Below are 57,671 nucleotides of genomic sequence, written 5' to 3'. Positions count from 1 at the left end.
CAGCCTCGAGTGCTTTTTTGCTACGGATAGGCGCAGGGCAATCTTCACCGTAGTACTGACGATCGGCAAAGTAGCTGGAGCGTACCATCGGGCCTGCCCAAATGCTAAAGAAGCCAATCTTTTTGCCATAATCCATATAGCGCTGAAACTCGTCTGGATGCACGTAGCGATCAACAGGCGCATGATCCTTACTGGGCTGCAGATACTGACCGATGGTAATCATATCAACATCATGGGCTTTTAGGTCATCAAGCAGCGCATAGACCTCCTCTTCTGTCTCACCAAGACCGACCATAAAGCCGCATTTGGTGGCGATATCAGGACGACGCGCTTTGTACAGTTTAAGCAAATCGAGCGAATGCTGATAATCAGAGCCAGGACGGAAGGCTTTATACAGACGCGGCACAGTTTCGATATTATGGTTAAAGACATCTGGCGGGGTTTTCGTCAATAAATCAAGCGCAATCTCCATACGACCACGGAAATCTGGCACCAATATCTCGATCAAGCAGTTTGGGCTTAGCGCGCGAGATTCGTTCAATACTTCTACAAAATGCCCAGCGCCGCCGTCCTTTAGATCATCGCGGTCGACAGAGGTGATCACCGCATATTTAAGACCCAAGCCTTGAATGGTCTCAGCAGTGTGGCGCGGCTCGTCTTTATCAAGCGCATTTGGGCGACCATGACCGACATCACAGAACGGACAGCGACGGGTACAGATATCGCCCATAATCATAAAGGTCGCGGTACCATCGGCAAAGCACTGCGGCAGGTTAGGGCAGGCAGCTTCTTCACAGACGGTATAGAGCTTTTGTTCGCGTAGTGTGGCTTTGATACGTGCGACTTCCGCCGGGGAAGACATCTTGACCCGAATCCAGTCAGGCTTTTTCTTCGCTTCGACTGTCGGGATTACTTTAATCGGGATGCGCGCGACTTTATCGTAGCCACGTAGCTTTTCACCTTGAATGGCTTTTTTGGGTTTGGCCTTGGCAGCAGGGACATAGGTTTGTACGGCAGTAGTCATAATCAATGATCTCTTAACCCTTTATAGTATAAGGGTTTATGGAATTATCAGTATGCTTTATAGGTGTCTTTATTATAGCAGATATTGCGCTCAGGGTTTATTATTCAACCCTTTGTGCTATGGCTTTTTGTTTAAGTTATCAATATCTATACCCATCTCATTAAATACTTCGATAGCCGCGCGAAAAGCCTCTTGGGTAGCAGGCGCGCCGCAGTAAGGCAGGCTGTGCATCAGTACCTCTCGAATCTCGGCAACGCTCGCCCCGTTGTTTATGGCACCGCGAATATGGCCTTTTAGCTCGGTCGGGCTTTTTTGTGCGACCAAAAAGGCGATGGTGATTAAGGAGCGGTATTTGCGCGGTAATACCGAATCATCCTGCCACGTACTGCCCCAAGCATGCTCGATGATCCAGTTTTGCAGCGGCTGGGTAAAGCCAGTGGCGTTATCTAATGAGCGTTTGACATGTGCTTCGCCCATCACTTCAGTGCGTACTTGTAGGCCGTTTTGGTAAGCGGTGTTGTTTGCCATATTGTGGTCGTCCCTGTTGTTTATTGTATGTGGTGTGGATACTTTAACTTCTTATCTCTGAGATTTTTCGCCGTGTTTTGTATTTAGGCGTATGCGCAGTTTTTTCAAGTCTGTGTTGTTCTACAAGCGGCCATCTGTACTTTTAAAATCGCGGTTGTTATGTCGTTGATGTTGATTATACAGGCAAAAAATAACCTCTAAGACAGCCGGTTATTTTTAGACGGATAAGGAGATAATCAGTCCTCTGATTGATGGTACTATTTTTATAATAAATGTCCAATATGGCCTTATTCTGAGCCTTTTAAAGCCATAGCCATTAACATTTAGAGCGTTTTAAGCTATGATTGCACGGATAATTATTTCATCTAGTACACAGACGCAGGCGGTCATTCTGACTCCCACGTATTGTGCTAACCCCAACTGACGAGGACGACTATTGTGTTAGAAGCTTATCGTAAACATGTCGAAGAACGTGCCGAGCTAGGAACTGTACCGCTACCACTGAATGAAAAGCAAGTAGCAGAATTGGTTGAACTATTAAAAAACCCACCAGCAGGCGAAGAAGCGTTCTTAATGAACCTGCTAGAAAACCGTATTCCTGCTGGCGTTGACCAAGCTGCTTACGTTAAAGCTGCATTTTTGGCTGCTATCTTAAAGGGCGAAACCTCATCACCACTTATCAGTAAGAAAAAAGCGGTCGAAATCCTAGGTACCATGCAAGGTGGCTACAACGTACAGCCATTGGTCGCCGCGCTTGATGATGAAGAGGTTGCTCAAGAAGCAGCTGATGCACTAAAGAAAACCTTGCTCGTATTTGACGCGTTCAACGATGTCACCGAAAAAGCCGAAGCGGGTAACGCTTTTGCAAAAGAAGTCATTCAGTCTTGGGCTGACGCTGAGTGGTTTTTGAACCGCCCAGAAGTACCAAAAAAATCAACTTATACGACGTTTAAAGTCACAGGCGAGACCAACACTGACGACTTGTCACCAGCCCAAGACGCATGGAGCCGCCCTGATATCCCATTGCATGCGCTTGCTATGCACAAAAACTCTCGTGACGGTATTACTGCTGACGAAGAGGGCGTGCGCGGTCCAATGAAGCTTATTGATGAGCTAAAAGAAAAAGGCCACCCACTTGCGTACGTTGGTGACGTTGTCGGTACCGGCTCTAGCCGTAAGTCTGCGACCAACTCAGTGCTATGGCTGATGGGCGAAGACATCCCGAACGTACCAAACAAACGCGGCGGCGGTCTGGTACTGGGTAACAACATTGCTCCGATCTTCTTTAATACGATGGAAGATTCTGGCGCCTTGCCAATCGAAAAAGTGGCTGTCGATAAGCTAAACATGGGCGATGTGTTTGATATCTATCCACATGATGGCAAAATCACCAAGCATGACTCAGACGAGATCATCTCAGAGTTCAAACTAAACTCGCCAACGCTACTTGATGAAGTGCGTGCTGGTGGCCGTATTCCATTGATTGTTGGTCGTGGCCTCACCAACCGTGCGCGTGAGTACATGGGTCTGGGTCATTCAGACGTATTCGCAAAACCTGAAGAGCCAGCTGATACTGGTAAAGGCTTCACCTTAGCACAAAAAATGGTCGGTAAAGCGTGTGGCCTACCAGGCGTACGCCCAGGTATGTACTGTGAGCCAAAAATGACGACTGTCGGCTCTCAAGATACCACAGGTCCAATGACGCGTGATGAGCTAAAAGACTTGGCATGCCTAGGTTTCCAAGCAGACCTCGTCATGCAGTCGTTCTGTCACACTGCCGCTTATCCAAAGCCAGTTGACGTTGAGACTCAGCACACACTACCTGACTTTATCATGAACCGCGGCGGCGTGAGCTTACGTCCAGGTGACGGTATCATTCACTCATGGCTTAACCGTATGCTACTGCCAGATACCGTTGGTACTGGTGGTGACTCGCACACGCGTTTCCCAATGGGTATCTCGTTCCCAGCGGGTTCTGGTCTGGTAGCCTTTGCTGCAGCCACTGGTGTGATGCCACTAGATATGCCTGAGTCTGTGCGTGTCCGCTTCGTCGGTGAGCGTCAGCCTGGTATCACGCTACGTGACCTCGTCCATGCCATCCCTTATCAAGCCATCAAAGAAGGTTACTTGACGGTTGATAAAAAAGGCAAAATCAACGAGTTCAACGGTCGTATTCTTGAGATCGAAGGTCTAGAAGATTTGACCGCTGAGCAAGCGTTTGAGCTATCTGATGCCTCAGCTGAGCGTAGTGCTGCGGGCTGTACCATCACGCTATCTGAAGAGTCGGTGACTGAGTACCTAAACTCAAACATCACCCTACTTAAGTGGATGATCTCTGAAGGTTATGGCGACGCGCGTACCATCAGCCGCCGTATCGAGCAAATGCAAGACTGGCTGGCAAACCCAAGCCTCATGCGTGCTGACGACGATGCAGAATACGCCATCGATATGACCATCGACATGAGCGAGATCAAAGAGCCAATCCTATGCTGCCCGAACGATCCAGACGATGCAAAAACTTTGGCTGACGTGGCTGGCGACACCATCGATGAAGTATTCATCGGTTCGTGCATGACCAACATCGGTCACTTCCGCGCGGCAGGTAAATTGCTACAAGACGTACCAGCAGGTAGCCTGAAGACGCGTCTATGGATCGCACCACCAACTAAGATGGATGCACGCCAGTTGATGGAAGAAGGTTACTACAACGTCTACGCACAAGCCGGCGCTCGTACTGAGATGCCAGGTTGTTCACTATGTATGGGTAACCAAGCACGTATCGCACCGAAATCTACTGCGGTATCGACGTCGACTCGTAACTTCCCGAACCGTCTTGGTCAAGGCGCCAACGTTTATCTTGCGTCAGCTGAGCTTGCAGCAGTCGCTGCAGTACTGGGTAAGCTGCCAACCAACGACGAGTATCAGCAGTACGCTGGCATGCTAAACAGCATGGGCGAGGAAGTGTATCAATACATGAACTTCGATCGTATGGAAGAGTACACTGAAGAAGCGGATAAAATTAACGTTGCTCAGTTGACTTAATCTTTGCTTTCAAGCTAATTAATAAGATAAAAAGGAACCCCGTGTCAAAATGATGCGGGGTTTTTTTATGAAAATAAAATACCTTGAATAGTTTGCAAACTTTTTTTTGGAGTTTATAATTCAGTGAACTGGTCAAACTTTTGGTTGGCGACTTAACTCTTACAGATACATGAAGACAAACCCTATGGAAAATAAAAATATGCTCGATAAAGTAACGCCGCCACCTCTGCCAGATGCTGCGGTGAACAATCATAGTGCCGAAACAAACTATGGCATACTCGATTGGTTTAAAAAATGTCTTAGAAATTATAGCAACTTCTCTGGTCGTGCTAGACGTAAAGAATATTGGTATTTTGTATTGGTACAAATGGGTTTGCTGTTTATAGCGATGGTGTTGGATAGCATGATATTTGATGCAGAAACAGGGCTGTTTTATATCGTAGTGGTACTTGGCCTGTTTTTGCCAAGCTTGGCGGTGACGGTGCGCAGGCTGCATGATACCAGTCGCTCAGGATGGTGGTTTTTCATCTCTATTTTACCTTTGATAGGCTCTATCATCCTACTGGTATTTTTGGCGAGTGATACCAAGCCTGAAAGCAATCAATGGGGTCCACCCGCCAAATAAACGCTTCTGACCAAACGGTCGATAAGGGCAGCTGCTGATTTTTTTATTATTTTAGGTATAATATAAGGGCAGGCGGAAACCGTGGCTCTGCACTTTCTTACTTTCTTACTTTGTTATCTCGGGACGGACCGAGACTTTAATTATGCACTTATCATTCAGGTGCTTTGGAGTCTTGGTTGATTACTTTATCCCCTCTCAAACGTCGCATCGTCTATGTGACTGTCTTTGAAATCATCGCGATTATCTCATCCACCTATATATTGATGATGCTCAGTGGTAGTGATGCCGCAGAGTCGTTACCAGTGGCAGTGATGGTGTCATTGGCGGCGGTGATTTGGAATTTTTTATACAATACCGTATTTGAAGCATGGGAGCGCCGCCGGCAAGTGGCAGCGCGTACACTGCTGATTCGTAGCGTTCATGCTGTTGGGTTTGAAGGCGGGCTGGTCTTGATTTGCTTGCCATTGTATATGCTTTGGTACGATGTTGGTTTGGTGGCAGCCTTTATGATGGAGGCAGCGTTATTGTTGTATTTCTTGGTATATACTTTTATATTTACCTTGGTATTTGACAAGATATTCACGTTACCACATCACTATAAGCCAGCTGCTACCTCTTCATAAAAGCTCGTGTTATCTCATTTCATTAAAAAAAGGCTGCCTGATGGTAGCCTTTTTGATGATAGTACTTTTCGAGTGTTATCAGAGCCTTCCTAGCGGATTAGCGACCGATATAAACTGGTTTGCGCTTTTCAATAAATGCGGTAACGCCCTCAATGAAATCATCAGTTTTAGCCAATCTTGTTTGTTGGTGTACTTCCATATCGAGCGCTTCATTTAGCCCTGCGTAGGCGTGGGTGTTTAGCATATGTTTCATGCTGGATAATGCCTGAGCTGGCAGGGCGCTTAGACGAGAAGCGAGTTTTGCTACCGCATCATCTAATTCAGCAGGCGCCACAACTTGATTGACCAGGTTTAGCTCAGCCATGTCTTGCGCGCTGATTTTGTCGCCCAGCATCACAAGCTCAGTGGTCTTTGCAGGGCCTACTAGCTGGTTTAGTAAATATACACCGCCTGCATCAGGGACGAGGCCGATGTGGACGAACGCTTGCACGAATTTGGCGTTGTCGGCGGTGATACGAAAGTCACAGGTGAGTGCTAGGTTCATGCCTGCACCGGCCACCGCACCTTCTAATTTAGCAATAATCGGCTTATGAATATGGCGTAGCTTTAAGCTGACTTCGCCTGCGCCTTCGACCATGCCCTTTATTTTGTTTGAGATGACGGTTTTGTCGATACCTTCAGACAGCATTTCTTTGATATCACCGCCGCTAGAAAAGTTACCGCCAGCGCCTTGTAGGACAATCACTCGAACGTCGTCATCAGCGTCGGCTTGCTCAAGGGCGGTCAATACGCTTTTTTTTAGTGGTGTGCTAAAGGCATTGAGACTTTTTGGGTCATTTAGGGTGATGGTGGCGATATGGTTTTCGCTTTGATACTCAACAATAGAGGATGACATTGGATTTCCTTATATGAATGGTCTTATGACGTTGGCTAATCGTATCGCTAGATGAATCAGAAGATAAATCAGACACATGGCTAGCAAGCTGCTCAATGAAACGGTGGTGTTCTGGCGTGCGATACCTACGCCGCTCGATGCGACAACAAACAACTTATCATCTCGCGGTATCATGTATAGCGATTGACTATATTGGCTTGTAGCGTCCGCCTTTGTAGGTAGATGGTGGCGGCATGGATCAGCGGCTTCGACTACTTACTATAGCAGCTTGTTCTGATTATAAAAGCAAGTTTTGTGGGCGCTAAAGACACGGCTATATAAAGGTCAAATATGCTAAACTGTCAAAACCCGAAATAAGTCACCAACCTCTCTTATTTATCAGACAAGGAAGTGGTTATGCCAACGATCCATATCAATAACACAGACATTTATTACGAAGACAGCGCGCCAAATGATACGCAAAAACCAGTCATGGTGTTTGCTCATGGTTTGTTATGGAATACGCAGATGTATGACAAGCAAGTGGCATACTTCCAAGAGCACTATCGCTGTATTGCTTATGATTTTCGTGGTCAAGGCCAATCCCAGATCACCAAGTCAGGCTACGATATGGACACGCTGACAGAGGACACATTAGCCTTGCTGGCGGCGCTAAATATCGAAAAGTGTCATTTTGTCGGGCTATCAATGGGCGGGTTTGTGGCTCAGCGTATCGCCATCAAAGCCCCAGAGCGCTTACTATCACTTATCTTACTGGAGACGTCTGCCGATCCAGAAGACCCAAAAAACGTGCCACAGTATCGCAAGCTGGTCAAGGCCATACGCTGGATGGGCATCAAGCGCGTCAGTAATAAAGTGATGCCGATTATGTTTGGCAGTAGTTTTTTGGCAGACAAGTCGCGCAAGTCTGAGCATAAAGAGTGGCTCACAATGCTACAAGGCAATCGTAAGGGTGGCGTCATCAAGGCGACAATGGGGGTTATTGAGCGCTCAGGTACTTACGATCAGCTAGGTGCGATTACCACGCCGACCTTGATCGTCGTAGGGGATGAGGATGTGGCAACGCCGTATGAAAAGGCCGAGCGTATGCATTTTGCTATCAAAGGCTCAAAGCTTGCGATTGTCAAAGGTGCAGGCCATACCGCCACTGTTGAAGAGCCTGAGCAGGTCAATCGCATCATTGGCCAGTTTTTAGAGTGCTGCGCCTAATATCGCCTTAGCGTTTGCATTGGTACAACACCCAAAAAGCCGCTATCATAGCTGTGATAGCGGCTTTTTTGATTGGTATGTGCGCGCCATTTATCTTGATTTTATCAGTGCATGTACAATAAAGACACGCCCCAATCTCTAGAGGCGAGCGCGATACTCGCTATTGCTATCATCTATCGTGCCAAACACCTCAGCGCGGTTGACGATCTCTGTCGCCCAAGCACGATGCGTGGCAGGCTCGAGCATGGTGTTGTTGTACTTAAATACCGCTTTGGCCTCGCTATGCAGTATCGCTTGTGCTTCATCTAAAGTGCTAAGAGAGACGCAGTACGCCTGCTGCACCAACGCAATTTGGCTTGGGTGTATGACGGTCTTGCCGACCAAACCCAAGCTGACATCGCGGGTCAGCTCTTGCATAAATAGCGTCGGCTGATCTAGATACTCAAAGACGGGCGCTGTCAGATAAAACCCGTGCGGTACAAAGCAGCCGAGTAGCTGATAGGCCAGTGTGCCAATAGGGGTGTCATAGACGATGCTGTTTTTTGGGCGACGTAAGCGCAGCGCAGCAAATAAGTCATTGCCGCCGATACGTAGGGCAAAGACTGGCTGATTAAAGGCTTCTTTAAAGCCGATGGCCAGCTCTTGGTTATGCCGCGGATCAAAGAGCGCTGCAGTCTCGAGCGTCGGCATCAACAGCTGGGTACTGCTAATATTTTGACAAGCCAGCCGCCAGTTGGACAAGCTATACATATCCACTTTTGGCAATACAAAACCATCGATAAGGTCGATATGAGCGTAGTCTGCGAGCTGTTGTAGCATCGCTGGCCTGCGCGGACGCACAAAGACCAAGGGGCGTGTCGGCAGCTGGGCGGGCGGCTGGGATTCTAGCGACGCTCGTTTGCAGGGCTGATTGATTGTATCGACATGCTCGGCCCACGTGTTTAGTAAGTCTTGTAAGCGTTCGAGTGCCAGCTCGACATCGCTATGACCGACAGCGTCCTCTAGACAAATGATAATACTATTAATCGTCGGTAGCTTGTCGCGTTTGATGACCTGCCAGATGTCTTGGCGCGTGGCCGGCATATAAAGGCTAGCACCGAGCTGATAAGGGTGATGCGTATGTGGTCTCACCATGGCATGGCGCTCGGTGATGAGGTGGGCATAAGATTGAGTATGCGCGTATCGGTTTGATTGGTTTTTGGGGATATCGGACATAATGGGCATCGTAGTTGTGATGAATAAAAGGGTAAAACGTTATCATCGTTTCACTCAAAAATAAACAATACAGGACGGCTGGTCTATGTTTTTACTTCTCACACGATAGGCTGAGTAAGCAAAAACGTAGACCAGCGTAGCGATGTTATTAGGATAGCGCTTTTTTAAACTGGCTTTAGCGTGTGTCTACAACGGAACTATGAAGTTAAAAATGAGATATATTTTTGTCCAGTTATGGTCAGCTCAAAGCTCATATCAGTATATTAGCTAAGAATGAGACACCGTTTGGCATAAATATAGCCATTTTTAACCCGTAAATCACGAAAGTTGTCATTGCAGACACGCCCTAGTATAAGCGATATGACTATGTATATTAACAGTCGTCTTTGCTGCGTTGTTTGATAAGAGTGATGGCGTGATAGGGTAGTATTTTATCACCTAATACACTGATATGGATATCTCGCTCGTGACATAAATGTCGTAATAGTAGCGTATCGGGATGATCGGCGCAGGCCAGCAAGATACGCTCAGGGTCTCGGCGTAGTATCGCTCTGGTAGCCTCGGCAATGGTTGGCTTGATGCGATTGCGGTTGGTGATGTGATAGTCGGCGGCAATGCTATCGATTAAACCTGCGGTCCGATAGCGTGGCTGCTGATACATCGGCAAGCACTGCATGGGACGCTGGAGGGTTTGCCGCGCACGATCGATTTGCTCGATGAAGGCGAGGCTGTGATCGATTGCACGCAGCTCCTCATAAAACACGCTGCGATGTAGCCCTGATTGTGGCTCGGTATACAAACTGCGAGAAATCAGCCCCGATACCGTACTGTTTAATAATCCAGATGGTATCAGCCAGTCCTCACTGCTTGCTGCCAGCCACGCCACCCCTGCAGGGTCGGCCAACGTCAGTAGGGGGACGACGCCTGCGCCTTGATGAAAAATATTGGCAAAGTGCGGCTGATTGGGTTGATTAAAAGGCCGCAAGCTGCGCTCAAGCTCTTGATAAATCGCGCCTTTGCCCGTCCAGCCATCGACAAAGACAATCGGGCTGCTTGGATGCGCGTCCAGTATCATCTGCAGCGCGACAGGATCAAGCCCGCGATCTCGGATGATACTGATACCATAATGTACACTAGGCAAAGCGTAGCTGCTATCGCTATCTGACCTTTCATCATCTGATAGGGCACGCTGCAATAGTACACCGATGGGCAGTCCTGCCCGCACTAAGCTGACCAGTACCAGCGGCTGCTCATTATCCACTGTCTGCCCAAAGATATCGTGCAATGTATAAGCCAAATTAGCAATATCGTTTGCCGTTCTATCTGCGCCCTGCGCTAGTGCCTGCTGATACAACTGCTCATGCATGGCGGTCGGTGCCTGCTCTAGTGTCAGCATATCAGAGTAATGACGCTGGCCACTTTGGATCAGCGCTTCTTTTTGGCTGACAGGGATATCGGCGACTGCTTGTTTGTCGACGATGTCGAGTAATACGGTGACATCAGAGGGTAGGTAGCTGCCTGAGCCGTATTGTGCGAATGTCTGCATGTTGGGATAGGTCATAAAGATAGTTACTTATATAAGCGATTGTCATTATTCACGATATCTACAGGCCGTTAGCGGCTAATACTGTCATGCATCTGACCGTGATTTGGCATGCCATACCAGTCCAGCAGCTGCAAAAATGGCAAATCGGCTAAGCTATCACCAAAGCCGAAGCTTGGCCTGCTGCTCTCTAAGTGCTGCTCTAACAAGAACTCTACCGCATGACGCTTGTGCACAGCATGCGGCAAAATGGCTAAGTTATTTGCATTGACATGCACATAGAAGTCTTGATCAAAGTTTCGTATCAATTTAGGCAACTGCTCAGCGAGCTGTATCAGAGCTTGATGATTTTTTTGCGCGTGTTTGATAGCAAGATAGATGGTCAGTTCTTTGTTTTCAGTGCCGTTATTAAAATGATCTTTATGCGCGGTAAACTTTAAATGGCTGTTGTCGCTGCTGCTGTGCTGAGTAAATAACTGGCTTAGCTGCGCCAGCTTGTCTTGCAGAGGCAACAGTGCGTCATACATATGCTGCTGCCATGTGCCTAGTGGCTCGCCATTAGGGCTTAAAATAACCGCGCCGTGGGTGAGTATTTGCCAGCTATCAAACGGCAGTTTTACCCGTTTAATTTCATGACGATCGCGGGCTGTGACCACTATCAGCTCAGTGCTGGCAAGTAACCAATTAAAAAACGCCGCTTGCCGTTGACTCATAAAACTCAGCGGCTCGTCTTGTTTGTTGACGGAGGCGCAGACCAAGTCTTCAGGCGCAGCGGTAGGCAGATGCCATGCATCAATTTTGCGCTGCGTCTGAAATAGCGTATCGTCTAGATCCATAAGGGCGTAGGGTTTGACGATATGAGGGCTGGGCTGAAAAAACATCGTGGTCATATTTTACCACCTACTATTAATACATTGTCCAAATCTTGCCACATCTCATCGACGCTATCAGCCGCAGTTTCTACACACAGTACAATCAAGTCCCACGCCTTTGGCTCGACGTTATATACAAAGTTGGTCATGCCAAGACCATAATGATCACGAAAGCTTAGCATCGTACCGATCGCGCCGCCAAGAGCAATCGGTGAGCGTGTCAGGGCGCCAAATTTGACGGCAGCTTGCGTTTGGCTTTCTAGCCACTCTGCCAACAAAAACGGCAACCAAACAAACTCATTACTGCCTAATACCAATATGCGCGTAGGCCACTGAGGTAGGCTAGGCGATACCTGCTCGCGAAAGCGTGTAAATACCGTTTGGAAGTGCGCCAAATAACGATCAAACCCCTCTGTACTATCGAGCGTTGGGAAGCGCCCCCAATTGCCGGTGTCACCTAACGGCTGGCTACCAGCTTCGGTGGTATCGACGGCTGGCATCGTGATCGGCTCAGGATTGGGGGCATCTGTCCAAGTCCATGCGCCAGACAATAAGTGATGACGATAAAAATCAATATCAGGCAGGCGGCTAGATATAGCGTCCGCAGTATCCGTGGTTTCTTGCTGTTGATTGAGTGACCAATCAACCAGCGTGGTCAGATGTACTTGCTCTAACTGACTAAGTCCAGCTTGACGTAGGGCAGTGACGACATTGACGCAGGTGTTGCCTGTCGAGGCCTCGTCATCGACCATGATTAAGGTTCTACTGGAGAGGAGCTGCGATTGTATGTTTTTATTGCGACTTTGATAAATCAAATGCTGGCTGGCATGACTATGATCTTCGCTAAAGGTAGTGAATAACGCTTCGTCATTGTCTTCGTTATGCTGAGCGTGACGGGTGGAGTTGAGCAGCAGCGCGTTGGGATAACGGGTTTGCAGCGCTTGATGCACGCCTGCTGATAGACCCACCGCAGTCTCCGCCATACCAATCACCAAAATAGGCTCAGGCAAATGGCTGGGAATCAACGCGGCCAAATCAGTAAAAGCGGTACGCATGGTGCTGGGAGCGACAGGAATATGGCGACCTAAGACTTTTGAGACAAACAAAAATGCGCGCTTAGGATTGATGCGCTGAGCAAAGCCCAATAAATCATTTAATTGATACGCTGCATGGCCGTTATGGCTATTGGTCTGATACGTGAGATCAAGGATACCGCGAGGTAGCTCGATGGTGGTACGCTGCTTTGGCATTCATTTTCCTTTTAGGGTTATTCAAATATACTTAGGTTTATATTTGATTTTTATATAGTCAATTGAAAATAAAACTGTTATATAAACTTAAACGCGCTACTGGTATAAATTTTACTTGCGTGCTGCTTTAAATCAGCGTCTTTACAGTAATTGTCTTTAAAATAAGGGTCTGCATCAAGGGTAATAAACAACAGTTCTATTTAATTTTGACACTGGTCATCAAGGAGCGCACCTGACAGGGAGTGATTTGCCCGATGACGTCAGCCAGTTTGGGCTTGTCGCTCAGGCCCAGCCAATAACCAAAACCAATTTGAGTCAAGTCGACAGCGCTGTGCGCCGTATAGCCGATACCACCTGAGGGGCGGCTGTTGATCTCAAGGACACGGTGCTGGCCGTCGCTATCGGCCTTGGTCTGGACGCTAACGATACCATCGCAGCCAAAGGCGCTAATCAATGGAATCACCACTGCCATCACCTCCTGATCGTAGCCGACATGCTGGATTTTTCCTGTTTTATGGCGTGTAACGGCCGCCAGCACCTCACCGTATTCACACACCACGTCGATAGAGTATTCTTGGCCTGATAGATAGGGCATCAGTAGCATAGGGATAGGACGCTCATGCACCATCTGGCTATGGCTATATGCCTGCAAAAACTGCTCGGTGCTGATTTTTTTCTTTTCGGTAAAGTACAGATGCTCAAAGCTGTCATAAAGATCAGCTGCTGCCTTTCCGGTATCAAGCCGCCAAAACCCTTGGGCAAAAATACCTGTGACCGGCTTGACACACAGCGGCTGATCGCCGTATTTATCCAGTAATGCTTCAAGCTCGGCTAGGGTATCAAACCGCCACGCCTCGGCCACAGGAATGTCACGCGCCTGACAGTGCTGCATAAAGGCAAACTTATCATCGATGGACGCTAGGGCGTCGACACTGGTGGCCCCTGTCAGTAGGCGGATGCCAGCCGCCGCAAACGCGTCGCGCTTTGCTTCGTAGTCTATGCTGTTGCGCCCAGTCAAAAGGACTTTGACCTGCTGCTGCTGGGCTTGTTCGAGCACAAACTGCCAGCGCGGCACATCAAGAGGGAGCATTTGCTTAGGAACATCACTTGCGGACGCTAAAGGCTCACGATAGACCGTATCGGCCAGCGAAAAGATTTCAGGTCTATCATGGCGATGTGAAGCAATGATATGCAGTGGCGCGCTCGTTTTGGTTTTTAGAGCTTGCAGGCTAGCGAGCATATCGCGCTGGCTGGATTGACCTTCAGCCAACCAGACGGCTAGGGGCGCTGAGTGATGAGTAGCGTTTGCAGGGTTGTTCATGGGTCTCTCAGATGCTAAGGGTTAGGGGGTAGTATCGTGATCCGATCGTCACTGGTTCTCAAGCACTTTATTTATTAGAGCTTTATGGCATAGGGATAGTAAGCGCACTTTAATATTAGTAGTACTGGGCTTATTTTCAACTGACTGCTACTATAGAGCAATGTGTAGGCCATGTCTTCGATTCACGCGATAGCTATCTGAATGAGCTAAAAATGGCCAAATATTGGCAAGCATCGTTAAACGTCGTCAAATAGCAGGTCAATATCCCAATATTAACGGCGCTATTTTCCTTGTTTGACCGCAATTTATCTCATTTTTATCACTATTTTTGAAATGCAGACACAGCCTAGTATGATCCATTAAGCAATAAAAAATAAGCATTATTACTTATAAGAAGGACAGAATATGAGCCAAAACCAACCGCAACAATTGGTGCCGGGTGCCAACGCGACATTACCCAATGACCATATCATTATTCGTATCATAAGCCAAAACGCGGTAGATTGCGCCGCTTATCGCTTAACTAGCGATGGCAAGGTACGCGGTGATGGCGACATGATATTTTATGGTCAGACCCGCAGCGACGACGGCAATGTCAGCTTTCGCGGCCATGACAGCGATGGGTTTTTTGATATCAATTTGCCCGCGCAGCCTGCCAATATCGACAAGATTGCTTTGGCATTCTCTAGCGAGCAAACGCTGGCGCAAATCGGTGATGTGGATATTCAGGTATTGCAGGGCAGCCAAGTATTATTGACCTGCCAGCTAAATAGTACTGGCCGCTCCGAAAAAGCCATTATTTTGGCCGAATGCTACCGCCGGCAGGGCAGTTGGAAGTTTCGTTTTATCGCGCAGGGGTTTAATGGTGGTCTCAAGCCATTATCTGAGCATTTCGGGGTCGAGATTGCTGATGAAGCGCCAGCACCAAGCCAAGCAGCACCTCAAGCACAGACGATCAATACACAAAAAAATAATCGACCTGCTCAGGCCACCCCGCCGCCGATACCAGCCAGTCCTACGGTAAATTTAAACAAAATCACCTTAACCAAAAATCAGTCCAGCATCAATCTAAAAAAACGTGACAATTTTGGCAAAATCGCGGTCAATCTCAACTGGAACCAGCGGCCAAATGCCGATCAAAAAACGCCCAAAAAAGGGCTATTAGGCGATTTATTTAAGCAGCACAAATCTGGCGGCATCGATTTGGATGTCGGTGCGATGATTCATCTAAAAAATGGCGAAAAAACCCTGATTCAAGCACTGGGCAATCGCTTTGGCAGCTTGCAGTCGGCGCCTTATGTGTGCTTGCGCGCTGATGATAGAACCGGGCAGGTGAGTGGCGGTGAATGGCTCGATATCAATGGCCAACAGTGGTCGCAGATTGAGGAGGTGTTTATTTTTGCCTTTATTTATGAGGGTGTGCCAAACTGGGCCCAAACTGATGGGGTGGTGACCATTCACGTGCCAGAGCAGCCACCGATTGAGACTCGTCTGACAGAAGGCACCGACAACCTGCCTATGTGTGCCATCGCGCGGCTGGTCAATCAGCAAGGCAGCATCAATGTCGAGCGTATCAACCAATACTTTAAAGGTCACCAAGAAATGGATAAAGCCTTTCATTGGGGCTTTAGCTGGAAGCGTGGACGTAAGTAAGACCTAATCCCAATCTTCAAGTATCAGTATTGAAGTATCAGTATTCAAATATCAATCAGCCCGTCTATGATAAATAGACGGGCTGATTTTTTGTAAACAAAAACAGTTATAGTAGGGCGTGTTGAACATTCGACCATGGCACTGACAGCGACTATTTTTTAGGCGATTCGATGTTAAAAATAATAAGTTTAGTCGCTCTAAGCGCTTATTTTTAACGATGAAGCGGCAAAAAAGAGTCCTGTCCCTGCGGGCTGATGCTAAAATTGCCCCATACTGCGTTACAAATCTCGCTAAGGCATCTGCGTTATCGTCGCTTTGTGCCTTATCTGGAACAATTTTAGCGATCAGCAGTGCCTATTTGCGAATGTTCAACACGCCCTAAATACAAGTAGCACCTATTAAGCATGCGGGGTAATCGCAGGCATCAAGTCATGAAAGGTACGACCAGAGGCAGTCTCACCGATGGCGTGCATCTTCCACTCGCCGTTATGACGATAGACCTTGGCCATAATCATCGCAGTATGGCCGCCTTGTGCGGATAAATTATAGCGCGCCACCTCAGCGTTGTTGCTGGCGTTGACGATACGGCAAAACGCATTTTCGACGGTCTCAAACGTCTGACCGGTAAAACTATTGACCGTAAATACCAGTGATTTCACATTGCTTGGGACGCGCGCGAGATCGACGTTGATGACCTCATCGTCGCCGTCACCATCGCCAGTACGATTGTCGCCTGTATGGACGATGCTGCCGTCTTTTGATTTTAGCTGGCTAAACCAAATCGCATCGACGGCTTGTTTGCTGCTATCGAACATGATGCAAGAGGCATCAAGATCGATAGAGTCGCCGCCGCTACCACCGCCAAACAATTTACCCAAAAACCCGCCTTTTTGTGCTTGAGGCCCTTGAGCCACATCCCAGCCGAGGCCCAGTTTGACTTGTGTCAGCTCGCCGCCAGCCTCTTTGCTTAAAGAGATTTTTTGCCCTTTTTGTAGATTAACTGCCATGAGATTGTCCTTATAATAATGGTGAGTAAAAACGAACAGCGCCGCGCTATAAGATATTGTCTAAAAAGCCACCGCTGCCGCCGCGACCGCCTGAGCTGGTGCCTAGAATGCTTTGTAGCCAGCCTTGGTAGCTGTCACGGTTGCGTGAGCAGATGATGACTTTGCCGCTACCTGAGAAGTTTAGCACCATACCTTCGCCGCTGGTGACGGAGTTGATGATATTGCTCATGATGCCTTTTTTCTTACTGGTCGACACCGACAGTTTATAGTCCAAGCTTGAGTCCCAGCAGACCACGTGACCGTTATCAATGATGACGTCTTTGTCTGGTGTCACCTCAATCTCAAACAGCGAGCCAAAACCTGATACCACCACTTGACCTTGGCCTTGGGTCTGCATCACCATAAAGCCGCCGGTATCGCCAAATACTGCGCCGCCAAGGTTGCGCTGAATATTGGCTCTGATATCGACGCCTGTTTGCGCGGCGACAAAAGCTCCATCACTGAGTGTGTATTGCTGCTTGCCGACTTCGATGATTTGCATGTCGCCATCTAGCGTTGGTGCAAGCAGGCAGTCTCCTTCGCCGCCCGTCGCTTCTATCTGCTGCTGAAATAGGGATTCGTCATTGGCAAAGCGGCGCATCAACGACTGCATCAGCCCGCCTTGTAGCTTGCCTTTTAACTCAAGATTGGACTCCATCATGACCATGGCGTTGGCTTCACAATAAATAGAGTCACCCTTTTTTAGATTGCAGTGCAAAAAAGGCTCAATGGTACCGATTAAGCTAAATGTCGCGGCCATAGGGGGCAAATCCTTCTTTTAATTAATCTTTTTGATAGAGACGATGTCACAGGGGCTGATTTATAAAGCTTTATGCTGCGTAATAAACATAAAGCCATCAAATGTGAAAAATGAGCACACTTGATGGCTTATTTGCTGCCGCAGTCCTATATAGATGGTGACTGCGACGATGGAGGGTTTAACCCTTGATAGATTTAAACCATGATAAGTTTAGATCTTGATAAGTTTAAACCCAGATAAGGTTAAACGATGGCGTTATACATTTACGCCATAAGAAGCCGCTAATGGGCCAAGACCGCCATTAAAGCCTTGTCCAACCGCGCGGAATTTCCAATCGCCGTTGTGACGATATAGCTCACCGAAGATCATAGCCGTCTCGGTGCTACCGTCTTCTGATAGGTCGTAGCGAGCGATTTCGGCTTGTCCATTATCATTGACCACGCGGATATAAGCATCGCCCACTTGGCCGAAGTTTTGGTTACGAGCTTGGCCTTCATAGATGATGGCACAGATGGCGACTTTGCTGACATCCGCTGGGACATTGGCTAGGTTGATTTTGATTTTTTCATCATCGCCGTCGCCTTCGCCAGTACGGTTGTCACCGGTGTGCTCGACCGCGCCGTTGTCTGACTTTAAGTTGTTAAAGAAGATAAAGTCTTGATCGTTACGGACTTTACCCGCTTCATTCAACAAAAAAGCGATGGCGTCTAAGTCAAAATCTTGACCGTCGGTCGCCCGCGGATCCCAGCCAAGACCGACTGTGATGTTGGTCAAGCCTGGCGCTTCTTTTGATAAGTTTACGTTGCCGCCTTTTGTTAAGCTAATAGCCATATAAATATCCTATGAATTAATAATTAAGAGTTTTTGGTGTTATAAGTCAAAAATAGGGCAGTCATGACTATCTGAGCACAAAAGATCAATAAATCGACCTGTACGCCATATCCTGCCTATCGTTACGTCTAACTATACTAAGCGATTGCTGAGTAAGCAAGGCGTATTTTGTGTGACTATACAACATGTATCTTTCTGTCTACAAAAAAGTAAGATTATGACCATATCCATCGTCGTTTCGCTATTTATCTGATTATCATTTATAATAGCGCGCTCAGGTTCCCTCTACCCTGCTGTAAAAAAAGGCCGATTTATGAGTATTAGTACTGTTTTGACAACCCCGATCGAACCCATTCGCTATCGCCGCGCGCTATTTTGGCTGGTCAGCCTGCATATCTTTATCATCGCCAGTAGTAACTACTTAGTGCAGATACCTGTGGAGCTGTTTGGCTTTATCACCACATGGGGCGCTGTTACTTTTCCCTTTATATTCTTGATTACTGACTTGACCGTGCGTATCTTTGGTCAGCATTTAGCCAGACGTATTATCTTTTTTGCGATGATGCCTGCGCTGATGATTTCTTATTATTTTTCTGTGGTGTTTTCAAATGGTCAGTTTATTGGTCATGAGCATCTACTGGATTTTAATTTATTTGTCTTTCGCATTGTGTTGGCCAGTTTTAGTGCTTATGTGGTCGGACAGCTGCTGGATATCCAAGTATTCAATAAACTGCGCCGTTTGAGTATTTGGTGGGTTGCACCGCTCGCATCGACGTTTATCGGCAATTTGGTCGATAGCTTTTGCTTTTTTGCCATCGCTTTTTATAAAAGCCCAGATCCTTTTATGGCGTCGCACTGGATTGAGATTGGTGCGATGGACTATCTGTTTAAGATAGTGATGGGCGTGTGTATTTTTTTACCGCTCTATGGCGTGGTGTTGGTAAAACTTCAGAAGATGCTGGCAGGGAAGTAAACACCATCAGAGATAGTGAGCACCTTAATGCCAGTAGGACGGTGCTGATTTTAAAATAGATTAACGATATCACGCTAGATAATGAGCAAAGTCTGCAAGCGCACATAAAAAAACAGGTTATACCAATTGCTTGATATAACCTGTCATTTGATCACTTAATGAAATCGAATGCTGATACTAAACACAGCTGCGTTATTCAAGTGCTTGGCGTTTACGGTAGTTGAGTGATGCAACAAAGGCCCAACCAATAAAGGCGATACCGATAAGACCAGTGATCAGCTCTGGCACGTGGAATTTCACCGACAATAGCATGATGATGGCCAAAGCACCGATGGCATAATGCGCGCCGTGCTCTAGATAGACAAACTCATCGAGCGTGCCTTTATCGACTAAGAAAATAGTCATCGAACGGACAAACATCGCACCGATGGCAAGACCTAGCATGATGACAATCACGTCATTGGTAATGGCAAAGGCACCAATCACACCATCAAAACTAAACGACGCATCAAGGATTTCTAGGTATAAGAAACCGATGATACCGCCCTTCATAATGGCGCTGGTGGCCTCAGATCCTGAGGTGCCGCCTTCGTGCTCTAGCTCTTCTTCCAAATCGCCCTCGAGCATACCTGATACCACTTGGACACCAAGATAGACAAGAATACCCCAGACGCCTGCGATTAATACCGCCGCTGACTGCTCAGCACTGGCCCACGATACCGCAACCATCAAAACGATCAGCGCCACAAATACGCTCATGGCATCGACTTTGCCCAGCTTTACCAAACGGCTCTCTAACCATTCAAACCAATGCACTTCTTTATCATCAAAGATAAAGTTTAAGAACACCAGCAATAAGAAAATACCACCAAAGGCAGAGATCTCTGCATGATGTGCCATGAGTCTGGCAGAGTATTCTTCTGGGTTATACAACGCCAGATTGATCACTTCCATCACACCAAGGTCAGCAGTGACGGCAACGATGACGATTGGGAATACCAAACGCATACCAAATACGGCGATTAAAATACCAACCGTTAAAAAGATTTTTTTCCAAAATTCGTCCCAGCCTTTGAGGACTGAAGCGTTGACCACCGCATTATCAAATGATAATGAAATCTCCATGACAGCCAAAATAGCAGTAATAGATAGGGTGGTTATCATACCGCCCATACCGCCGTGTGAATATCCCCACCATGCCGCGATTGCAAGGGCAATAATAGTAAAGATAAAGTCTAAATAAAAATGTCTCATGACACATCCTGTCTGGTTGCGTAAAGCTAAGGTCGGCCTATTATAGGCACAAACTGCAAAAAAGTGGTTATCGCTAACCACTTTTTATGGATAATTTTAAACGAAACCTAAAGTATTGCTAGTCGTTTGCCGATGAAAAATTGTGACTGTTTTGCAACCAAAATTTGTGCGTATCATCGTGTCTGACAGTGCGCTATGACTGTCTGATCGCTAGGGTAGATGGTTATACTCAAAATTAGATATCGACGCCATATTGATGACACATCGCCTGCAAGCCGCCTGAGTAGCCCTGACCGACAGCGCGGAATTTCCATTCGCCATTATGGCGATATACTTCGCCAAACACCATGGCGGTCTCGACCGAGTAGTCTTCTGCTAAGTCAAAGCGAACGACTTCTGTACCTGTTTCTTCATTAACCACACGGATAAAGGCGTTGGCCACTTGACCAAAGTTTTGATTGCGCGCTGCCGCATCATGAATGGTGACCGTGACCACGACTTTGTCGATATCGGCTGGGACTTGGGTGAGGTTTACTTTGATGACTTCATCATCGCCATCGCCTTCGCCCGTACGGTTGTCGCCAGTATGCTCCACTGCGCCATTGTCAGATCTGAGCTGATTGTAGAAAATAAAATCATGATCGCCGCGTACTTTGCCCGCGGTATTTAATAAAAACACACTGGCGTCCAGATCAAACTCAGCGCCAGAGGTAGCGCGCTCGTCCCAGCCAAGACCGATGAGCAGTTTGGTTAGGTTTGGGTCGGTTTTGGTGAGCGATAAGTTACCGCCTTTGTTCAGTGATAAAGCCATGGGATTGTCCTTATTATTAGGTTATTAGGGGAGGGAGGCGCAGGATAAAAGCACGGGCCATGTCATGGCACATTTGAGTAGATCGAGCCGAGCAAAACCTATGATGGGATTGGTATTTGGACAGCCTGCGCTTTTTCGCCGCGTAGTAGTGCTCTATCATAACAACAAAAAATGGCCCAATCAAAGCCGATTGGGCCATTGTGATATTTGCTACAAAACACGACGAAAGCTGGGCAAACAAGGCGGGTATAGGTCTTTTTTATGCCTTAACGATGACGAATCTCAAAGCTTTGGTGGATGGGTTTTTTGATATTAAAATCAAAGCCGATGGTCTTTGGCGTGATATTGACAATATCGTAGCGCTCGCTTAGCTGCTCATCCAACTCAAAACGGGTGAAGTTATTAGAAAAATACAACACACCATCAGAGGTTAAGCGGTTCATGGCGCGGTTGATCAGGGCGGCATGGTCGCGCTGCACATCAAAGGTGCCTTGGAATTTTTTTGAGTTGGAAAAAGTCGGCGGATCGATAAAGATAATATCAAACTGCTCAGTATTGTTCTTGATCCACTCAAAAATATCGGCAGCGACGAACTGATACTTGCTCCCACTGACATCCAGACCATTTAAGGCAAAGTTTTGCTTGCCCCAGTCGAGATAGTTTTGTGACAGATCCACGCTAGTGACTTTTTTGGCGCCAGCGAGCGCTGCGTGTACACTGGCCGTACAGGTATAAGCAAATAAGTTAAGTACTGACTTGCCGCGACTGTTGGCTTTGATACGGGCGCGCATGTTGCGATGGTCGATAAACAGGCCGGTATCGAGATAGTCGGTAAAGTTGACATAAAAGTAAGCGCCATCTTCGCGTGCGATATAAAACTTACCGCGCTTTTCGCTACTGCCTTGTTTGCTGTATTGCTCATTACCTGATTGACGGGCGCGGGTTTTGATAAAGACCTGCTCGCGGTTGATATCAAACACCTCACGGATACCTATCAGGGCGAGGTTGAAGCGTTTTTTTGCGGTCTCAGGCGGGATGGTTTTGGGCGGTGCGTATTCTTGCACGTGCGCATAATCACCATACAGGTCAATGGCAACTTTAAAGTCGGGCAAATCAGCGTCATAGACACGAATATTGCTGACATTGTCTTTTTTGGCGAGTTTTTTAAGCTTGGCGAGGTTTTTTTGTAGACGGTTGATAAAGTCTTGCCCGCCCTCTACCGTGATGTCACGCTTCTCAAAACGACTGACCAGATGGCCTATTTGCCCAGCGATAAGGGTCCCATAACGAAAATAAACCGTAATGGCACCGTTGTGACAGCGCAGGGTCTTTGGCTCTTTGATTGGTAAGATATCTACTTGCTCGACACGAGCGGCCAAGATGCCAAGCATTGGATTAATGCCACTACCTGCAAAGCTGTCTTGCAAAATAAGCCCGATTGACTGGTATAAAGGCTTGATAATGTCTTCATCGCCCAAACGCTCGCCATAAGGTGGATTGGTAATGACAAGCGGATTGCTCAAGCGGCCGTCATCGACCAGCGGCTTTAGCACACCGCCTAGTTGATTGAGCGCGCGCGTCTCGATATCAAGCAGCGGCAACAGCTCTTGCAACCCTGCGGCGATCAGGTTTTTTTCTGTGGCGAGTATCGCACCGCTATCAGCATCAAAACCCAAAATCAGCGGCAAGGTGTCTGGCTGCTCTTGAGCAATGGCGAGCGCCTCACGAAAACGGTTTTGGGCATCCTCAATCATCTGCTGCCAGAGCGCATCATCATGATGTTGCCATGCATAAAATCCGAATTGATTGGCTGCTTTATCGATACCGACAGCATAATCACAATGCATCAAGAGCGCTTCGATAATAAACGTACCTGAGCCGCACATAGGATCGATAAGAGCGTTATAAAAAGGCGCGTTGCCTGCATCGTTTTTCTTATGCCAACCTGCGCTATAGAGTAGCGCTGCGGCTAGGTTTTCTTTTAAAGGCGCGTCGGTCATGGCCAAACGATAGCCGCGGCGATGCAAGCTGGTACCAGATAGGTCTAGATACAGCTCGGCTTGCTTGTCATTGACAGTAGCAAACACAGAAAAATCTGGGTTTTTGCTGTCGACGTTGGGGCGGCTGTCATATACTTCATTGAAGGTATCGGCGATGGCGTCTTTGATACGCAGCATCGCAAACTGCTGACTGACCGCCACGCGCTTATCGACAGACAGACGGATGGCAAAGGTTTGCTCTAAGTCAAACTGCTCAGTCCAGTTGACAGACTTTGCCAAACCATAGAGCTGCTCGGCCACATCATATTCGGTATTGATGTTTTTGCGTTTGATTGGCAGCAGTACCCGTGAGGCCACGCGTGACCAAAGACAGATGGTATACAGATCACGCAAGCCGCCAGTGACGGCCAGACGACCGGTGCTTTTGATATCGCTTTGAATACCAAAGCTGGTCAGCTCAGTCTGTAGCGGCGCTTCGAGCCCATCGGCACAGGTAACGATAAGCTCAAGCGACAACGCTGGCGAAGATGCTGTGGAAGATGCTGGCGAAGTGGTTTCGGTCATACGGATACCTGTGGTCTAAAAGGGTAAATGAGGCACATCAGCAATGGCGATGTTTAACCCGTGATTTTATCATATTTCCAGGTAGGATGGTTTAAAGTGGTGGGTATTGAGCAAGATAGTCGCGTCTTTACTGCTCATTTTTTGTCAGGGGTAGCGGCTCTGATGACTGTGATACTACCTGCGTGGTGGTGGCAAAGGGCTTGGTGGCGATAGGATAATCGACGTCCTTTGGCATCAGCAAACGCATATGTGGATAAGGGGTAGAGATGTTGGCAGCATCGAACGCGCGTTTGATGTCCTCTTTGAGACCTTCTTTGATTTTTGGCATACGGGCGACGGCAGCAGGTTTTACCCAAAAACGCACGATAAAGAAAACCCCGTATTCACCAATTTCATCGACTGTGGCTGAGGGCTCTGGACGGCTGAGTACCACATCGGTGTCACTGAGTACTTGTAGGATCTCTTTGCGAGCGGTATCGATATCGTCTTCGAAGGCGATACGTACACGAATATCAAACCGTATGAAGTTTTTGGAGGTTAAATTGGTCACCTCAGAGGAGGCAACATTGGAGTTTGGAATAATGACGGTGATGTTGTCCCGCGTCAAGATATGCGTGGTACGCAGGGCGATGAGTACCACTCGGCCTTCATTTTCATTGATATGAATCCAGTCACCTACTTGAAACGATTGCTCAAGCAAGATGGTGATGCCAGCGATAAAGTTGGCAAGGGTGGACTGAGCGGCAAAGCCTACCGCCAGACCGACGATACCGAGACCGGCGACCAGCGAGACGATATCAAAGCCAAACTGCGCCATGACACTGGCCAGACCCAGCACTAGTAGCAGCACAGACAAGATGTTTTTTAGCAGCTGCTCTATCGAGGCATTCAGACCATAATGCTGCAAGACTTTGTGAATGATCTGCCCAGATGAGGTCCAAAGCACATAATAAATACCTGCCCATGTGCTGGCCTTGGCAGTGGCTTTGATGGTTTCAGGCTCAAAGTATATCTGACTCATAATGGCAATCAAACTTGCCACAATCCAGATATAGCGCAGTACCGAGCGGACAATCTTGGTGCGCCGCTCATTCAAGTGTAGCTTTGTTTTGCTTTGCTTGAGAATATAAATCGCCAACCAATAAAAAAACCCCAGTACCGCAAGTAAGATCAGGATTTTGATGGCAGTACTGGCCAAATAGACCACCTGTGAGGACCAGTCGATTGACTCTTCATCAGCAGAGCCGCCAAGCGCCAAATAAAGGCTAGTATGCAGATCACGAATGATCTCTTGAAAAAAATCGGTAATACTAGCGATTGGCATTTTTTGGTCCATGCAGTGATGAGTACATGTAAAGGTATTAAGTTACCTGAAATTAGGGAGGCAAGCAAACACAAGATACGCCCTGATCGCTTGCAATGCTATCTTTTTTATCAGGATTTTTATGAGGGCGTGTCCTTCCTGTAAAACAGTCCAAATCCTTAAAAATTGTCTTCTTGCGTATCGTGGTACTGATAAGGGATTTTCATCTTGTGCTGTACATCGCGTAATGCTGTCCGTAGTCCTTCTAATATCGTAGGGTGATAAAATGGCGTGTCGAGCATGTCTTTGATATTTAAGTCATTGGTAATGGCTGTCGCCAAGATATGACCGATATACTCAGCATCAGGGCCAATCATGCTGGCGCCCAGTATTCTGTCGGTTTTTTTGCAGCCGTAGATATGGAGCAAGCCACAGTTGACTCCCATCACTCGACTACGACCTTGATTGTCAAAACTGACACGGCCGACGACGTACTCTAACTCTGGGTCTTGCTGAATCTCAGGAAGCGACATGCCGACGTTGACGATCTGCGGTGAGCAAAACACGATAGAAAAAGGCAGGGCAGGCGGACGTATATAGGCGTCTTTTTCATTGCCGCAGATCATATTGCCTGCGCTGTAGCCTTCATCACTAGCAACGTGTAACAAAGGTATGTGTGCATTGGCATCACCCACGATATAGACGTTTAAGTCGCCAATTTGGCCGGTTTTTATACTGAGGTTTTTTGGTCGGTTTTTATCATCAAGCTCGACGCCCAAGTTTTCAATGCCCAGCTGCTTGATGGTATTGCGTCGACCGGTGGCGACCAGTACGTATTCGCCTTGCCACTGGCGCGCTTCGCCGGCACTGTCTTCATAATTGATAAATGCGGTTTGTTCTGGATGGTCTTGCGTATCGGTATGTCGTGTACCGACGTCTTTGATATCGCTACCTAGGTGCATGGTCAGCTCATGACTCAAGCAATCAATGGCTTTATTGTTGATGTCGTCGTCTTTGAGACCGGCCACGCGCTTGACACGATTAAATAGTGTGACCTCGACGCCCAACCGAGTAAAGGCTTGCGCAAGCTCAAGACCGATGGCACCTGCGCCGACGACGGCCAATGATTTAGGTAAGTCATTGAGCTCAAAGACGGTATCAGAGGTAAGCAGGGTCGCACCCAGCTTATCTGCCCAGCCGTCTGGGATAAACGTCGAGCTGCCAGTGGCGACGATGATGTTTTTGGCGTCGATTAGCTCGTTATTGACTTCGATCAGGCCTTGCTGGTTGATATAAGCGCGACCATCGATTTTTTTGTCCTCAGGCCAGCTTTCGACTTGTTTTTTGATATAGCTGGCAAAGTGGCTACGCTCCTCACGGACGCGTTCCATGACCCGTTTGCCATCGATTTGAGCGGTGGCATGCACCCCAAAGTCTGCAGAGTGATTGGCCTCATGGGCGCGGTCTGCAGCAGCAATCAATAGCTTGCTTGGCATACAGCCGACTTGGATACAGGTGGTGGTCCAAAACCCTTCATTAATAATGACGATGTCATCACGGGTTTTGCTGGCTTGCCGAAAGGCATTTTGACCAGCTGTGCCCGCGCCAATCACAGCCACCGATACGGTACGAGTGATTTTTTGCTCGACACTATCGGCATTAGACGGTTGATTCATAGAATTCTCAAGCGTTAAGAAATGATTATTTAACCTAGATATCACAGGTGATGTCAGTGATTATTATCTTGTCAGCTGGTTAAGGCGTTAATGTTGCTAGCAGACGATCGGTATAGCCTTTGGCACGCAGGTTACGCTGTGCATGGGTAAGGGTGCCATTTTTGTCAAACACAAAGGCAGAGCGTACCAGCCCCAAGGTGATTTTGCCGTACATGTTTTTTTCTTTGATTACATCAAAATACTGGCAAAGTTTTTCGTCAGTATCGCTAATGAGCGGGATGTGTAAGTCATGCTTGGTGATAAATTTTTGATGAGAGTCGATGCTATCGCGTGAGACGCCAACGATATCGTAGCCCAAGTCATCAAACTCGTGGAGGCGCGCGGTAAATTCGGTCGCTTGTGTGGTGCAGCCAGGCGTATTGTCTTTTGGATAAAAGTATAAAATTAGGCCTTTGTCGGTATGGGCGACCATCTCTTTTAGGCTGATGTCATCATGGATGAAGTGGCCGTCTAGCGCTCTGACGATGGTAACAGGAAAATCAGGTAACTTGATGCTCTCTGTGGTAGGCTTTGCCATGCTAATGTCCTTATGGTGTTATATAGTTAGATGAATGTAAAACTGTTATGGATTTAAACGCGCTACTGGTATAAATTTTACTTGCGTGCTGCGTTCCCAGAGGCTGCGCAACCTACATTTAAAAACAGTATCCCAGTAGTTCTATGACATTTTTAGAGTGTATCGACTATAGAGGGTTTGTATAGTATGTATATCGCAAGTATAGCGAGCTTTATCAGCGTTATCATATTCTTATTATAAGCAGATTAGCAAAAATGAATAATCAGTTTTACACTTTGTCTATTTATCCTCAACAAAAAAGACTGGCAATGGCCAGTCTTTTGTACATCGTGCACCCGTTATCTTAAGCAGGTTTTTGTGGCTGCTTGAGGTCTAGACCGACTGTGCATTGCTGTAAGTCTTTTTGCATTTTTTTGACATATGGCAGATTGGAAGGGTCTTTTTTATTCTGTGCGTAGCTTTCGATTTCCCACATTTGACCGATGGTCATGTTGCTACGGACGTCGATGGTGCAATTGCACAGTTTGGTGGCGGTACTTTTGTCAGCGACTTTATATTTGACCGCGCCATTGACACAGGTATTGATATTGTCTTGCTTGATATCAGCCGCGTTTGCTTGGGGTAACGCAAAGATGGCAGCTAGGGCTAGGGGTAATACTGGCAACAACTTCATAAATATCCTCTTACAGATGGCGTTTGTTTTATAAATTTGGTATGCGTCGCTGTTATCAAGGTACAGCGATATGCGGATGATATCGTCACTTAGGTTTTGTAATTAATGTCTTGCAATCAATGCAATCGCACATACCATAGCAAGGATAGGGCGCAAAATACAATGATGGCATGCTGTGTTAATGCAAGCGAATGTTTCGCAAATGTTGATTGTTGGGCTGCGCGCCTACAAAAACTGCGCTATCTGCGCTTAGGGCTGATAGCGGGTAGGGTCGACGACGCCTGCTTGGGCAAACCCTTGGCGGCGCAGCGCGCAGCTATCACACGTACCGCAAGCCAAGCCGTTGGCATCTGCGCGGTAGCAAGAAATCGTCTGAGCATAATCGACACCCAATGATAGACCAAGCTCGATGGTTTTGGCTTTAGACAGCTGCTGCAGCGGTGTCTGAATCGACAAATGATGACCGGTTACGCCCGCTTTGGTCGCGAGGTTGGCCATGTGTTCAAAGGCCGCGATATACTCAGGGCGACAATCTGGATACCCTGAGTAATCGACGGAGCTGACGCCAATGACGATATGATTGGCATCGGTCACCTCGGCCACGGCCAGCGCATAGGATAAAAAAATCGTATTGCGTGCGGGCACATAAGTATTGGGAATGGCGTCATTATCGACCTCATCGTGCTGCTGATTGGGAAATGTGTCGGTAGCGCCATCAGGGATCGTCATACTGTGGTCGGTCAAAGACGAGCCACCCAACTGCGCGATATCGATATCAATGATACGGTGGCTGACCTTGGCAGTTTTGGCGATGGCTTTTGCAGCGACAAGCTCACTGTTGTGGCGTTGTCCGTAGTTAAAGCTGACCGCTGTCACCGAGACGTAGCGCGCCTTGGCCCAATACAAGCAGGTTACCGAATCAAGTCCGCCTGATAGTAGTACGACGGCGTTTTGCTTATACAAATCTGTGACTGGCTCGTCAGCAGCTTGAGAAGAGGAGGCGGGCGGCAAGGTAGCGTGAGTCATAGTGGCGTCTGTTATTGGTTGAGAAATAGTGAGTAGCTTATCAATGGTGATGAGCAAAAGTAAAGACTAACACCATAGTGATGGAGGCGATCTGGCTATTTTAGCAAAAACACCTGCCTGACAGAACCTTCAGGCGTCTTGTTAATGATGCGTGCCTAAAGCTAGCCACCGCTCGCGCCTGTGACAAGTTGCGCGGATAAATTAACGTCATCTTTTCAATCTGTTAGCAAACTTTGATATAATCGCAGCCGTCAGGGCACCTAGGGCATCCAAAGTTTCCAAAGTTTCCAAGATATCTATGTCAGCGCAGGCTTTAACGAATTGCCGATGAATAGATTGCCCTTCATGATAGCCATATAATTTTAGTAAAGATATTGAGTAACTTATGACTGCAGCGACCATATTCACGCCAAACGCCATGCCAGAGCTTGTTGATACAGCGGCCGATGCAGGCTTGGGCAATGATAATTTGTACCCTGAGCACGATAGCATAGATGCTGCTGACAATAGCGCGGATGATGACGGTAGCACGTTGGAGCCTACGCAAACAGCGGCGTTTCGCAAACTACAAAAAAAGCTGCGCCGCCAAGTATCGTGGGCGATTCGTGACTTTAATATGATCGAAGATGGCGATGTGGTGATGGTATGTGTCTCAGGCGGTAAAGACAGCTACACCCTGCTAGACATCTTGCTGCTACTCAAGCGTATCGCGCCGATTCACTTTGACATCGTGGCGGTCAATCTGGACCAAAAGCAGCCAGGCTATCCTGAGGATGTTTTGCCCGCTTATCTGAACGAGCAGGGCATCGCTCATTATATCTTAGAAAAAGATACCTATAGTATCGTCAAAAGCGTGGTACCAGAAGGCAAGACTTATTGTTCGGCTTGTTCGCGCTTACGTCGCGGCTCGCTATATGGTTTTGCCAAGCAAATAGGCGCGACCAAAATCGCATTAGGCCATCATCGCGACGATATGCTCGCGACGTTCTTTTTAAACCTCTTTCATGGCGGCGCGCTAAAATCAATGCCACCAAAACTGCTCAGTGATGACAAGCAAAACTTGCTCATTCGTCCACTGGCCTATGTCGAAGAAAAAGACATCATCGAGTATGCCAAGCTCAAAGAGTTCCCCATCATTCCTTGTAACTTATGTGGCAGTCAAACCAATCTACAGCGTGCCATCATCAATGACATGCTACGTGAGTGGGACGATGCCCATCCGCAGCGTTTGGCGTCTATTTTTAAGGCCATACAAAACGTCGCACCATCACAGCTCGCCGACCGTGAGTTGTTTGACTTTGAGACCTTGAGTCTCGATCGTGATAATGAGGAGCGTCTGTTTGAGGGGGATAATATCCAAGCAGGGCAGATTCAGAGCTTGAACGATATTGGTCTGCCTACCGCGCCTGAGACCCAAACGTTTAATCCTAATTTTGCCAGCAAGCCGCCAGCAGAGAAACCCACAGACAGCCGCTCTACCGCACAGAAGATTCCAACGATTAATCCTGTGATTTAAAGAGAGCCGATTTACTCACACCCGTGTCAGAAAAAAACCAGCGCATTGGGGCGTGTTGAACATTCAACCATGGCACTGACAGAGAATATTTTTTAGACGATTCGAAGGTAAAAATAGTAAGCTTAGTCGCTCTAAGCGTCTATTTTTACCAATGAAGCGGCAAAAAAGAGTCCTGTCCCTACGGCTGATGCTAAAATTGCGCCATACTGCGTTGCAAATCTAGCTAAGGCATCTGCATTATCGTCGCTTTGCGCCTTGCCTGGAACAATTTTAGCGATCAGCAGTGCCTATTTGTGACTGTTCAACACGCCCTGGTTAATGGCTGGTTTTTTTGGTTTTGGTGCCAGTTAAGAGCCAACCCTGTGGTTAGCTTTCTGAAAAGACGGGTAGCGGCTCAAAGCTTACCTCGGAGCGCGGTAGCCGTGCCACATCTTGCATACGCCAGTCATCCTTACCATCATTACTCACTTGTAGATAGTATTTGGCTTTTACAGGATCGATATCGACATGAGCACGGTATTTATTGCCTTCTTCGTGCTGGAGCACCACATCGCGATCTTTTTTGATATCGGTGGCATGAGAGATAGACAGCGCCAGCGTCTCAGGATAGGTGAGAGGTGTGCCGTTTAGGAGCTTGCCCGTCTGTAAGCTTTGCTCAGGATAGTTTAAATAAAACACAATATCGCCATTATCGGCAAACTGCATTTCGCCATGCAAGTCCAAATCATGCGTGAGCTTATCACGAGAGATATCATGGTAGAGGGTCTTGCCATCCATATACCAGTCGTCACGTACCACACTGTCACGGATTTGGTAGGAGTAATACACAAACCAGAGGCATGCGATCACGACCAGCGCTGGCATGCCAATCACAAAGATGACGACCATGTAGTTTTTATACCATGGCTGCGTATCTTGATGCTTAAAGTTTGGTGCTGGAGTAGACATAAAATACCTATTAATCAGATAACGGTTTAGCAGATATCATATCACTAGATACCGTAAACGCTATCACTGGATAATCTAATGGCACACTGCTGCCAAGTGACAAATGAGTCATCCGCCAATCGCTAACCAAACCAATTGTGAGAGACTAACGGATGAGCGTTATAAAAACAACCTCACCAAGCACGGCGTCTTGGTACTTTTGAGCGCCGAGCCTTGACTCTCAGCGCTTTGCAGCATAAAAGCTTTTGAACCTAAACACTTTTAAATGTCAGTGCTTTGAAAAATCAAAGCCTTTAAAGCTCTTGCTTACTGACCTTGAGTGGTAAAGATGTTTTGTTTGCTTACCTGATATTTGCCATCTTCGCTGGTCACGGTCAGCGTCACTGGTGTTTGACCAAATTCGATCACATCTGGATCGCCATAGATGCTCAGTGGCATATCAAAGCTTTCGCCTGCTTCTAAAGGCACATCGTTAAATCGTAGCGCTAAGCTCAATCCTTCTTGTGGCTCCAAGGCGATCTTATAAGTATGCGGCTCTTGGGTCTTATTGGTCAGTTTGATGATATAGCTGTTTTCGATCATACCCTGATTATTGATAGAGGACAGCTGGTTGCGGTCACGGCGAATATCAAGCTCTAATGGCACGCGGCCTGTGAGCGCATATACCACACCGCCGCACAGTATCGTCAGCAATGCCAGATAAGCAAATAGGCGCGGGCGCAGTACACGGCTCGGCTCTTTTTCGGCCAATTGACGCTCGGTCGTATAGCGAATCAAGCCACGTGGGTAGCCCACTTTGTCCATGATCTCATTACAGGCATCGATACAAGCGGCGCACTGAATACAAGCGACTTGTAAACCATCGCGAATATCGATACCGGTTGGGCACACCTGCACACACATTTGACACTCAATACAGTCGCCTAAGTCATCAGGGTTGGTGCCTTTTTTGCGAGGGCCACGCGGCTCACCGCGCTCATAATCGTAGGAAACAATGAGCGTGTCTTTATCAAACATCACACTCTGAAAGCGGCCATAAGGACAAATATGTACACACATCTGCTCACGCATATAACCGGCATTGGCATAAGTGGCAAAGGTAAAGATAAACATCGAAATCCATACCCACGTTGGCCAATCAGGCACAGGGACAATCCCTATCATCTGCCAGCTTTGATACAGATAGTCAGTGCCCGCGACATAACTGACAAAGGTCGCTGCTGTAATCACAGAAAACACAAACCAAATAAAATAGACCAACGCTCGCTTAAATGCTTTTTTTGCGCTCATCGGTTCTTTGTCAAACTTGATGCGTTTGTTACGATCGCCGATTACCCATTTTTCGACATACTGATAAAGATGTGTCCAAATCGTTTGCGGGCAGGCATAACCACACCAGACGCGGCCCGCATATACAGTCACCATAAAAAGGGTAAAGGCTGCGATGATGGCGAATGCTGCCAAAAAATAAAAATCTTGGGTCAAAAACGTCATGCCAAAGATATAATAGTGCTGTGAGGGGACATCAAACCATATCGCCTGCCTACCGTTGTATCGCAGCCATGGCAATAACAAAAACGCCGCCAGTAGTGCATACATCGTGATGACACGAATATTTTGGTAAAAACCTGTGACAAACCTAGGGTGGACGCGATGCTTGGTGGCGTCGAGGTCTACTTGTTGTACAGGGATCTTATTGGGTTGTTGTGCTGACATAAACGTGCCTCTTTAAAAAAAAGAATCAGTCTGCTGGCATGATGAACAAACACCTTGAATAATAAGATGCATGAGTGTGCGATGTTATCAATGTCAGTGGGTAGAGGGCAAGACAATCACCTAATCGATGCCAAACCATCTACCAAATAATCGATGGTCAATAGCTAAGAGCCGATAGGCAATGCGGCATTCGGGCAAGCCATCAATATCTCTGCCTATCAAGTATATATTTTAACATTCTCCCTACTATAAATGGGGTGACAATCCTAAAAAGCAATCTACTGATACCTTATATAGGTGCCTATATATAAAATATATATATAAAAGGGAGAACTGCAATGACAGTTCTCCCTTTCTGGTAAATCCATTAAACGATATCAGCAATTGGCTGATTAATAACGATTATAATCAGTTAGCAGTAGCTTCTGCTGGCGCTTCAGTCGTCGCAGCGGTCGCAGTTGCTGTAGCAGCTTTGGCTGATTTAACAGGCTTGTCTGATAAAGAGTAGACATACGCGGCAAGCAGCATGATACGCTCATTACCCAATTTTGTCTGCCACTCAGGCATCACACCAGCACGGCCATAACGTAAGGTCTCGCGGATGCTTTCGCGATCGCCGCCATAGAGCCAGATATCGTCTGTCAGGTTTGGCGCACCAGTAGAAATCATACCTTTAGCGTCGTTACCATGACAAAGCACACAGTTAGTCGGCTCGTTAAAGATGACCTTACCTTGTGCAACTTTAGTCTGATCCAGATCATAACCTTGTTGGTTACCAGAGATCGATAGGACATACTCAGAGACTGCACGTACGCCATCTTCACCGATCTGATCACGCCATGCTGCCATGCCACCAACCCGGCCATTATGTAGGGTCGTTAGGATGTTTTCAGGCGCACCACCGTATAACCAATCGTTATCGGTGAGGTTTGGATAGCCCAAGGCGCCCTTGGCATTAGAGCCGTGACAAACCGCACAGTTTTGTAAAAACAAACGGCTACCCACTTTCAATGCATTTGGGTTTTCAGACAGCTTTTCGACATATGGCGCCAGCTCTGCAACTTTTTGGTCGATCTGAGTTTGCAGGTCAGCTGGCGGGTTGTCACTGCGACGCATGGTCGCTTGTAGCTCGTTCAGCGTCGCTAGTGTCGTAGTTGCGCCTGCTGCATCTGCTTTAACCAAGATATTCTTTTCAAAGTTATCTGTAAATACTTTGTTATTGCTCTCAAGCTCGCTGAACAACTCATTCTTAGAAGACCATGGCACTGTTTCACCATCGACCTCTACTGTCGCCAAACCGTTCCAGCCTGCTGGGAAAATTGCTGGGAAAAATACCCAGTAAGCGGCACCCCAAATGATTGAACCAAAGAATATCACTAACCACCATTTAGGCAGCGGCTTATCATATTCTCGGATACCATCGTACGTATGACCAGTCGTACCGTCTTCTTCGAGGTCTGGCTTGTATTTTAATACAAATAACAAAACCCCAAGAATACCTGCCCAACACATGATACTGAGGATGGTAATCCAAGAACTCCAAAAAAATGTCATCGTTTATCCTTATTGCGCTGCTCTTCAGACAGAGACTTTACATCCTCGTCATCAAGCGCAAGTTGTGCATCTTCTTCGAAGCGTTTTTTGTTTTTTGGCGAATACGCCCACCATGCAACACCTACGAAGGCAACAAAGGCAGAAACGGTCGCAATTGTTTGTAATTCACCAATACCCATTAGCGCTGTCCTTCCATCGCGGTGCCTAGTTGTTGTAAGTAGGCAACTAAAGCATCAAGCTCAGTGGCACCAAGAACAGCATCTGGCGCGCCTTCGATGTCTTCTTCAGTGTAAGGAACACCAAAGCGATCGCGGAATAAACGCATCTTAGCTTGAACATTTGCACCGTTTACTTCATTGGTGGCAAGCCATGGGAAACCAGGCATGACTGACTCTGGTACCAATGAACGCGGTGCGATTAAGTGCTGTTTTTGCCAGTCTTCAGAGTAGCGTCCACCAACACGTGCCAAATCAGGTCCAGTACGTTTTGAGCCCCATAAGAATGGATGATCCCATGTTGACTCAGCAGCGCGTGAGTACGGTCCATAACGCTCAACTTCAGCACGTAATGGGCGCACCATTTGAGTGTGACAGACGTGACAACCTTCACGAATATAAATATCACGCCCCTCAAACTCAAGCGCTGTCCAAGGCTCCATAGCAGGAAGGGGAGCATTTACCCCGCCTTCTTCAGGGCTTTTGTTATCATAAATCAGTGGTACGATTTCTACCAAAGTTGCAAAGCTGATTGCGATGACAATAAAGATGACCAACAAGCCTGTATTTTTTTCGATAATTTCATGCGGTGTACCAGCCATGATCGCTCCTTATACGTTAGCTGTCGATGGTTTTTCGACACTAGGTTCATGATCCGTTGGATCCGCGACATCTACAGGCTTACCTTCTGGCATCTTGAGTGTTTTATAGCAGTTATATGCCATAACAAACATACCCGATACGTATAAGAAGCCACCAAAAGCACGACCGATATACGGGAAGTGTGAGAACTCAACCGTATCAACGAAACTATATACCAAAGTACCGTCAGGGTTGGTCGCAAGCCACATCATGCCTTGGCCAATACCTGAGATCCACATAGATACGATGTAGAAAACTGTTCCAGCAGTTGCCAGCCAAAAGTGCGTAGTGATTAAGCTGACAGAGTACATTTTTGGTTTGTTATAGATACGTGGTAACAGTACATATAGCGAACCAATGGTAATCATACCAACCCAGCCAAGCGCGCCTGAGTGTACGTGTCCGACTGTCCAGTCAGTGTTGTGTGATAGTGCGTTCACCGTCTTGATAGACATCATTGGGCCTTCGAACGTCGACATCGCGTAGAACGACAATGCCACAATCATAAAGCGAATGATCGGGTCGGTACGCAGCTTATCCCAACTACCTGATAACGTGAGTACACCGTTAATCATACCACCCCAAGATGGTGCAAATAGAATGACGGAGAATACCATTGCCAATGACTGCGTCCAATCAGGAAGCGCTGAATAATGCAAATGGTGACCACCAGCCCACATATATGAAGCAATCAATGCCCAAAAGTGAACGATAGACAAACGGTAAGAATAAATAGGACGACCAATCTGTACAGGAACGAAATAATACATCATTCCAAGGAACGCCGCCGTCAAGTAAAAACCTACCGCGTTGTGCCCGTACCACCATTGCACCATCGCATCAGTTGCACCGCCAAATAGCGAATAAGATTTGAACGCACTAACAGGAATGGCCATGCTGTTTACGATATGCAGTAGGGCAATCGTAATAATAAAAGCAGCAAAGAACCAGTTAGCCACATAAATGTGTGAGGTTTTGCGTTTGATGATTGTACCAAAAAATACGATGGCATAAGAGACCCATACCAAAGCAATTAAGACATCAATAGGCCACTCAAGCTCAGCGTACTCTTTAGTTGACGTCAAACCTAGAGGAAGGGTAATAACGGCAGAAACAATCACTGCCTGCCAACCCCAAAAGGTAAACCAAGCTAAGTACGGTGCAAATAGGCGCGTTTTACAGGTGCGCTGAACGATATAGTAAGACGTTGCGAACAGGGCACAGCCACCGAACGCAAAAATGACCGCATTAGTATGTAGCGGTCTTAAACGACTAAACGTCAGCCATGGAATGTCAAAGTTGAGTGCTGGCCATGCCAACTGTGAAGCAATGAACACACCAAGACTCATGCCGACGATGCCCCAGATGACAGTCATAATCGTAAAGAATCTTACGATAGTGATCTCATACTCGCGGTCTATAGGGGCGACTGCTGTGTTTTGTAAACTCATTGGATGATTCCTTTACAGCCCGAATTATCAACAGAATTAACTAACGCTCCGCACCATCTAGAACTATCTCTTAGATGAACTTAGCGGTACATGCTGTCTTTGGTCTGCCTATTATCCTTAGATTATCACCTATCTGTCTAAGCTTGCTAAGCTTGCGCTTAATAGCAGCGGGTATTAAAGACCAAAGCGTATTGACGCCAAAGGTTTGTAGCTGCTCGATAGTAGGATTGTTAACAACCTGTCAAAATAAATAAGCAGATGCGCCGTTTTGAGCATCAAACATCTAATGAGGCAAAGTATTTATCTTAATTATTACTAAAAACGCTGTACCAATGAAGATAGATACCAATATCCATAAGGTCCTAAAGCCTACTGACCGTAGATGTATGCTAGCGGCGGCTGACAAAAAAACATGTTTAGGTAATGTTTAGTTAAAACTCCCGACTCTGTTTAAGGGTATTGTAACGCAATCCTAATCAAATATCATCACACTCATGCGCCAAAATACAAACTCTTTGGTAAAAATCTGAGCAAACAGCGGAAAATCGCTGTGTCATTTGTGCATTTTATACCCAGTTTTGCGACGATTCTAAAGGGTACCTGCGACAAAAAATGCGGTGGATGGTAGGCAAAAAACATCAACGATATCGCCGCAATTATCTTGTATCAGACCCATGATCGTTGCGACCATGCGATTTGAAGTGGCCAGTATTTTTGTAACAATCTCGTCATATGCTGTCTAAATAAGTTTTACTTATCCGCTGCTCGGCCTTTATAATGTGGCTGAACACAATCGATAACCGCGCACCTTTGGTCGCCTAATCTAAGGTGTGCCCTCGTTATTGGTACGAGGCGCGTCTTAATAACAATTAAGGATAATAATATGGCAGTTTTTTTGACAAATGAATGGTTTGAGCAAGTAGAGCAAATGAGCAATGACGCGGGTGAGTTAAACCTGCCGCCTGCCTTGGCAAATATGGTGGTCAATCTAAAAGTGTCTGATGCTGAGCAAGATATCGAGGCCAATTTTGCCAATGGCCTACTGCACCGCGGTCTAAATGAATCGGCGACAACGACCTTGCTGTTGGATCGTGATATTTTACAATCTATCATCACCGATTTTAATACCAATGAAATCATGGGGGCGTTTATGGCAGGCAAGATTCGTGTCGAAGGCGATATGTCGCAGCTGATGGCTGTGCAGACCGCGCGTCCAAGTGCTGAGCAAAAAGAGCTATATACTCGTATCAAGTCTATGACGACGATGGCGTAGATCTTATATTGAGTGGTTTGTACTCAAGCCATTGATATACAATTCACTCAGATGTACAAAAGCCCCTAATTATTTAGGGGCTTTTTATTTGCTCAAACATTCAACTGTCATAACAGCGGGACAATCATCTGTTTATCGGACTACTGTCTTGTTTTATTAGATTGTATCAATTTAATTTTATCAGCTGGCTTTAGACTGCGCCGACGCTTGCTGGTTTTCTTTATAGATAGCGGCTTGGAGCCAAACGTTTGCTTGCACATAGTCGTGAACAGCAATCGCGGCAGTTTCAGGGGTGTTGAGGGCAGCGATACGCACGACGAATGGGTCGGCATTTTGCTCACGCAGGATCACTACATCAAACAACAAAATGGATTTGTCATTAAAAGTCGTTTCTTGCTTACCGAGCACTTGACCTTGGCACCATGCCTCGTCCTCTTGGCCTAAGGTGTCGCCAAATAAATACGCGCACATATGACCAAGGTTGATTTCGACAGGTGCCATCTGCTCTTTGGTCTCAGGTTGCCAGTTGCTGATTTGCTCTTGTAGGTCATCTGGGATTTGGCCGTCATTGGCAGCGACGATGTCATTAAAAGCACGGTGATAACGAATCGATTCTTGATCTTCCACCATCACCACTTCGTTTTGTTCGCTTAGCTGCATTTCGTGCGCCCATGCGCTAAAATTGACAAAATAACTGGTGTCTTGCTGATATAAATGGCGATTGGTGGTATAAAGTTGGTCAAAGGCATAAATGATACTGCCATCAGCCGTGCGTAAGCGCAAAACGGCGTCGTGCAAGTGATCGTTGGCAATGATCCGCTCGATTTTACAATGCAGCCCGTATGGGCTATCGACGCAGGGGTAGGCATTGATAAAACATTCAGGCTTGCCATCTTTCATGGCCAGTACTTGATTGATGTGGCAAGGCTGGTCTTCTGAGAGCAGCAGACAGCTGTCTTTGGCACTGATGTTGTTGTTTAGGCCTTTGGGCATCGCCGCATGTTCGATCATCTTCTGTAGCCACTCTGGGACGTCGTTACTCATATCGTCTGTCAGAATACGCCAATGATCAGCATGGCCGGCTGATTGCTCGTCGCTCAAGGCGACTTTGGTGGGGGACTGGATGTTTTTATATTGGTAGTTGATGGTCATGAGATACTCAAAATTAAGTCAGCGTGGGGTTTGGACCTAAAGTGACGGGCTTATATACCAATATATCATATCAAAATTGGGTGATGATAAGCTGCGACGTTTTAGCGAGAGGTCAACAAACCGCAATGAATTAGGGGTTAATGACAATTGTCTTTGGCATATAATATATAGGTATTGCCGCAAGCAATAGCAAGCCCCTCATAAAAAATAATAACAAAAGTGAGTTTTTTCGCAAAAAAAATGGGCAGTTTGTGCGAATGACTGGCACATATAAGACAAATTGTGTCAAACTAGCTCCCTTTTGACGGCTGCGTTTGGCTCGTCTGAAACCCTATTTTTGTGTTTGATTTATATGTGGGTATGGTCAGTGTTCTTAGAAAATAGAGCGCGGCACCACCACTTGTTTTTATAACATATATAGAGTCGCACGTAGATAAGATAAAGAGTTTGAATATGTTTCGTCCTTTAGCGTTATTTATCGGCTTACGTTATACCCGCGCAGAGCGTAGTAATCGCTTCATCTCCTTTATATCGCTGATATCCATGATTGGTTTGACGCTTGGCGTTGCGGTATTGATCACAGTGCTTTCGGTGATGAATGGCTTTGATCGTGAGCTCAAGACCCGTATTTTGGGTATGGTGCCGCAAGCCACGGTGGTGTCATCAGAGATTATGAGTGACTGGCAGGATCTGGCTTCTCAGATCAAAGAAGACCCTGAGGTCGCAGCAGTTGCGCCATTTATCCAGCTACAAGGGATGCTGACTTCAAACGGCCAAGTCGCGGGTATCATGGTTACAGGTGTCGAGCCTGAATACGAAAAAGACGTCTCTATCATCAATGAGCATATGGTCGAAGGCAGTATTGATACCCTACAAAGCGGCGAGTTTAATATCGTGTTGGGTGAGGAGATGGTGCAATCGCTCGGGCTGCAGCTGGGTGATAAAGTCACGCTGGTCTTGCCAGAAGCCTCTCCGTCGCCTGCTGGCGTGATTCCGCGGTTTAAGCGCTTTACCTTGACGGGGATATTTACCATCAGTCCAGAGGTCGACAGCCTGATGGCGTTTATCCCCATGGGCGATGGCGCCAAACTGCTGCGTCTGCCAGAGGGCGCGCAGGGCGTGCGCATGAAGCTCGATGACATCTTTGCTGCCCCAATGGCAGCAGAAAAAGCGGCGGCCATCGCTCCTGAAAGGCTCTATCCCAGTGACTGGACACAGACGCATGGCAATTTGTTTGGTGCCATCCAGATGGAAAAAGCCATGGTCGGTTTGCTGCTGTTTTTGATCATCTTGGTTGCCGCGTTTAATATCGTCTCAAGCCTTGTGATGCTCGTCACTGACAAAAAAGCCGACATCGCGATTTTAAAGACTTTTGGCGCGTCACCACGTCTGATTACGCAGGTCTTTATGGTACAAGGTGTGGTGATTGGCTTTATCGGTACCATTGCTGGGACGGTATTGGGTATTATATTTGCCCTGACGGTCAGTGATATCTTGGGCTTTATCAATCAAAGCTTTGGGCTAAATCTATTTGATGCTTACTTTATCAATTACTTACCATCGCAGCTGCGTTTGACAGATGTGCTATTGATTACTACGGCCTCGTTTATACTGAGCTTTTTGGCCACTATTTATCCAGCACGCCGTGCCGCTAAGATACAACCAGCGCAAACGCTGCGTTATGAGTGATAAACTTACCCAACTGTGCATGATATAAAATCAATAGCGATAGCAATAAAATAAAGGAAATACCATGTCTGCCATCTTAGAGGCAAAAAACATCAATAAAATATATGATGAAGGGGCGGTCAGTACGCAGGTATTGACAGGTCTGGATTTGACCGTCAATGCAGGCGAGCGTATCGCCATCGTTGGCACCAGTGGCTCAGGAAAAAGCACGTTGCTTCACTTACTGGGCGGTCTTGATACACCAACCAGTGGTGAGGTTTGGCTACATGGCAAGTTACTCAATAGCATGAATGAGACTGAGCGTGGGGCGATGCGTAATGAGTACTTGGGATTTATTTACCAGTTTCATCACTTGTTGGCAGAGTTTACCGCGGTCGAAAACGTCGCTATGCCGCTGCTGATGCGCCCAAAAGTATCGACGACTGATGCTCGAGATCAAGCCATTGCGATACTAAAGAGTGTCGGTTTGGAGCACCGTTTGACGCACAGACCAGGTGAGCTATCGGGCGGTGAGCGTCAGCGAGTGGCGATTGCGCGTGCGCTGGTCACCAAGCCCTCACTGATCTTAGCCGATGAGCCAACGGGTAACTTGGACTATGACAACGCCCAGAGTATATTTGGGTTGTTATCAGAGTTACAAAACACCATGCAAACGGCGCTACTGATGGTGACTCATGATCGCAGCCTAGCGGCACTGGCAGATCGTCAACTGCTACTGCGTAACGGTCATTGGGAAGCCTACTAACGCCCAAGTAGAGGCACACCCAAGCCAATAATAGACTAGAAGAACTGATATAAAATTCCAATCACAAGCTGATCACTGACAGCGTTGCTTATAGTTAAAAAGGTGACTATGATGAATAAAGATGACGACCCAATCGCTGCGTTTGGTAGTGCCGAAGAAGGCAACGAGCCGTTGCAGCCGTATATCGATCCGGCGCTGTTTGATACCTTAGATAGACAAGCGCAAATAGAGATACTCACACCAATCTTTGATGCGATCACCATCGCAGGCGTGGACTACGACTTAAAGGTACAAGACAGCGCCACAGGCAAGCGCTATGTACTGCTCAATGATGACAAAGTGATTGAGGTCTTTGTCATGGACAGTAATCTGACCGACAAGGTCAAAAACGCCATTGATGCGCATAAAGCGCGTAAAGGCGAGCTATAGCGCGAAGGGCTGGCATGGGACGGCGAATTAGCGGTATTAGCAATAATAGAAGGATGGTATGACAGAGGCTGTATTAGGGTTTGTCATAAGGCGGTTGGTCTGAGGCGTTTTGTTGCCGCTTTTGCCAACTAACGACGGTTTTGTAGCGCCAAATAGCCTTGAACGCCAGACCGCAAATAAGACTACTAACCACGGCCAATATCGTCAGGCCAAGACAAAAAGCGGTCAGTGATACCGTGCCTTTATAAGTGATAAAGGGGTTGGCACCGTCTGATAATGCCCATAAACTAAAATCAGCAATCATCCGACCGATCAATCGCAGGCTGATCATGGGTACATCGATGATTTTGGCACCGATATAATAGCCTGCATAAAATATCGGTAGGCTGGTCACAGGGTTGGTAATCCAAGTCAGGCCAAGCGCCATAGGGACGTTGGCACGAAAAATAAGCGAGCCGAGTAAGGCCAGCAGCATTTGCCCTGGCAAAGGAAAAAATGCACTGAGTACACCGATATAGACCGCCTTGTTTAAGCTATGGCGGTTAAAATGCCATAGACGTGCGTCAGCCAGCTGCGGGGCAAACAGTTTTAAGGTACGGCTTTCTAGGATTTTTTCTGGTGTAGGGAGCAGGTCTTTGAGACGTTTTTGGGGCACAGGATCGCCTTTCATCGTTAACGACAGTCCGCTCAAGCGCATTGATGGACTGAGATAAAGTAGTATTAATAATAAAAATCAGGCTAAAAGTTTTATTAGAATATAAAGGCTAACAATGCGAGATCATCCTTAGCGCAATATAGGCAATTAGTATAGGGTAATAGTCGTGTAAATGCTATTGCATGACGTGTCAGTCTGATGGGTTTATGATCAAATCCTCGAGCAAGGAGTGCTGGTGTATTGGTTGGTAGGTGGTTTGATTATCGTCGTGATGATGGGAGTGCTGGCCGTTGCAGATAGCATGCCAAGCGTCTCATCACTGGTTGATACCATTAATCCTTCAGTATTAGCCCTCATACTAGTGGTGATGAGCCTTGCGCTTATTATGCTCTCTCGCCTTTATACACCTGCCACTCCAGCCGCGCAATCAACGCCATTTTCTCCTCACACCTCCTCGCAGTCACCTGTTATTGAGTTATCCATTACCAAACGCCTTTTGTTCCTTGCCCGTCATATAGTGGTCGTGATACTGGCAGCGGGGCTAATAGGGGTTAGCGCGTTACAAGCACTGGTCAGTCACCAGCAAGCGGAGTCGAGCAAAATCACTGCGCCACTACGCGTGCAAGCATTGGTGACAATCGAAGGTATCAGCGATAGTGTTTTGGATGCAGCTGCAGACACTGGCTATCGGCAGGTGGCAGTCATCACCCACCTCTCGCCTTTGGTCTCTGAGCTGACACCGCAAGATTTGGATAATATCACCGCCAGCCACTTAGCAGATGTACAATCACATACCAATAAAAATAGCCTAAGTATTAAAAGAAATTCAATCAATCTTGATACGCTGCACACTGATAGGCATCGCATATTGCTTAGTGCTTATCCTCAATCTTCGCGTCGGCCAGAGACGGCCAAGCAGTTTGCTAATCTCTCTCAGCTAAAACCAGGGGAGACGCGGTGGATGAGCTTAGCGCTGTCTCCATTGGCGATGGCCGAGCAGGCAACCAGTAGCCCCTCTGGCTTTGACAGCTATCGCTGGTTGCGCGGTCGCCATATCGATGGAGTGGCGCGTGTATTGGTAACAGCGACGCAGCCTGTCAGTACTGCTGATACAGATCTGCTTGTAGCATCTTCTTCTCTTTCTCATCTGTCGCGCGTGCGTACGTATATCGATCGCGGACGCTGGCAGCTGCGCCAGCATTTTTATCAAGGCTGGCATGTGCTTACTGGCGATGAGCAACAAGCAAAGGCGGTTACGCTCAGCTTGCTGACAGGAGATAGGAGCCTTATCAGTCGCGATACCAAAGAGCTATACCAGCTGGCGGGTATCTCGCATTTACTGGCGATATCAGGCACCCACGTTTTGTTTTTGGCCATTGTGTTGGCAGGTGCAGCGGTGATGATAGTCAATCAGTTATATCCCGCCTTGTATCGTTACGTACCACGCTGGCAAGTACGCTGGTGGGTGATGATTGGCGCGGCTTTTGTTTATGCGCTATTTACTGGGTTTGATGTGCCTGCTGCTCGTACCGCCTGGATGCTATTTGCTATAGGACTGATGCGCCTGAGCTTATTGCCTGTTAGTACCATGCGGGTATTACTGGCGCTGGCTGTTCTTATGGCGTGGTGCGATCCTTATGTATTATGGCAGGCAGGCTATTGGTTGTCCTTTGTCGCAGTGGCGCTATTACTTAAGTATGAAGACAGATCACATCACCCTCATACATTGGCCAGCACGCAGACAAACACACCATCGTCGCATCAGAATGAGGCTGGCGGCAGGCTATGGCTGCGGCAGGGATGGGGCGTAGCCAAACGCGTCTTTAAGTTACAGTTTTGGTTGTTTATTGCTTTATTGCCCATCACATTGCTACTCTTTGGCAAGGCCTCATTATGGGGTCTTATCATCAATATGTTTGCCATCGGTTTATTCGGCTGGGTCATTGTACCGCTGAATTTATTGGCAGGCTTGATTTATCTGCTATCGCCGACGCTGGCAGATGGTCTATGGTCGTTTGTCACCGCCATTATCCTGAGTTTGCATCAGCTAATCGATTGGTTGACGACATTGCCTGCATTGTCTGCCGCGTGGTTGTACACACCCATCAACATGGCTATCGTGCTAATGATGGTATTGGTGATATTGCCTTGGCTGTTGCCACGAGGGTTCATCAGTCGCGGGTTAGCACTGCCGCCTTTGGTGCTGCTCATGATGACGGTTTATGCCAATCAGCAATCATTGATGGCTGTACCGACGCTTTACTTATTGCCGACTGGCGATCAGTATATAAGCGCCAGTGTGCTGCAATACCCCATGACGGATGACAGTGGGGAGAGTGGTGAAGATGAAGATGAAGTCAGTTGGTTATTTTTGGCAGATCACAGACCAAGTGATGCACCGACCATGCCAAGTAGGCTTACCGCAGAGGCATTGTCTGCCACTGTGGCGCAGCAGCTGGGTAGCTTATCAATAAAGCGCTTGCACGGTGTCGTTGTACAAAGTAGTAGCGCCGCTTTGAGTCAAAGACAAATCAATGATGATCCGCCAAAGTCCTTGCAGGCTTCTACCTCTGAGTTGTTGCCTCTGACAGTGCTGCAGCTATCGCAGCATTTACCGACTTATCAGTACTGGCAAGCAGGGCGCATCGATCGATGGCCAGCCTTGCAAGTCGCTTATCAAGTCACTCATCCCGCCGCGGCAAAGTCTTCTATCAGTGCGCAGCGCTGTGAGGAGGGCAAAACATGGCAATCGGCCAATGACAAGTTGTCCATCACCGCGATGACTGGTTGGCGTCAGATAGAGGACGCTAGCGTGTGGGACTGTACGATAGCGATCGATCTTAGCGGTATAAAGAGTAGCCGTATGCCGATACAAGTGCTTAGGTATAACGCGGCTGCACCGCTCAAATCTTCTGCTGCTAGCGTGCAAGCACTTCTTGATCGCTTAGCGACTCAGCCGTCTGACTCATCATCGCCGCAGCGCCATACACCGCCTGAACGCATCATCTTAAATGCCGATAGCCATGCACGAGTCTGGCAGTTATGGTCGCTGATGTGTACAGATGAGCGCGCAACGTCGGCACAGAGTAGGTGGCTCGGTCACAGCACGTCGTCTGTCACCGCTGATGTACTAGAGCGCCAGCGTGTCGGGGTAGTTATCACGCATGATGATAAAATATTGCCAGCCGCACTGCCCTTAGAGACAAGAGATACAAGTATGGCGTCACCCTAATAAAGATGCTGCCATAAAAACAAGGTTTGGCCGATCAGTGTTACAATATGGTGATATTTCACCGTTATACTATATTTTACCGTTATGCTATTGAACCATGCTAAAAATAGCACCATACTTAGCAGCACTATTCACAGCTGATATCAATGGATAAAGGCATCATGGGCAAAGTATCGCGGCCCATGTGTGCTTATATGCTGTTTTTTTTATCGTTTTAGATTGTTTCTGACTTAGGAAGTTATATGCCCAATTGGCCACCAGACCCTAACAAACGTCCTGATAATACCCCAAATCAACCAACGCCAATACAGCAGCCAAGCCAACCAAGCGGGCAAGAATGGCGACTACTAGAAAATACCTTGTTGGCCAGTGTGGTTGAGCAGCGCCGCGCCCGTCGTTGGGGGATTTTCTTTAAGCTATTAACCTTTGGCTATATTTTACTGATATTTTTGACCTTGGGCCGTGGTTGCAGCAGCAAAGCGCCAACGGGGCTCGAAGATGTCGATACCAGTAAGCCGCATCTGGCTGTGGTCGAGCTACAAGGGGTCATTAGCAGTGGCGATGTGGCCAACGCGTATGACGTCAATGAAGCCCTGACCCGCGCCTTTGAAAACAGCAATGCCAAAGCGGTCGCCTTAGACATCAACTCGCCTGGCGGCTCGCCCGTACAGTCTGATGAGATTTGGCAGACGATGATGGACTTGCGTCAAGAATATCCAGACAAAAAACTCTATGCCGTTATCGGTGATGTCGGTGCCTCAGGCGCTTACTATATCGCGTCTGCTGCTGATGAGATTTATGTCAATCCGTCAAGCCTCGTCGGCTCTATCGGGGTGATTATGCCAAGCTATAATATCGAAGGCTTGATGGATAAGTTTGGTGTCGAAGACCGTACCATCACCGCAGGCGAGTATAAAGATATTTTAAGCTTGTCACGCCCACTGACCGACTATGAAGAAAATCATGTCGAAAAAGTACTGGCCAACACTCATAAGCACTTTATCAACGCTGTAAAAGAAGGCCGCGGTGACCGTCTAAAAAACCCTGAACAAAACAAGCTATTTTCAGGCCTTTTTTGGACAGGTGAGCAGTCCATAGAGCTGGGTTTGGCAGATAAAAAAGGCAGCATCGCCAGCTTAGAGAAGCAGCTAGAGCTAGACAATGTCGTCAACTATAGCCCAACCGATCCGTTCCAGCTCTTTATGGACCGCTTTGCTGTTAAGTTGGGCGCTGGCGTGGGTTCGAGCATCGGCCTTGATGTGCTGCCACAATCAGAGGGTAACGCGCAGATGCGCTAGGTACTGTATGTTTTCATACGATTGTGTATGATGGTTGAGGCTGGGCGTATGCTCAGCCTCATTGGTATGTCACATTTCACATTCATTATCTGCCATACCAATGACAAATAACGTAAACCATATAAACTACATTATCACATTTGATCAGGATCTGATGAGAGCTTGTTATGAATGATGAAGTCGAATTGCAGACCTTTAGCGCCGCACTGCCCATCTCAAAAATAACCCAGAAGCCTGTGCTGCATTTTGCCCATGCCAATGGTATGCCAAGCGCGGTCTATCAGCCGTTTTTTGAGCATTTATCTGAGTTTTTTACCATTGAGTATATCGCCAGGCTGGGCGATACTCCTGGCTATCCGGTGGATAATCATTGGCGCAGCCTGACGCAGCAGGTTATTGATAGCGTAAAAAACGCGTGTGACAAGCATGGCGTGACTCAAGTGGTGGCAGTGGGTCACTCGCTTGGCGCGATGTGTACCTTGCAGGCACTGTACCGCGCGCCTGAGCACTTTGCCCAAGCGGTGCTGATGGATCCGCCATGGATTTATGGCAAAACCAGTCTACTTTGGCATATGGCCAAAACAATAGACAGACTGCCGCTTATGAATAACCGCCTAATGGACGCATTGTCGCCCTCTGGGATATCGAAACGTCGCCGTGATGTTTGGGACAGCCGAGAGGCAGCCTACGAAAAAATGCGTCATAAAGGTTTTTTTAAGAATTTTGATGAGCGCAGCTTTCAGGGCTATATCGAGCATGGATTGCACGAGCGCGCCGATGGCAAGGTGACACTGGCCATCCCCAAAGCCAGTGAGGTGGCGGTGTTTCGTACCAATCCTTCTTGGTATTGGCTGACGCCCAATCGTGGCCCTAAGGTACCTGTGACGCTGATTATCGGCGAGGATAGCTTGTTTTTAAAGCGCCGCTTTCCGCAGCAAGTTCAATCGCGGCTAGGCATTGCGTACCAGACCCATGCAGGCGGTCATATGTTCCCACTTGAGTACCCAGAGTCAGTCGCGCAGCACGTACTATCATTGATTGAGCAGCAATTAAAGCCTAGCGGCGAAAACCAACCACCTATACCTCGACAGATACAGGCTATAGTCAATTCTAAATAAAACAGATACATGATAGGTCAACGTGGCACTGGTATAAATTTTCCTTGCGAGCTATGCCTGCGCTGCTCGATGCTGCATAAAATTTATCCCAGTCCCACTGTATCATTTTTATACTGAACTCACCATATAGGCTATAAATAGCTAGGCAGTGTGCTACTTTAAGTGACGATTTATGCAAAAAAACACGACCATCGACCATCAAACCTCTATCACAAAACAACCGCCACTGTTTTCGTGTTTGGGCGCGTTTGTGCTGACGGTAGGGGTGGTGATGGCGTTTTTTATCAGTCAGCTATTAGGGGTTTATATCGCTGGCAAGTTGGTATTGCCCACTGGTAAAAGCGCCAGCATGGCTGATATTTTTTATTTTGGCAGTAATGATGGCACGGTCGTCAGCCTCTCTATCCTCATAGGCTGTGTTTTGTTAGTCGCTATGAGCGGTTTGCTGATTGGTATCAGGGGCGGCAACGTGCGGCACTATCTGGCACTAACGCCGTTTTCACTCGCAGTCGGCATAGGTATGCTTGGGGTGTTATTGCTGTTTATGATTGGCAGTCAGGCCTTGACGTATGTGTTGGGTGAGACGCCGCTGGTGTTTGTCGATCCGCTGTATCAGTCTGTCAGCTCGGTGTGGCTATTGGTGTTTGCAATGGTGATCGTCGCGCCTGTTTATGAGGAGCTGATATTTCGCGGGCTCCTGTGGTCGGCAATCGCTGAGCAGTTTATAGATACAGATAATTTATCACATTTATCGCCGCGCGGGGCAGTTGTTGCAAGCGTCGTGACCAGTTTGATATTTGCGGTCATTCATGTGCAGTACGGCGTCTATGAGATCAGTACCATTGTGGTACTGGCATTGATATTTTGTTATGCGCGTTTTAAGTCAGGCTCGCTGCTGCTGCCGATACTACTACATATCATCAATAATGGCGCTGCTATGTGGCAGTATCTGGCGCAAGTGGTTTAAGTAGTAATTATTAATGGCTAATTACTGCGCGAAACACCACATTACTTAAGTTCATGTGGTGTCAATCCATGTGGTCTTAATCAGTACGGCTATACATCAGGATTGAGCGCCAACACCTCATCAGCTGCCTGCTTGACATCGTCGAGCGTTAGCTGCGGTTTGCCGCTTAAGGCTTGTCGCCATTTACGCGCGCCCATCAGTCCTTGAAACAAACCCAGATAGTGCCGCGTCATCGTAGGCAGCGCTTCGCCTTTAGCGATTTGTGTTTCTAGATAGGGGAGGAGCTGCGCCAAAACCTCTGAGCGCTTGGGCGTAGGCGCCCCCCACAGACCATTGGCCTCTGCCAGCAAGTAAGGGTTGTGATAAAACGCCCGCCCAATCATCACCCCATCAACGTGCTGCAAATGTGCCTCGATATCGGCGACGGTGTCGATACCACCATTGATCTCGATATCGAGCGTAGGGAAGTCTTGTTTGAGGCGGTACACGTCGTCATAGCGCAGGGGCGGTATTTCACGGTTTTGTTTGGGGCTCAAGCCTTGTAGCCAAGCGGTACGCGCATGGACAATAAAGCGTGTACAACCAGCCGCTGCTACTGTCTCGACAAAGTCCACCATAAACTCATAACTGTCAAAATCATCAATACCGATACGGTGCTTGACGGTTACAGGAATATCGACCGCAGCCTGCATATGCTTGACCAAGTCAGCAACCGTCTCAGGCTCCGCCATCAGACAAGCGCCTATTTTATTGTGCTGCACACGGTCAGATGGGCAGCCCACATTGATATTGACCTCATCATAGCCATACTGCTGGGCAAACTCAGCACACTGCGTCATCTCGCTATTGTCGGCGCCGCCCAGTTGCAACACCAATGGATGCTCAAGCGCATCAAAGCGCAGATGCCGATCGCGATTGCCATGGATGAGTGCACCCGTGCTGATCATCTCAGTATAAAGATAAACATGCGGATTAAACAACCGCGCAAAGTAACGATAATCTGTCGTTGTCCAATCAATCATAGGGGCAACAGAGAGTCGTTTATTGCTCATATCAACCATAGGGGTGGGGCCTTAATAAAGAGTCGTTAAATGTGTAGTAGTGGCTAAATGTATAAGCGTGGTTTGGTTTATGGGGTCTTAAGCGCATAAAAAAAGCGTCATGCAGCTACCATGACACCGTATGTATCATCCATCATCTATAAAGCTAAGACACGACCGAGGCTGCGACCCGTTAGGTCGCGATTAGATTACATGCTCAATCTTTTTAAACTCGGGCAAGTTGTAAAAATAAAGACCCATGATGATACCGATAAAACCGATAAATGCAACGTAGAGAGCCGGAGAGAAACTCACTAGAGTCGTGGCATAGCCGAGTCCAAAAGGAATCGAGATACCGACGATGCCGTACGTGACATTATAACAAAGTGCCATGCCAGTTAGACGTACATTGGTCGGAAACAGCTGTACCAAGATAGCTGGCATCATGCCAATAATACCTGAGCAAAAGCCTAAGAGGGCGTACATGATCAAGATATAATCGCCACCAGCGTCTAAATGATAAAAGAAAGCAAAAATCATGGCGATAAGTAGCGCGGAGCCTGCGGCAAGAATTTTACCAAAGTTTTGGTAGTTCGATAACATCCCATAAAAAACACAGCCAAAAATCATAAACACAATGCCCAGACTGTGTGAAAACCCAAACAAATCCGCATCTAGGTTAAAGCGCAGCTTGATCAAGTCGGGCAGCAAAATGACAACGACTGTGGTGATGCTGGAGATGATTAAGGTCAAAATCATCCCAATAAAGACAGAGTGCTTGCAGTGCTTAGACAGCAGCGTCAAGGGTTTGGCGACATAGTTTGGTGGTTTTGATGCTAGCATGGCCGTAAAAAAAGGCGTTTCACGGACCAAGCGCCAGGCCAATAGCGGCAAAAAGCTCAGTATGGCTGCCACAAAAAACGGCAGTCGCCAGCCATAGTCGACCAATTGCTCAGTGGTCATAACGTTCGACAACCACATAAAAAACGCATTTGAAAACAACACACCCACAAAAAAACTGGCCGTGACATAACTACAAGCAACCGACAAATACTGACGGGGCATGTGCTCGGCCACAAATACCCAAGCCAAGGGCACATACAGGCCAAATGCCATTCCTTGTATGAGCCGCAACAGGATAAACAAAGCAGGCGATATCAGTCCCCACTGTGCATAGGTCGGCAAACAAGCCATGACTAGCAAACTGATGGCACTGACGAGCATACTGACGAGTAAAGTAAACTTACGCCCTTTGATATCTCCATAGCGCCCCAGCAAAACACCGCCGAATGGACGAGCAAGATAACCGACGGCAAACAGTCCTAACCCTTGTAGCCGAGCAATATTGGGGTTGCTATTGACGGGGAACAGCGCCGATGCCACGATGTCTGAGATATATAAATAAATCAAAAAATCAAAAAACGCGACGGCGCTACTAAAGCAAATAAACAATACCATGTTTCTATCTTTCGTAGACATCAGGGCATATTGAGAACGATTAGGCATAGTAAATCACGCATCCACACCACAAGCTAATGTGGTTGTTAAGCCGATTATCCTCTAGATAATCCGCATGATAAAAACTGACACCTCCCAATAAAAAAGGGAAGCGTCAAGACAGTAATATTCAGAGTGTTTCGCTATTTTTAGCCCATTGAAATAGGGCGTGTTGAACATTCGACCATGGCACTGACAGCGACTATTTTTTAGGCGATTCGATGTTAAAAATAATAAGTTTAGTCATTCTAAGCGCTTATTTTTAACGATGAAGCGGCAAAAAAGAGTCCTGTCCCCTGCTTTTATCGTTGGGGCTGATGCTAAAATTGCCCCATACTGCGTTACAAATCTCACTAAGGCATCTGCATTATCGTCGCTTTGTGCCTTGTCTGGAACAATTTTAGCGATCAGTAGTGCCTATTTGCGAATGTTCAACACGCCCTAATTATCGAGTGAATCAAAGCCCCGCCTGAGTACTACAATAACCAATCAATCGGCAACCAAGACATGATGGTCAGCCAGACATGGTCACTCATGTCGACTCGCGGCTCTGAGTCGTACACTGCCTTTTCGCCGTTTTCCATGGTGTGCCACTGCAGGCGACCGTTATCTAGCAGCTTTACCTCATAAGCTTGATTGAGCAAGTCATCACTGAGCGCGCCATGCAGCTGTCTTGCCAGCTCGTCGTCGTTGATGATCACGCCCATCTCGGTATTGATATTGGCAGAGCGTGGGTCGACGTTATATGAGCCGATAAACACTTGATAGTCATCAACGGCAAAGGTTTTGGCATGGAGACTGGTTGAGGATTGACTGCGGGCTTTCCATAGCTTGTTTTCACGCTTTTCTTCAGCAGCGGTGGATTTGAGCTCATAGATTTTTACGCCTGAGCGCAGCAGCGCTGGCCGCCACTGGCTGTAGCCTGAGTGTACAGCGGTGACATCCGTTGCATCAAAAGAGTTGGTCAAGATTTTGATATCGATACCAGCATTGGCCAGCTGTACTAAGGTGTTGACGCCGTCTTTGGTCGGGACAAAATAAGATGAGATGATGGTCAGTTTTTTGGTCGGGCTGCCGAGCAGGGTACGCAGTTGATGCACCAAATTAGTATCGGCAGGGACGGCCTTGCTCAGCTTGCCGACATCATCACTCAAAAACTGCATGTCTGTCCAACGAAACGGCACCCGCTTGCTCACTAAGTCCTCATCTATGGTCGACTCTTCAATCGCTGCTTTATAGACGGTCAAGCTGCTATTGGCATGGTGTTTTTTATCTTGACCAATCTTGTCTAGCGCTGCCAAAAAATCAGTGGCTGCGCCATCGCCGAGGGTCGCGAGCGTCTCGATGTCAAACGACAGCGGCGACGACCAATAGCTGGCAAAACTATTATCAATATCGGCCACGACTTTGCCGATGAGCAAGACATCCAGATCAGCAAACTGGCTATTTTGATCGTTACTTAGGTATTCATTGCCGATATTACGTCCACCGATGATGGTAATCTGCTTGTCAAAGGTCATACTCTTATTGTGCATGCGCCGATTGATTCTAGGCAGGCCTGTGACGTAGTTTAGGGTTTGAAACTTACGGTGCATCAAGGGGTTGATGATGCGTACCGCGATATTTGGATGACTGGCAAAGCGCAATAAATGCTGATCAAATTCAGCATTATTATTAAAATCATCGAGTAGCAAGCGCACGATTACCCCGCGCTCAGCCGCTTCCCACAAGTCTTTGAGCATTAGCTGGCCGGCTTGGTCATTGTGCCAGATATAATACTGGGCATCGATGTTGCGGGTGGCCATACCCGTCAAGATGCTGCGAGAGGCAAAGGCATTGGCTCCAGTGACAATCGGGTGATAGCCTGATAAGTCTGGGTGGATATCGTTTTGTTCGCTGATGGCGGCGACCAAATCTGTTTGCTCGGAGGGTTTGCTGTTTTTTGCTTGATACAGTGCATGGATGCGTGCAGACAGCGCTTGACTCTCGGGCAGGTGCGGCTGCTTGGGTAGGCTCTGACAGGCGCTCAGTCCCAATGTCAGTCCGAGGGTTAGGCTCAGTGAGAAGTTGGCTGGATCTATACTAAACATCGACATGACGGATTTACCTTAATGAGCCTGTATTTACGAATTAAGTCGTTTGCTGGGTGTGGTCGGACAGCGACCTTATCGTTACGCTGTCTATGACCACAAAAAATAGAGGTTTTGAAATAATAGCATTGATTAGCAAATCGATAATAGTACTGCGTCAGGTAAAATCTGAGACTAACTCGAAATCGACGCTAAGCTTAGCAGTTGTTGCTATATCTGCCTATTATAAATACGTTATTTTTGTTAAATGGCTCAGCGTATTGCAGCGTCTCTCCCAAAGTAATAGTGGGTCTGGTACGCGCTCGTGTGCCGCTGGGCTGAGTATGCAAAAATACGATTTAGCTGGCCTTTGAAACCAGATGTGTGGAATAAGTTGACATGCTATGATAAGGCGGATGGGTAAGATCGACAAAGATATGCCGTCATTTTACCAATCACCCCTTATCAATTTAAGGCGTGCCCTCATCAGCCCGTGTAGGTGATAATCGACTGAGTGGAGGACACGCCACAGTACTCCCCAAGGCAATGGAAGATATATGAGTCAGTCGCACACGCAGAATGATAAAAACTTAAATACACTGGATCCAAACTGGCGCAGCGATGCGCTCGATTTAGGCCTTGATTATGGTATGCAAACCATCGCGGTACGAGCTGGGCACCATCGCACCGATGAAGGCGAGCATTCAGAGGCTATTTTTACCACCAGCTCTTATGTTTATGCGTCGGCCGCCGATGCTGCTGCGCACTTTAACGGTAGCAAAACAGGTAACGTGTACTCACGTCATACCAATCCTAGCGTGCGTACTTTTGAGCGGCGTTTGGCTGCGCTTGAGAATGGCGAGCGCGCGGTAGCCACCGCTTCAGGCATGGGCGCGATTTTGACCATGTGTTTGGCCTACCTAAAAGCAGGCGACCATCTGCTGGCGGCCAATCAGCTATTTGGCTCATCGATTGGGCTGTTTAATAATTACATGACAAAGTTTGGGGTCGAGGTCAGCTATGTCGATTGCTTCGATAATGACGCGTGGGCAAAAGCGGTGCAGCCAAACACCAAAGTGATATATTGCGAAAGCCCAAGTAATCCACTCGCGCAAATTTGTGATATTGGCTATTTAAGCGAGCTGTGTAAAGCCAATGGTATATTACTTGTCGTTGATAATTGCTTTGCGACGCCGGCGCTGCAACGGCCATTAGATTTGGGCGCGGATGTGGTGATTCACTCGGCGACCAAATATCTAGACGGTCAGGGTCGCGTGTTGGGCGGCGCGCTGGTCGGTAGTGATAAGCTGATGCAAGATGCCTTTACCGTGGTGCGCTCAGGCGGTATCAGTATGAGCCCGTTCAACGCGTGGGTTTTTACCAAAGGGCTTGAGACGCTAAAGCTGCGTATGCAGGCGCACTGCCAAAACGCCAATCAAGTGGCAGAGTTTTTGGCCAATCACCCCAATGTCAGTACCGTGCATTTTTCAGGCTTAAGCGATCATCCCGCCCACGCGCTTGCCACGCAGCAACATCATATGCAAGGTGGCTACGGCGCTATCATGGGGTTTGAGGTGAAGCCGCAAGCCCGCCCTGATGCGGGTATTAAGGATGCAAAAGCAGCTGCTTGGCATGTGATAGACGCCACTCAAATGCTCTCTATCACCAATAATCTGGGCGATGCCAAAACCACCATCACTCATCCTGCCACCACCACCCATTTTCGCCTGAGCGCTGAGGCGCGCGCAGAAGCGGGTGTCAAAGACAGTCTCATTCGTTTGTCGGTTGGGTTGGAGGACGTGGCAGATATCATCAAAGATTTGGCGCGCGGCTTAGACAGTTTGTAAAGATAACGGTATAATCACCGTCAACGCATAAACGTGACGTGATGAAAACCGACGCATTACGTTACGTATTTCCATAAAATACCAAGAGGCGATTATGAATATTCAAGCATTGATGCAACAAGCACAAACGATGCAAAAGAAAGTCGAAGCAAACGTTGAAAACGCCAAAAAAGAGCTGGCTAACAAAGAAGTACAAGCAGAAGCGGGCAGTGGTCTGGTCAAAGTCACCATGACTGGTCGTCACGTGGTCAAGCGTTTGACCATCGATCCTAGCTTATTAGACGACGAGCCAGATATGATCGAAGACCTCATCGCTGCTGCGATCAATGATGCAGTACGTCAAGCCGACGAGCTATATGAGCAAACCATGGCGAGCGCGACCTCAGGTATGGGTCTACCACCAGGTATGCAAGGCTTGTTTTAAATAGCTCAAGGGCAGGCTAAGCAAAGCAAGTATCTGGCATGGTTTTAAAAAAACATGTGAAATATAAAGCCTTTAGCCGCCAAAAACAGCACGCTGAACACAAAAATGGGGTTGTTATCGACACGATACGACCCCATTTTTATAGCTACGATTTATACATGAAGTTAAAAAAGGAAGACACTTTGCTGACAGCCAAATTTGATCAGCTGGTCAAACAGCTGCGTATCTTGCCAGGCGTGGGACAAAAAAGCGCCCAGCGTATGGCGCTCCATTTGCTGACCAAAAAACGCCCGCAAGGCATGGCGCTCGCGCAAGCGCTGGATGAAGCAATGCGAGATATCGTTGAGTGCCAGCGCTGCCATAGCTTCAGTGATGAGGCGATTTGTCCATTATGCCAAGATCCGAGGCGTGATGATGGGCTGTTGTGTGTGGTCGAAACCGCCGCCGATGTGATGGCGATAGAGCAAACGGCAGGTTACCGTGGTCGTTATTTCGTCTTAGGTGGTCATCTGTCACCACTAGATGGCATCAGTGCTGATGATTTAAACATCGATCAGCTGGTGTGGCGAGTCAAACAGGAGCCAGTGGCGGAGCTGATACTGGCGACAGGTACCACGGTCGAAGGCCAGACTACCGCCCACTTTATCAGTGAAGCGGTCAGTCGTCATGTCAGTAAAATTACCCGTTTGGCACAAGGCGTACCGATGGGCGGCGAGCTTGAGTACCTCGATAGTATGACCCTCGGGCAAGCCATGCAAAATCGCTCTTTCTTATAGGGCGTGTTGAACATTCGACCATGGCACTGACAGCGACTATTTTTTAGGCGATTCGATGTTAAAAATAATAAGTTTAGTCATTCTAAGCGCTTATTTTTAACGATGAAGCGGCAAAAAAGAGTCC

General features: G+C 47.5%; 48 protein-coding genes (1 of these 48 running past the window's edge). 18 read left to right on the top strand and 30 right to left on the bottom strand.

Annotation, left to right across the window (positions count from 1 at the left end; all coding sequences use genetic code 11):
* Both lipA and JMX98_RS09140 read right to left on the bottom strand, forming a co-directional pair.
* A protein-coding gene (lipA, locus tag JMX98_RS09145; protein WP_201586062.1) for a lipoyl synthase crosses the window boundary here: on the bottom strand, positions 1-1,024 show its 5' portion. The gene continues 20 nt to the left of window position 1, outside the view; 1,024 of the gene's 1,044 nt are visible here — the first part of the coding sequence; its start codon is at positions 1,022-1,024; the stop codon falls past the left edge of the window.
* Positions 1,025-1,141: 117 nt separating this feature from the next.
* Positions 1,142-1,552, bottom strand: a complete 411-nt coding sequence (locus tag JMX98_RS09140; RefSeq protein ID WP_201586060.1) for a carboxymuconolactone decarboxylase family protein — start codon at positions 1,550-1,552, stop codon at positions 1,142-1,144.
* A gap of 438 nt (positions 1,553-1,990) precedes the next feature.
* On the opposite strand from JMX98_RS09140, the gene acnB reads away from it, so the two are divergent.
* The 3 genes from acnB (at position 1,991) to JMX98_RS09125 (ending at position 5,842) form a co-directional block, all read left to right on the top strand.
* Positions 1,991-4,594 carry a bifunctional aconitate hydratase 2/2-methylisocitrate dehydratase gene (gene acnB / locus JMX98_RS09135; protein WP_201586058.1) on the top strand — a complete coding sequence of 868 codons (2,604 nt, stop codon included), beginning with the start codon at positions 1,991-1,993 and terminating at the stop codon, positions 4,592-4,594.
* A 184-nt stretch (positions 4,595-4,778) separates the two neighbouring features.
* Positions 4,779-5,219: a DUF805 domain-containing protein gene (locus JMX98_RS09130; protein ID WP_227680105.1), complete on the top strand. Its 441-nt coding sequence runs from the start codon at positions 4,779-4,781 to the stop codon at positions 5,217-5,219.
* A gap of 176 nt (positions 5,220-5,395) precedes the next feature.
* Complete coding sequence (locus tag JMX98_RS09125; RefSeq protein ID WP_192995658.1) at positions 5,396-5,842, top strand: PACE efflux transporter; 447 nt, start codon at positions 5,396-5,398, stop codon at positions 5,840-5,842.
* 97 nt (positions 5,843-5,939) lie between these two features.
* Here the strand turns inward: JMX98_RS09125 and JMX98_RS09120 are convergent, their stop codons facing one another.
* On the bottom strand, positions 5,940-6,737 hold the full coding sequence (locus JMX98_RS09120; protein ID WP_201586056.1) for an enoyl-CoA hydratase/isomerase family protein: 798 nt from the start codon (positions 6,735-6,737) through the stop codon (positions 5,940-5,942).
* A gap of 396 nt (positions 6,738-7,133) precedes the next feature.
* On the opposite strand from JMX98_RS09120, the gene JMX98_RS09115 reads away from it, so the two are divergent.
* Complete coding sequence (locus tag JMX98_RS09115) at positions 7,134-7,946, top strand: alpha/beta fold hydrolase (RefSeq protein WP_201586054.1); 813 nt, start codon at positions 7,134-7,136, stop codon at positions 7,944-7,946.
* 138 nt (positions 7,947-8,084) lie between these two features.
* Here the strand turns inward: JMX98_RS09115 and JMX98_RS09110 are convergent, their stop codons facing one another.
* The 5 genes from JMX98_RS09110 to JMX98_RS09090 form a co-directional block, all read right to left on the bottom strand.
* Positions 8,085-9,161 (bottom strand): HpcH/HpaI aldolase/citrate lyase family protein, encoded by a 1,077-nt coding sequence (locus tag JMX98_RS09110; RefSeq protein ID WP_201586052.1) that lies wholly within the window; start codon positions 9,159-9,161, stop codon positions 8,085-8,087.
* A 373-nt stretch (positions 9,162-9,534) separates the two neighbouring features.
* Entirely contained in the window at positions 9,535-10,722 is a 1,188-nt protein-coding gene (locus JMX98_RS09105) for a cysteine protease StiP domain-containing protein (RefSeq protein WP_201586050.1), read from the bottom strand.
* A gap of 53 nt (positions 10,723-10,775) precedes the next feature.
* Positions 10,776-11,594 (bottom strand): HAD hydrolase family protein, encoded by an 819-nt coding sequence (locus tag JMX98_RS09100; protein ID WP_201586048.1) that lies wholly within the window; start codon positions 11,592-11,594, stop codon positions 10,776-10,778.
* On the bottom strand, positions 11,591-12,826 hold the full coding sequence (locus tag JMX98_RS09095; RefSeq protein ID WP_201586046.1) for a phosphoribosyltransferase domain-containing protein: 1,236 nt from the start codon (positions 12,824-12,826) through the stop codon (positions 11,591-11,593). Before JMX98_RS09095 ends, JMX98_RS09100 begins: the two co-directional genes overlap by 4 nt.
* Positions 12,827-13,022: 196 nt before the next feature.
* On the bottom strand, positions 13,023-14,147 hold the full coding sequence (locus JMX98_RS09090; RefSeq protein ID WP_201586045.1) for an ATP-grasp domain-containing protein: 1,125 nt from the start codon (positions 14,145-14,147) through the stop codon (positions 13,023-13,025).
* A gap of 405 nt (positions 14,148-14,552) precedes the next feature.
* On the opposite strand from JMX98_RS09090, the gene JMX98_RS09085 reads away from it, so the two are divergent.
* The gene (locus tag JMX98_RS09085; protein ID WP_201586044.1) at positions 14,553-15,800 is read left to right on the top strand and encodes a TerD family protein; all 1,248 of its coding nucleotides are present in this window, start codon (positions 14,553-14,555) and stop codon (positions 15,798-15,800) included.
* 398 nt (positions 15,801-16,198) lie between these two features.
* On the opposite strand, the gene JMX98_RS09080 is transcribed toward JMX98_RS09085, so the two are convergent.
* The 3 genes from JMX98_RS09080 to JMX98_RS09070 all read right to left on the bottom strand — a co-directional run bounded on the left by JMX98_RS09080 (position 16,199) and on the right by JMX98_RS09070 (position 18,437).
* Complete coding sequence (locus tag JMX98_RS09080) at positions 16,199-16,807, bottom strand: TerD family protein (protein ID WP_201586043.1); 609 nt, start codon at positions 16,805-16,807, stop codon at positions 16,199-16,201.
* Between the two features lie 46 nt (positions 16,808-16,853).
* Positions 16,854-17,606: a TIGR00266 family protein gene (locus tag JMX98_RS09075; protein ID WP_201586042.1), complete on the bottom strand. Its 753-nt coding sequence runs from the start codon at positions 17,604-17,606 to the stop codon at positions 16,854-16,856.
* Between the two features lie 255 nt (positions 17,607-17,861).
* Positions 17,862-18,437, bottom strand: coding sequence for a TerD family protein (locus tag JMX98_RS09070; RefSeq protein WP_201586041.1), 576 nt, complete (start codon positions 18,435-18,437; stop codon positions 17,862-17,864).
* A gap of 313 nt (positions 18,438-18,750) precedes the next feature.
* Here JMX98_RS09070 and JMX98_RS09065 point away from each other — a divergent pair, with 313 nt between their 5' ends.
* Complete coding sequence (locus tag JMX98_RS09065; protein ID WP_201586039.1) at positions 18,751-19,410, top strand: 7-cyano-7-deazaguanine/7-aminomethyl-7-deazaguanine transporter; 660 nt, start codon at positions 18,751-18,753, stop codon at positions 19,408-19,410.
* A gap of 192 nt (positions 19,411-19,602) precedes the next feature.
* On the opposite strand, the gene JMX98_RS09060 is transcribed toward JMX98_RS09065, so the two are convergent.
* The 8 genes from JMX98_RS09060 to queC form a co-directional block, all read right to left on the bottom strand.
* Positions 19,603-20,664: a DUF475 domain-containing protein gene (locus tag JMX98_RS09060; protein ID WP_201586038.1), complete on the bottom strand. Its 1,062-nt coding sequence runs from the start codon at positions 20,662-20,664 to the stop codon at positions 19,603-19,605.
* A gap of 235 nt (positions 20,665-20,899) precedes the next feature.
* A complete protein-coding gene (locus JMX98_RS09055; protein ID WP_105245099.1) occupies positions 20,900-21,475 on the bottom strand; it encodes a TerD family protein in 576 nt (191 codons plus the stop codon).
* Between the two features lie 266 nt (positions 21,476-21,741).
* Positions 21,742-24,039 carry a bifunctional 23S rRNA (guanine(2069)-N(7))-methyltransferase RlmK/23S rRNA (guanine(2445)-N(2))-methyltransferase RlmL gene (gene rlmKL, locus JMX98_RS09050; RefSeq protein ID WP_201586037.1) on the bottom strand — a complete coding sequence of 766 codons (2,298 nt, stop codon included), beginning with the start codon at positions 24,037-24,039 and terminating at the stop codon, positions 21,742-21,744.
* 127 nt (positions 24,040-24,166) lie between these two features.
* Positions 24,167-25,363, bottom strand: a complete 1,197-nt coding sequence (locus JMX98_RS09045) for a mechanosensitive ion channel family protein (RefSeq protein ID WP_226941276.1) — start codon at positions 25,361-25,363, stop codon at positions 24,167-24,169.
* Positions 25,364-25,521: 158 nt separating this feature from the next.
* Positions 25,522-27,018 (bottom strand): dihydrolipoyl dehydrogenase, encoded by a 1,497-nt coding sequence (locus tag JMX98_RS09040; protein ID WP_201586036.1) that lies wholly within the window; start codon positions 27,016-27,018, stop codon positions 25,522-25,524.
* Between the two features lie 79 nt (positions 27,019-27,097).
* Positions 27,098-27,595 (bottom strand): peroxiredoxin, encoded by a 498-nt coding sequence (locus JMX98_RS09035; protein ID WP_105245103.1) that lies wholly within the window; start codon positions 27,593-27,595, stop codon positions 27,098-27,100.
* Between the two features lie 343 nt (positions 27,596-27,938).
* Entirely contained in the window at positions 27,939-28,268 is a 330-nt protein-coding gene (locus tag JMX98_RS09030) for a hypothetical protein (RefSeq protein WP_105245104.1), read from the bottom strand.
* A gap of 249 nt (positions 28,269-28,517) precedes the next feature.
* Positions 28,518-29,294, bottom strand: a complete 777-nt coding sequence (queC, locus tag JMX98_RS09025) for a 7-cyano-7-deazaguanine synthase QueC (protein ID WP_201586035.1) — start codon at positions 29,292-29,294, stop codon at positions 28,518-28,520.
* A gap of 418 nt (positions 29,295-29,712) precedes the next feature.
* Here queC and ttcA point away from each other — a divergent pair, with 418 nt between their 5' ends.
* Positions 29,713-30,810 (top strand): tRNA 2-thiocytidine(32) synthetase TtcA, encoded by a 1,098-nt coding sequence (ttcA, locus tag JMX98_RS09020; protein WP_413786542.1) that lies wholly within the window; start codon positions 29,713-29,715, stop codon positions 30,808-30,810.
* Between the two features lie 366 nt (positions 30,811-31,176).
* Here ttcA and JMX98_RS09015 read toward each other — a convergent pair whose 3' ends face one another.
* The 6 genes from JMX98_RS09015 to ccoN all read right to left on the bottom strand — a co-directional run bounded on the left by JMX98_RS09015 (position 31,177) and on the right by ccoN (position 37,336).
* Positions 31,177-31,758 carry a FixH family protein gene (locus JMX98_RS09015; RefSeq protein WP_201586033.1) on the bottom strand — a complete coding sequence of 194 codons (582 nt, stop codon included), beginning with the start codon at positions 31,756-31,758 and terminating at the stop codon, positions 31,177-31,179.
* Positions 31,759-32,064: 306 nt separating this feature from the next.
* A complete protein-coding gene (gene ccoG, locus JMX98_RS09010; RefSeq protein ID WP_201586031.1) occupies positions 32,065-33,474 on the bottom strand; it encodes a cytochrome c oxidase accessory protein CcoG in 1,410 nt (469 codons plus the stop codon).
* 408 nt (positions 33,475-33,882) lie between these two features.
* Positions 33,883-35,028 (bottom strand): cytochrome-c oxidase, cbb3-type subunit III, encoded by a 1,146-nt coding sequence (gene ccoP / locus JMX98_RS09005; protein ID WP_201586029.1) that lies wholly within the window; start codon positions 35,026-35,028, stop codon positions 33,883-33,885.
* On the bottom strand, positions 35,025-35,207 hold the full coding sequence (locus JMX98_RS09000) for a CcoQ/FixQ family Cbb3-type cytochrome c oxidase assembly chaperone (RefSeq protein WP_075101084.1): 183 nt from the start codon (positions 35,205-35,207) through the stop codon (positions 35,025-35,027). Before JMX98_RS09000 ends, ccoP begins: the two co-directional genes overlap by 4 nt.
* Positions 35,207-35,845: a cytochrome-c oxidase, cbb3-type subunit II gene (gene ccoO, locus JMX98_RS08995; protein ID WP_201586027.1), complete on the bottom strand. Its 639-nt coding sequence runs from the start codon at positions 35,843-35,845 to the stop codon at positions 35,207-35,209. Before ccoO ends, JMX98_RS09000 begins: the two co-directional genes overlap by 1 nt.
* 9 nt (positions 35,846-35,854) lie before the next feature.
* On the bottom strand, positions 35,855-37,336 hold the full coding sequence (ccoN, locus tag JMX98_RS08990) for a cytochrome-c oxidase, cbb3-type subunit I (protein WP_201586026.1): 1,482 nt from the start codon (positions 37,334-37,336) through the stop codon (positions 35,855-35,857).
* Positions 37,337-38,219: 883 nt separating this feature from the next.
* Here ccoN and JMX98_RS08985 point away from each other — a divergent pair.
* The gene (locus JMX98_RS08985) at positions 38,220-38,609 is read left to right on the top strand and encodes an SCP2 sterol-binding domain-containing protein (protein WP_201586025.1); all 390 of its coding nucleotides are present in this window, start codon (positions 38,220-38,222) and stop codon (positions 38,607-38,609) included.
* Between the two features lie 180 nt (positions 38,610-38,789).
* Here the strand turns inward: JMX98_RS08985 and JMX98_RS08980 are convergent, their stop codons facing one another.
* Positions 38,790-39,761 carry a hypothetical protein gene (locus JMX98_RS08980; protein WP_201586024.1) on the bottom strand — a complete coding sequence of 324 codons (972 nt, stop codon included), beginning with the start codon at positions 39,759-39,761 and terminating at the stop codon, positions 38,790-38,792.
* A 453-nt stretch (positions 39,762-40,214) separates the two neighbouring features.
* Here JMX98_RS08980 and JMX98_RS08975 point away from each other — a divergent pair, with 453 nt between their 5' ends.
* From JMX98_RS08975 to JMX98_RS08965, 3 genes are all read left to right on the top strand, one after another.
* A complete protein-coding gene (locus JMX98_RS08975) occupies positions 40,215-41,450 on the top strand; it encodes a lipoprotein-releasing ABC transporter permease subunit (RefSeq protein WP_201586023.1) in 1,236 nt (411 codons plus the stop codon).
* Positions 41,451-41,514: 64 nt separating this feature from the next.
* A complete protein-coding gene (gene lolD / locus JMX98_RS08970; RefSeq protein WP_075101090.1) occupies positions 41,515-42,195 on the top strand; it encodes a lipoprotein-releasing ABC transporter ATP-binding protein LolD in 681 nt (226 codons plus the stop codon).
* Between the two features lie 108 nt (positions 42,196-42,303).
* Positions 42,304-42,624 (top strand): hypothetical protein, encoded by a 321-nt coding sequence (locus JMX98_RS08965; protein WP_227680104.1) that lies wholly within the window; start codon positions 42,304-42,306, stop codon positions 42,622-42,624.
* 73 nt (positions 42,625-42,697) lie between these two features.
* On the opposite strand, the gene JMX98_RS08960 is transcribed toward JMX98_RS08965, so the two are convergent.
* Positions 42,698-43,279, bottom strand: coding sequence for a DUF2062 domain-containing protein (locus JMX98_RS08960; protein ID WP_227680103.1), 582 nt, complete (start codon positions 43,277-43,279; stop codon positions 42,698-42,700).
* 235 nt (positions 43,280-43,514) lie between these two features.
* On the opposite strand from JMX98_RS08960, the gene JMX98_RS08955 reads away from it, so the two are divergent.
* The 4 genes from JMX98_RS08955 to JMX98_RS08940 all read left to right on the top strand — a co-directional run bounded on the left by JMX98_RS08955 (position 43,515) and on the right by JMX98_RS08940 (position 49,894).
* Complete coding sequence (locus JMX98_RS08955) at positions 43,515-46,511, top strand: ComEC/Rec2 family competence protein (protein ID WP_227680102.1); 2,997 nt, start codon at positions 43,515-43,517, stop codon at positions 46,509-46,511.
* 242 nt (positions 46,512-46,753) lie between these two features.
* Positions 46,754-47,809, top strand: coding sequence for a signal peptide peptidase SppA (sppA, locus tag JMX98_RS08950; protein WP_201586021.1), 1,056 nt, complete (start codon positions 46,754-46,756; stop codon positions 47,807-47,809).
* Positions 47,810-47,976: 167 nt separating this feature from the next.
* Complete coding sequence (locus JMX98_RS08945) at positions 47,977-48,927, top strand: alpha/beta fold hydrolase (protein ID WP_201586019.1); 951 nt, start codon at positions 47,977-47,979, stop codon at positions 48,925-48,927.
* Between the two features lie 172 nt (positions 48,928-49,099).
* The gene (locus JMX98_RS08940) at positions 49,100-49,894 is read left to right on the top strand and encodes a CPBP family intramembrane glutamic endopeptidase (protein WP_201586017.1); all 795 of its coding nucleotides are present in this window, start codon (positions 49,100-49,102) and stop codon (positions 49,892-49,894) included.
* 89 nt (positions 49,895-49,983) lie between these two features.
* On the opposite strand, the gene dusA is transcribed toward JMX98_RS08940, so the two are convergent.
* The 3 genes from dusA to JMX98_RS08925 form a co-directional block, all read right to left on the bottom strand.
* Complete coding sequence (dusA, locus tag JMX98_RS08935) at positions 49,984-50,955, bottom strand: tRNA dihydrouridine(20/20a) synthase DusA (RefSeq protein WP_201586016.1); 972 nt, start codon at positions 50,953-50,955, stop codon at positions 49,984-49,986.
* A gap of 183 nt (positions 50,956-51,138) precedes the next feature.
* Positions 51,139-52,392 carry an MFS transporter gene (locus tag JMX98_RS08930; protein WP_227680101.1) on the bottom strand — a complete coding sequence of 418 codons (1,254 nt, stop codon included), beginning with the start codon at positions 52,390-52,392 and terminating at the stop codon, positions 51,139-51,141.
* Between the two features lie 515 nt (positions 52,393-52,907).
* Positions 52,908-54,527, bottom strand: a complete 1,620-nt coding sequence (locus JMX98_RS08925) for a phospholipase D family protein (RefSeq protein ID WP_201586014.1) — start codon at positions 54,525-54,527, stop codon at positions 52,908-52,910.
* A gap of 530 nt (positions 54,528-55,057) precedes the next feature.
* Here JMX98_RS08925 and JMX98_RS08920 point away from each other — a divergent pair.
* From JMX98_RS08920 to recR, 3 genes are all read left to right on the top strand, one after another.
* Complete coding sequence (locus JMX98_RS08920; protein WP_201586013.1) at positions 55,058-56,347, top strand: O-succinylhomoserine sulfhydrylase; 1,290 nt, start codon at positions 55,058-55,060, stop codon at positions 56,345-56,347.
* A gap of 94 nt (positions 56,348-56,441) precedes the next feature.
* A complete protein-coding gene (locus tag JMX98_RS08915; RefSeq protein ID WP_201586012.1) occupies positions 56,442-56,771 on the top strand; it encodes a YbaB/EbfC family nucleoid-associated protein in 330 nt (109 codons plus the stop codon).
* 182 nt (positions 56,772-56,953) lie between these two features.
* Positions 56,954-57,547 carry a recombination mediator RecR gene (gene recR / locus JMX98_RS08910; RefSeq protein WP_105246608.1) on the top strand — a complete coding sequence of 198 codons (594 nt, stop codon included), beginning with the start codon at positions 56,954-56,956 and terminating at the stop codon, positions 57,545-57,547.
* Positions 57,548-57,671 lie beyond the last annotated feature (124 nt).

The organism is Psychrobacter sp. HII-4 (assembly GCF_904846595.1).
Taxonomy (GTDB): Bacteria; Pseudomonadota; Gammaproteobacteria; order Pseudomonadales; family Moraxellaceae; genus Psychrobacter; species Psychrobacter celer.
Note: the sequence above shows the minus strand (reverse complement) of the source record. Positions and strands in the feature narration are given on the sequence as shown.

Coding starts and splice junctions, on each gene's coding strand:
- JMX98_RS09140 (WP_201586060.1), bottom strand. CDS start 1,552: ATGGCAAACAACACCGCTTACCAAAACGGCCTACAAGTACGCACTGAA.
- JMX98_RS09130 (WP_227680105.1), top strand. CDS start 4,779: ATGGAAAATAAAAATATGCTCGATAAAGTAACGCCGCCACCTCTGCCA.
- JMX98_RS09120 (WP_201586056.1), bottom strand. CDS start 6,737: ATGTCATCCTCTATTGTTGAGTATCAAAGCGAAAACCATATCGCCACC.
- JMX98_RS09115 (WP_201586054.1), top strand. CDS start 7,134: ATGCCAACGATCCATATCAATAACACAGACATTTATTACGAAGACAGC.
- JMX98_RS09110 (WP_201586052.1), bottom strand. CDS start 9,161: ATGTCCGATATCCCCAAAAACCAATCAAACCGATACGCGCATACTCAA.
- JMX98_RS09105 (WP_201586050.1), bottom strand. CDS start 10,722: ATGACCTATCCCAACATGCAGACATTCGCACAATACGGCTCAGGCAGC.
- JMX98_RS09100 (WP_201586048.1), bottom strand. CDS start 11,594: ATGACCACGATGTTTTTTCAGCCCAGCCCTCATATCGTCAAACCCTAC.
- JMX98_RS09095 (WP_201586046.1), bottom strand. CDS start 12,826: ATGCCAAAGCAGCGTACCACCATCGAGCTACCTCGCGGTATCCTTGAT.
- JMX98_RS09090 (WP_201586045.1), bottom strand. CDS start 14,147: ATGAACAACCCTGCAAACGCTACTCATCACTCAGCGCCCCTAGCCGTC.
- JMX98_RS09085 (WP_201586044.1), top strand. CDS start 14,553: ATGAGCCAAAACCAACCGCAACAATTGGTGCCGGGTGCCAACGCGACA.
- JMX98_RS09080 (WP_201586043.1), bottom strand. CDS start 16,807: ATGGCAGTTAATCTACAAAAAGGGCAAAAAATCTCTTTAAGCAAAGAG.
- JMX98_RS09075 (WP_201586042.1), bottom strand. CDS start 17,606: ATGGCCGCGACATTTAGCTTAATCGGTACCATTGAGCCTTTTTTGCAC.
- JMX98_RS09070 (WP_201586041.1), bottom strand. CDS start 18,437: ATGGCTATTAGCTTAACAAAAGGCGGCAACGTAAACTTATCAAAAGAA.
- JMX98_RS09065 (WP_201586039.1), top strand. CDS start 18,751: ATGAGTATTAGTACTGTTTTGACAACCCCGATCGAACCCATTCGCTAT.
- JMX98_RS09060 (WP_201586038.1), bottom strand. CDS start 20,664: ATGAGACATTTTTATTTAGACTTTATCTTTACTATTATTGCCCTTGCA.
- JMX98_RS09055 (WP_105245099.1), bottom strand. CDS start 21,475: ATGGCTTTATCACTGAACAAAGGCGGTAACTTATCGCTCACCAAAACC.
- rlmKL (WP_201586037.1), bottom strand. CDS start 24,039: ATGACCGAAACCACTTCGCCAGCATCTTCCACAGCATCTTCGCCAGCG.
- JMX98_RS09045 (WP_226941276.1), bottom strand. CDS start 25,363: ATGCCAATCGCTAGTATTACCGATTTTTTTCAAGAGATCATTCGTGAT.
- JMX98_RS09040 (WP_201586036.1), bottom strand. CDS start 27,018: ATGAATCAACCGTCTAATGCCGATAGTGTCGAGCAAAAAATCACTCGT.
- JMX98_RS09035 (WP_105245103.1), bottom strand. CDS start 27,595: ATGGCAAAGCCTACCACAGAGAGCATCAAGTTACCTGATTTTCCTGTT.
- JMX98_RS09030 (WP_105245104.1), bottom strand. CDS start 28,268: ATGAAGTTGTTGCCAGTATTACCCCTAGCCCTAGCTGCCATCTTTGCG.
- queC (WP_201586035.1), bottom strand. CDS start 29,294: ATGACTCACGCTACCTTGCCGCCCGCCTCCTCTTCTCAAGCTGCTGAC.
- ttcA (WP_413786542.1), top strand. CDS start 29,713: ATGCCAGAGCTTGTTGATACAGCGGCCGATGCAGGCTTGGGCAATGAT.
- JMX98_RS09015 (WP_201586033.1), bottom strand. CDS start 31,758: ATGTCTACTCCAGCACCAAACTTTAAGCATCAAGATACGCAGCCATGG.
- ccoG (WP_201586031.1), bottom strand. CDS start 33,474: ATGTCAGCACAACAACCCAATAAGATCCCTGTACAACAAGTAGACCTC.
- ccoP (WP_201586029.1), bottom strand. CDS start 35,028: ATGACATTTTTTTGGAGTTCTTGGATTACCATCCTCAGTATCATGTGT.
- JMX98_RS09000 (WP_075101084.1), bottom strand. CDS start 35,207: ATGGGTATTGGTGAATTACAAACAATTGCGACCGTTTCTGCCTTTGTT.
- ccoO (WP_201586027.1), bottom strand. CDS start 35,845: ATGGCTGGTACACCGCATGAAATTATCGAAAAAAATACAGGCTTGTTG.
- ccoN (WP_201586026.1), bottom strand. CDS start 37,336: ATGAGTTTACAAAACACAGCAGTCGCCCCTATAGACCGCGAGTATGAG.
- JMX98_RS08985 (WP_201586025.1), top strand. CDS start 38,220: ATGGCAGTTTTTTTGACAAATGAATGGTTTGAGCAAGTAGAGCAAATG.
- JMX98_RS08980 (WP_201586024.1), bottom strand. CDS start 39,761: ATGACCATCAACTACCAATATAAAAACATCCAGTCCCCCACCAAAGTC.
- JMX98_RS08975 (WP_201586023.1), top strand. CDS start 40,215: ATGTTTCGTCCTTTAGCGTTATTTATCGGCTTACGTTATACCCGCGCA.
- lolD (WP_075101090.1), top strand. CDS start 41,515: ATGTCTGCCATCTTAGAGGCAAAAAACATCAATAAAATATATGATGAA.
- JMX98_RS08965 (WP_227680104.1), top strand. CDS start 42,304: ATGATGAATAAAGATGACGACCCAATCGCTGCGTTTGGTAGTGCCGAA.
- sppA (WP_201586021.1), top strand. CDS start 46,754: ATGCCCAATTGGCCACCAGACCCTAACAAACGTCCTGATAATACCCCA.
- JMX98_RS08945 (WP_201586019.1), top strand. CDS start 47,977: ATGAATGATGAAGTCGAATTGCAGACCTTTAGCGCCGCACTGCCCATC.
- JMX98_RS08940 (WP_201586017.1), top strand. CDS start 49,100: ATGCAAAAAAACACGACCATCGACCATCAAACCTCTATCACAAAACAA.
- dusA (WP_201586016.1), bottom strand. CDS start 50,955: ATGGTTGATATGAGCAATAAACGACTCTCTGTTGCCCCTATGATTGAT.
- JMX98_RS08930 (WP_227680101.1), bottom strand. CDS start 52,392: ATGGTATTGTTTATTTGCTTTAGTAGCGCCGTCGCGTTTTTTGATTTT.
- JMX98_RS08925 (WP_201586014.1), bottom strand. CDS start 54,527: ATGTCGATGTTTAGTATAGATCCAGCCAACTTCTCACTGAGCCTAACC.
- JMX98_RS08920 (WP_201586013.1), top strand. CDS start 55,058: ATGAGTCAGTCGCACACGCAGAATGATAAAAACTTAAATACACTGGAT.
- JMX98_RS08915 (WP_201586012.1), top strand. CDS start 56,442: ATGAATATTCAAGCATTGATGCAACAAGCACAAACGATGCAAAAGAAA.